Source organism: Oleiphilus sp. HI0043 (genome assembly GCF_001634935.1).
The window spans coordinates 1-41987 of the sequence record NZ_LWEY01001511.1; the positions used below are offsets into that span (position 1 = coordinate 1).

At 44.6% G+C, this 41987-nt stretch carries 46 protein-coding genes; 32 read left to right on the plus strand and 14 right to left on the minus strand.

Annotated elements, in window-relative coordinates; translation table 11 throughout:
* Positions 1-70 precede the first annotated feature (70 nt).
* Positions 71-2503 (plus strand): hypothetical protein, encoded by a 2433-nt coding sequence (locus A3729_RS21795; protein WP_068514238.1) that lies wholly within the window; start codon positions 71-73, stop codon positions 2501-2503.
* Between the two features lie 82 nt (positions 2504-2585).
* On the opposite strand, the gene A3729_RS21800 is transcribed toward A3729_RS21795, so the two are convergent.
* Positions 2586-4121, minus strand: a complete 1536-nt coding sequence (locus A3729_RS21800) for a fatty acyl-CoA reductase (protein WP_068554578.1) — start codon at positions 4119-4121, stop codon at positions 2586-2588.
* Positions 4122-4443: 322 nt separating this feature from the next.
* On the opposite strand from A3729_RS21800, the gene A3729_RS21805 reads away from it, so the two are divergent.
* Positions 4444-4800: a YibL family ribosome-associated protein gene (locus A3729_RS21805; protein WP_068554580.1), complete on the plus strand. Its 357-nt coding sequence runs from the start codon at positions 4444-4446 to the stop codon at positions 4798-4800.
* 65 nt (positions 4801-4865) lie between these two features.
* On the opposite strand, the gene A3729_RS21810 is transcribed toward A3729_RS21805, so the two are convergent.
* Together A3729_RS21810 and A3729_RS21815 are read right to left on the minus strand one after the other, a co-directional pair.
* The gene (locus A3729_RS21810; RefSeq protein ID WP_068508010.1) at positions 4866-5567 is read right to left on the minus strand and encodes an LrgB family protein; all 702 of its coding nucleotides are present in this window, start codon (positions 5565-5567) and stop codon (positions 4866-4868) included.
* 11 nt (positions 5568-5578) lie between these two features.
* Positions 5579-5932: a CidA/LrgA family protein gene (locus A3729_RS21815; protein ID WP_068514244.1), complete on the minus strand. Its 354-nt coding sequence runs from the start codon at positions 5930-5932 to the stop codon at positions 5579-5581.
* Between the two features lie 185 nt (positions 5933-6117).
* Between A3729_RS21815 and yeiP the strand changes: the two genes are divergently transcribed.
* Positions 6118-6693 carry an elongation factor P-like protein YeiP gene (gene yeiP / locus A3729_RS21820; RefSeq protein ID WP_068514246.1) on the plus strand — a complete coding sequence of 192 codons (576 nt, stop codon included), beginning with the start codon at positions 6118-6120 and terminating at the stop codon, positions 6691-6693.
* A 148-nt stretch (positions 6694-6841) separates the two neighbouring features.
* The gene (locus A3729_RS31810; protein ID WP_156490659.1) at positions 6842-7012 is read left to right on the plus strand and encodes a hypothetical protein; all 171 of its coding nucleotides are present in this window, start codon (positions 6842-6844) and stop codon (positions 7010-7012) included.
* Here A3729_RS31810 and A3729_RS21825 read toward each other — a convergent pair.
* Positions 7009-7545: a hypothetical protein gene (locus A3729_RS21825; protein ID WP_068514249.1), complete on the minus strand. Its 537-nt coding sequence runs from the start codon at positions 7543-7545 to the stop codon at positions 7009-7011. The two genes, A3729_RS31810 and A3729_RS21825, sit on opposite strands and share 4 nt — an antisense overlap.
* A 149-nt stretch (positions 7546-7694) precedes the next feature.
* Here A3729_RS21825 and arfB point away from each other — a divergent pair, with 149 nt between their 5' ends.
* From arfB to A3729_RS21840, 3 genes are all read left to right on the plus strand, one after another.
* Positions 7695-8111: an alternative ribosome rescue aminoacyl-tRNA hydrolase ArfB gene (gene arfB / locus A3729_RS21830; RefSeq protein WP_068514252.1), complete on the plus strand. Its 417-nt coding sequence runs from the start codon at positions 7695-7697 to the stop codon at positions 8109-8111.
* 94 nt (positions 8112-8205) lie between these two features.
* Positions 8206-8514, plus strand: a complete 309-nt coding sequence (locus A3729_RS21835; protein ID WP_068506631.1) for a helix-turn-helix transcriptional regulator — start codon at positions 8206-8208, stop codon at positions 8512-8514.
* A 5-nt stretch (positions 8515-8519) separates the two neighbouring features.
* Entirely contained in the window at positions 8520-8846 is a 327-nt protein-coding gene (locus tag A3729_RS21840) for a hypothetical protein (protein ID WP_304438921.1), read from the plus strand.
* Positions 8847-8848: 2 nt separating this feature from the next.
* Here A3729_RS21840 and A3729_RS21845 read toward each other — a convergent pair whose 3' ends face one another.
* From A3729_RS21845 to A3729_RS21855, 3 genes are read right to left on the minus strand one after another with little or no spacing between them, the layout of a single operon-like run.
* Positions 8849-9727, minus strand: coding sequence for a 3'(2'),5'-bisphosphate nucleotidase CysQ (locus A3729_RS21845; RefSeq protein ID WP_068514256.1), 879 nt, complete (start codon positions 9725-9727; stop codon positions 8849-8851).
* A gap of 2 nt (positions 9728-9729) precedes the next feature.
* Positions 9730-10719: a phosphotransferase gene (locus tag A3729_RS21850; RefSeq protein ID WP_068514260.1), complete on the minus strand. Its 990-nt coding sequence runs from the start codon at positions 10717-10719 to the stop codon at positions 9730-9732.
* Positions 10716-11108 carry a hypothetical protein gene (locus tag A3729_RS21855; RefSeq protein ID WP_068514263.1) on the minus strand — a complete coding sequence of 131 codons (393 nt, stop codon included), beginning with the start codon at positions 11106-11108 and terminating at the stop codon, positions 10716-10718. Before A3729_RS21855 ends, A3729_RS21850 begins: the two co-directional genes overlap by 4 nt.
* A 168-nt stretch (positions 11109-11276) precedes the next feature.
* Here A3729_RS21855 and A3729_RS21860 point away from each other — a divergent pair, with 168 nt between their 5' ends.
* Positions 11277-12236 carry a DMT family transporter gene (locus tag A3729_RS21860; RefSeq protein ID WP_068514268.1) on the plus strand — a complete coding sequence of 320 codons (960 nt, stop codon included), beginning with the start codon at positions 11277-11279 and terminating at the stop codon, positions 12234-12236.
* Here the strand turns inward: A3729_RS21860 and A3729_RS21865 are convergent.
* The 3 genes from A3729_RS21865 to A3729_RS21875 form a co-directional block, all read right to left on the minus strand.
* Positions 12233-13864, minus strand: coding sequence for a tetratricopeptide repeat-containing response regulator (locus A3729_RS21865; protein ID WP_068514271.1), 1632 nt, complete (start codon positions 13862-13864; stop codon positions 12233-12235). The two genes, A3729_RS21860 and A3729_RS21865, sit on opposite strands and share 4 nt — an antisense overlap.
* 107 nt (positions 13865-13971) lie before the next feature.
* Positions 13972-15057 carry a GGDEF domain-containing protein gene (locus A3729_RS21870; protein WP_068514273.1) on the minus strand — a complete coding sequence of 362 codons (1086 nt, stop codon included), beginning with the start codon at positions 15055-15057 and terminating at the stop codon, positions 13972-13974.
* Between the two features lie 126 nt (positions 15058-15183).
* The gene (locus A3729_RS21875; protein WP_197470177.1) at positions 15184-15681 is read right to left on the minus strand and encodes a CoA pyrophosphatase; all 498 of its coding nucleotides are present in this window, start codon (positions 15679-15681) and stop codon (positions 15184-15186) included.
* Positions 15682-15983: 302 nt separating this feature from the next.
* Between A3729_RS21875 and A3729_RS21880 the strand changes: the two genes are divergently transcribed.
* Both A3729_RS21880 and A3729_RS21885 read left to right on the plus strand, forming a co-directional pair.
* Entirely contained in the window at positions 15984-16358 is a 375-nt protein-coding gene (locus A3729_RS21880; RefSeq protein WP_068514279.1) for a hypothetical protein, read from the plus strand.
* Positions 16359-16538: 180 nt separating this feature from the next.
* The gene (locus A3729_RS21885; RefSeq protein ID WP_068514281.1) at positions 16539-16811 is read left to right on the plus strand and encodes a hypothetical protein; all 273 of its coding nucleotides are present in this window, start codon (positions 16539-16541) and stop codon (positions 16809-16811) included.
* Here A3729_RS21885 and A3729_RS21890 read toward each other — a convergent pair.
* Both A3729_RS21890 and norR read right to left on the minus strand, forming a co-directional pair.
* Positions 16797-17975: a mechanosensitive ion channel domain-containing protein gene (locus A3729_RS21890; protein WP_068514284.1), complete on the minus strand. Its 1179-nt coding sequence runs from the start codon at positions 17973-17975 to the stop codon at positions 16797-16799. The two genes, A3729_RS21885 and A3729_RS21890, sit on opposite strands and share 15 nt — an antisense overlap.
* A 129-nt stretch (positions 17976-18104) precedes the next feature.
* Positions 18105-19718: a nitric oxide reductase transcriptional regulator NorR gene (norR, locus tag A3729_RS21895; RefSeq protein WP_231872120.1), complete on the minus strand. Its 1614-nt coding sequence runs from the start codon at positions 19716-19718 to the stop codon at positions 18105-18107.
* Positions 19719-20115: 397 nt separating this feature from the next.
* On the opposite strand from norR, the gene A3729_RS21900 reads away from it, so the two are divergent.
* From A3729_RS21900 to A3729_RS21990, 19 genes are all read left to right on the plus strand, one after another.
* Complete coding sequence (locus tag A3729_RS21900; protein ID WP_068514287.1) at positions 20116-21744, plus strand: cytochrome D1 domain-containing protein; 1629 nt, start codon at positions 20116-20118, stop codon at positions 21742-21744.
* Positions 21745-21871: 127 nt separating this feature from the next.
* Positions 21872-23626, plus strand: a complete 1755-nt coding sequence (locus tag A3729_RS21905) for a NapC/NirT family cytochrome c (protein ID WP_068634270.1) — start codon at positions 21872-21874, stop codon at positions 23624-23626.
* Positions 23627-23662: 36 nt separating this feature from the next.
* The gene (locus A3729_RS31815; RefSeq protein ID WP_197469971.1) at positions 23663-24274 is read left to right on the plus strand and encodes a c-type cytochrome; all 612 of its coding nucleotides are present in this window, start codon (positions 23663-23665) and stop codon (positions 24272-24274) included.
* Positions 24264-25472, plus strand: a complete 1209-nt coding sequence (locus A3729_RS21915) for a cytochrome D1 domain-containing protein (protein WP_068514293.1) — start codon at positions 24264-24266, stop codon at positions 25470-25472. The genes A3729_RS31815 and A3729_RS21915 overlap by 11 nt, the downstream gene beginning before the upstream one ends.
* A 49-nt stretch (positions 25473-25521) precedes the next feature.
* Positions 25522-26703: an Lrp/AsnC family transcriptional regulator gene (locus A3729_RS21920; RefSeq protein ID WP_068634271.1), complete on the plus strand. Its 1182-nt coding sequence runs from the start codon at positions 25522-25524 to the stop codon at positions 26701-26703.
* The gene (locus A3729_RS21925; RefSeq protein ID WP_068508088.1) at positions 26700-27146 is read left to right on the plus strand and encodes an Lrp/AsnC family transcriptional regulator; all 447 of its coding nucleotides are present in this window, start codon (positions 26700-26702) and stop codon (positions 27144-27146) included. Before A3729_RS21920 ends, A3729_RS21925 begins: the two co-directional genes overlap by 4 nt.
* Positions 27118-27705, plus strand: coding sequence for an Lrp/AsnC family transcriptional regulator (locus tag A3729_RS21930; protein ID WP_231872121.1), 588 nt, complete (start codon positions 27118-27120; stop codon positions 27703-27705). Before A3729_RS21925 ends, A3729_RS21930 begins: the two co-directional genes overlap by 29 nt.
* 30 nt (positions 27706-27735) lie before the next feature.
* A complete protein-coding gene (nirJ, locus tag A3729_RS21935) occupies positions 27736-28953 on the plus strand; it encodes a heme d1 biosynthesis radical SAM protein NirJ (protein WP_068634272.1) in 1218 nt (405 codons plus the stop codon).
* 9 nt (positions 28954-28962) lie between these two features.
* Entirely contained in the window at positions 28963-29838 is an 876-nt protein-coding gene (gene cobA / locus A3729_RS21940; RefSeq protein WP_068634273.1) for a uroporphyrinogen-III C-methyltransferase, read from the plus strand.
* A gap of 2 nt (positions 29839-29840) precedes the next feature.
* Positions 29841-31421: a cytochrome D1 domain-containing protein gene (locus A3729_RS21945; protein WP_231872122.1), complete on the plus strand. Its 1581-nt coding sequence runs from the start codon at positions 29841-29843 to the stop codon at positions 31419-31421.
* 25 nt (positions 31422-31446) lie between these two features.
* Complete coding sequence (locus A3729_RS21950; RefSeq protein WP_068634274.1) at positions 31447-31845, plus strand: hypothetical protein; 399 nt, start codon at positions 31447-31449, stop codon at positions 31843-31845.
* 475 nt (positions 31846-32320) lie between these two features.
* Positions 32321-32767, plus strand: a complete 447-nt coding sequence (locus tag A3729_RS21955) for a cytochrome c (protein WP_068506849.1) — start codon at positions 32321-32323, stop codon at positions 32765-32767.
* Between the two features lie 9 nt (positions 32768-32776).
* Complete coding sequence (locus tag A3729_RS21960) at positions 32777-34189, plus strand: cbb3-type cytochrome c oxidase subunit I (RefSeq protein WP_068514304.1); 1413 nt, start codon at positions 32777-32779, stop codon at positions 34187-34189.
* Between the two features lie 129 nt (positions 34190-34318).
* Complete coding sequence (locus A3729_RS21965) at positions 34319-36151, plus strand: nitric oxide reductase activation protein NorD (protein ID WP_068514308.1); 1833 nt, start codon at positions 34319-34321, stop codon at positions 36149-36151.
* 36 nt (positions 36152-36187) lie between these two features.
* Positions 36188-36958: a CbbQ/NirQ/NorQ/GpvN family protein gene (locus tag A3729_RS21970; RefSeq protein ID WP_231872123.1), complete on the plus strand. Its 771-nt coding sequence runs from the start codon at positions 36188-36190 to the stop codon at positions 36956-36958.
* 21 nt (positions 36959-36979) lie between these two features.
* The gene (locus A3729_RS21975) at positions 36980-37561 is read left to right on the plus strand and encodes a cytochrome c oxidase subunit 3 family protein (protein ID WP_068514311.1); all 582 of its coding nucleotides are present in this window, start codon (positions 36980-36982) and stop codon (positions 37559-37561) included.
* Between the two features lie 2 nt (positions 37562-37563).
* Entirely contained in the window at positions 37564-37863 is a 300-nt protein-coding gene (locus A3729_RS21980) for a cytochrome C oxidase subunit IV family protein (protein ID WP_068514314.1), read from the plus strand.
* Between the two features lie 22 nt (positions 37864-37885).
* Positions 37886-38476, plus strand: a complete 591-nt coding sequence (locus A3729_RS21985) for a cytochrome c oxidase subunit 3 family protein (RefSeq protein WP_068634276.1) — start codon at positions 37886-37888, stop codon at positions 38474-38476.
* Positions 38477-38489: 13 nt separating this feature from the next.
* On the plus strand, positions 38490-38756 hold the full coding sequence (locus tag A3729_RS21990) for a cytochrome C oxidase subunit IV family protein (protein WP_068634277.1): 267 nt from the start codon (positions 38490-38492) through the stop codon (positions 38754-38756).
* A gap of 31 nt (positions 38757-38787) precedes the next feature.
* Here A3729_RS21990 and A3729_RS21995 read toward each other — a convergent pair whose 3' ends face one another.
* Together A3729_RS21995 and A3729_RS22000 are read right to left on the minus strand one after the other, a co-directional pair.
* Entirely contained in the window at positions 38788-38970 is a 183-nt protein-coding gene (locus tag A3729_RS21995; protein WP_068634278.1) for a hypothetical protein, read from the minus strand.
* Positions 38971-39144: 174 nt separating this feature from the next.
* Positions 39145-39393 carry a hypothetical protein gene (locus A3729_RS22000; RefSeq protein WP_068509369.1) on the minus strand — a complete coding sequence of 83 codons (249 nt, stop codon included), beginning with the start codon at positions 39391-39393 and terminating at the stop codon, positions 39145-39147.
* A 167-nt stretch (positions 39394-39560) separates the two neighbouring features.
* On the opposite strand from A3729_RS22000, the gene A3729_RS22005 reads away from it, so the two are divergent.
* From A3729_RS22005 to A3729_RS22015, 3 genes are all read left to right on the plus strand, one after another.
* A complete protein-coding gene (locus A3729_RS22005; RefSeq protein ID WP_068514327.1) occupies positions 39561-40190 on the plus strand; it encodes a sulfotransferase in 630 nt (209 codons plus the stop codon).
* 74 nt (positions 40191-40264) lie between these two features.
* Entirely contained in the window at positions 40265-40522 is a 258-nt protein-coding gene (locus tag A3729_RS22010; protein WP_068514329.1) for a hypothetical protein, read from the plus strand.
* Positions 40523-41005: 483 nt separating this feature from the next.
* Positions 41006-41713: a PEP-CTERM sorting domain-containing protein gene (locus A3729_RS22015; RefSeq protein WP_068514332.1), complete on the plus strand. Its 708-nt coding sequence runs from the start codon at positions 41006-41008 to the stop codon at positions 41711-41713.
* The last annotated feature ends 274 nt before the right edge of the window (positions 41714-41987 follow it).

Below are 41987 nucleotides of genomic sequence, written 5' to 3' on the forward strand. Positions count from 1 at the left end.
AGGTAGCTGTAAAACATTGTGTTCTTTGGGCTATAAAAATAAATATATTAAGATATCCAAGGGGATAACCATGCCGGGTTTAGTTAAGAAAACCATCACCGTGCTTGTGGCCGCATCCGCAAGCATTGCCAATGCTACGATTGACCTTTCAGGCTTACCGGGTGAATTTCCTCACCAAGAAGAAGTTTGTGCCAGTGATTTAGCGAGAGAAGCCTTACGCGCCGAGTCAGCGTCTCAGGCCTTGAATACGCCGTTCATAGATATGATAAAGGTGGGTGATGAGCTTGTCTGGACTCGTATGGGGACTCAAAGCCCGGTACTTGTACCTGGCGATATTGTCACGCTAATCGGCTCAAACTTCGGTGCAGGTGTGGATATAGATTTTAGCAAAATCATGCTGGGTAATACCCGTATTCTTGAAACTGATTTACGTATGTTTGATCAGAAGCTTGCTGTGTCAGATCAGGTTAATTACGAAACAGAGCAGCAAGTTGATGCATGGGATAAAAACGTTATTAGCTGGCAAGATGACCGTATTGTATTCAGGGTACCTGACCATGCTAGCAGCGGTCCCTTGATTGTGCAGGTACAAAAACGAACGGGTTATAATGAGTCCTTGCTACACCCAGGTTCTCCACATACCGTTATTGATGCACAGACCTCTCGTATTATCAGCGATACGTTTCAGCATGAATGTGACGTTGTGTCACAGCTGAGTGATGCCGTTGCCAGCACGCCGATTGATATAGATGTTAATAACCCGAACTTCTCTGATTTGGTGACAGAAGGTCGAAAGATATTCTGGTCGTACGACTACAATATTGGTGTCGCACATGCGGTACGAAACCTGGATTGGAAGGCGATCTTTAACTATCGTTCGTTTGACCCGGTTAAAGGAGGCTATGCTGACCCGAGAGAGTTGTTTGGCGCCTATAAAACGGTCAGAGGGCAAGTGCCGAATGAAGCGATGGATGATGTTTACTTTGATCCTTACCCAATGCCAACCCCGATCCCCGGCTTCCTCACCTTGGGTTCTGCCAAGCTTGAAGGCAATACAAAAGATACAGGTTGGGTAGGATATCGCTATGCAGAAGGTAATCACCCTTATACAGGGCCGGGTGAATTTGCCGGTTTCAACTGTGCGTCGTGCCACGGTTATCAAATCACTTACCAAAACGTCAATGGCGAAGATGAAACAAAGGTTTTCCCTGGCTTGCCTAACCCTGAATGGACCATGAAGTGGACAGTTTTACAGACGCCGCTAAAAACCTTCAAGGGCATTTATGAGAAGGAGCCAGGGCCAGACTGGGCACCGGAAGAAGAAAAAGTTGCCAAAGATATGTTGATCTATCATATGCCTGCCGGTGCCGGTGAGCATAACTTGGTTAGAATCAAAGGAGAGGGCAGCCATACCGATAATGATTATCAGTTTTCACCGATCGCAATTCCAAATGTGACCAACTATATGTCGATTCGACGTTCTCTGTCGCATACCGAATCCTATGTCGGTTTTGAAGGTTCTTATGTGCATGCAGAAGAGCCGGACGGTGCGCAAGGGGCAATGAGAAAAGCGCCTTTACAAGCCTTAACCGCGTACATGACCCAGCTTGATGAGGACGATGACTTACTACGTGAAATTGGTATGTATCGCTGGTTGAAGCAGAAGGGTTTACTTGTCGACCAAACAGAAACCGGTACAGTCATAGAGACCTATACCGAGATGGTACCGCAGCCGCCTAAGCGGGGCTGGTTTGGTATTAAGATACCTCAACCAGATAAAGAGGTAACGAAAACGCGCGAAATACCAGCATTGCAAGAAGGACAGTTTATTAGCCAGGGCTGGCAGTCCTATCCAAAAGTTTCTGCAGCGATAGCAAGAGGTAAAGAGACCTTCGATCGCGATTGCGGCAGCTGCCACAATGATGGCGTCGGTGCCAACACAAATGAAAAGATGTTGCGTTTGGATGAAGTTGGCAGATTTTTCTCTCCAACGATTTACCAAAAAGAGGTCGAGTCGATTCGCGCGACATTCTTACGTGATATGTACTGGGTGCAGAATCGTGGCTTGCTATCTGACGGTCACGTGAGAAATATGAGTGATCTGGTATCTCCAGCTCGTTGTGATAGCAACTCTGAAATGTACCAACAATATTACACCTTGCATGCACCGGTTCGACCTGCGCCCGGCTCTGTCGATCAGCCGATTACTACACCGGACTTAAATCGCAGAGGCGATGTATTCAGGGTGCCCAAGTCGGACTACATTACCAGGTTGGATCGAGGTTACAAGCGCAACCGCTTTATCGAAAAGCACAAATACTTTAGTGAAGTGTCTTGGGATGACGACCACTACTACTGGGATTACCAGAAGATGCGTCGTGAATTTGGTGTAGATGAAATGGGGACACCTGGCCCGGTTGGTTTACCAGCGACACCACACCCATGGTGTACATCGAATACTGAGGAGGTTTCAGATTTGGTTCAGTACATTATGACGCTGTAAGCTTGAGCGAGTAGACAAAGGCCAGCCCCGATTAGACTAAGGGAATGTTCAATCGGGGCTGGCTAAAGGCTCAGTTTATCTATTAGTCAGTAACGGACAATTCTTTGGTCTTCACCTGCTTAACCAGTGCATTTTTCGCAACTTCGTTTATCGCATATTTTTCAATGCCGGCTAAATGGGTTTTACCAAAATATCGATACCAGTTAATTAGCTTGGCATCGACAGGGAACTCTCCGTCAGACTTTTCGCCTAGCTCTTCAGCTAAGGCTAGTAGCTTGCCATTATGAAAGCGGTATTTGGGAAAACCATAAAAAGAAAACGTGGTCGACAAGGTTAAGGCTGTATCTATATTCTTGTGCATGCGGTTTTTGCGTTTTTTAAAGCCGATTTTTGATCGAACGTCTTGCAATATATCCAGCGGCACTTGAGCTGCTTTCATCGATGCTTCAAAGACAGACTTAGAGACAAAGGTAAATTCTTTCGAAGGCTTTTTAGCCTTAAACAGCTTTGGGTAGGCCTTGTAGTTTGATTGGGCTTCATCAACCATTGCGCGCTTTAGTTCAGCAACTGTCACCGGGTTAGATGAGCTGCTGCAGCATTGGTAAATGTTTGTTTCGCCGGGTGACTTCAGTGCTTTGGTCATGGACAGAATAACGCTATTAGCGACTAAGTCTGCGGGAATAATGTCCATTGCTGCATGCGGGTCAGCAGGGAAGTAAGAGATTTTTCCACGAGCGTAGGCAAATACAATGGCATCGGCAACTTTTATGCCTTCAATCCACCCAGGTACTGGCGCACGAAGTGTACTTTCGATAATTGAAGGTCTAAGTATGACAAGAGAGCTCGTATCTAGTTTCTCTATTAGTAGCTGCTCGCCAAGCCACTTTGTGAAGGTATAAGTGTCATTCCAGCCGTAGCGATGGGCTTGCTCGATCCCCAGGTCAACCAAGGCGTTCTTTTGTTCTTCTTTCGTGCTTGAGGGCAAAAATGCGCGTGCGATTCTGTCTTGTAGTGAATGGATTAAACCTTCGACTAGATAGTGACCTTGTGCATTGCGTGGGACTTTTCGTTTATATGGCCCTGTTGTCTCTTCGTAAATCTCACCTTTGTTTAAGCCATGAACATAGCATGTCGAAACCTGTACAACGGGTGTTCCTTCTCCACGCTGCGATAATTCGATAATATTCTTTAAGCTTAAGGTGTTGATTGCTAGAGCCTTGTCTAGCGGTTCTCTAAAGTCGACACTCGCAGCAGAGTTTACGATGACGTCGATTTTTGAAGCAAGTTCATCAAAACTATCTTCGTCTAAGCCGAATAGCTTATCTGTTAGTTGGCCGCTGACGATGTTAAGTTTTGTCAGACAAAAGTTCTTGAATGCCTGTTCATCTAGGCTCTTTAAGTGTCCAAAGACTGAAGAGCTAAGTACTTCTTGCTCAAGACGTTCCTGAGCTGAATTGTATCGTGCGTTGCCGCGAATGAGTAAATGAATACTGGCAACATCGGGAGTGGATCGAATAATTTTTTCGAGTACAACTTTGCCGAGAAACCCGGTACACCCTGTGATTAAAATATTTTTCCCTTTGAGGGTCTCTTTTACCATTGAAGATTCTTGAGTCATCGCATACCTGCCTAGCACCTGAGTTAATCTGAAAGCCTTATACCCGAGTAAATCACAATATCCCGTATGGGGCTTGTTGTGCCGCAAGATACGGCAAACTATAAACATTTTTGGTGCGTAACTTCACAGTACGAGATGTTCATCACATTAATTTTTAGTAGTAGAGTATATGCACTAATTTTTAGTTTTTGGCTCGTTGTTATTGCTGGAGGCTCGGGTTATTTGAATTGTGATCGAATCCTTTGGTTAATTACTGTACAATCTCGCTCCCTTTGACTACTGCGTCTAATATTCAGTAGTTCCCTTTGCGCCAGGAGTTATCATGAGTTTCAAGCAAGACCTTCAAGCACTACAAAATACCTTAGACAAAAAACGGAATACCTTAGTGGCCGCAGAGAAGCGTTTTAATCAGGTATTGGTCGGGCAAACAAAGCGTGATATCGAGTCTATCAATAAACAGATTTCTGCTTTAAAGCAGGCAAAAGCTTCAGACGTAAGTAGTAAATGCGCTCAACTTAAGGCAATGAAGTTTCATCGAGCGCTTCTCAAAGAAGAGCAGGCAGACATGGGTAAACTCAAGAAGTCTGTGAAAGGGCTTGTAGTCGTGCATCCATTGACGGCGCTCGGTCGAGAGATGGGCGTGAGTGAAGTAACCGGGTATGCTAGAAAAGCGTTCTGATTTTCAAGGTCTTAAGAGTCGTTATTTCCTGAGTGCCATCTCAGCGATGAACCAGGAGTGTGCTGCTAGAACAACCAGAAGCATAATGGCAGTAAGATCGCGGTAAAAATGCCATTGACGATCATTGCAAGAATCGAATAAGCGCCGCACTTGGAACTAATTTCAAAAGCTTTAACCGTGCCAATGGCATGTGCGCTGAGCCCTAGGGCAAGGCCTTTTTCCTCGTCATTTGTAATATTAAAGCGTTTGAACACAAGCGGTGCAATGACTGCACCAAAAACGCCGGTAATCATCACAAAGCCAGCTGCTAAAGATGCGACCGCGCCAGTTTCTTCTGAAACCAGCACAGCAACCGCTGTGGTGACCGACTTGGTGAGCATGGCAAGAATTGACTCGTCACTTGCTTTGAACAAAAGTAAAACGCCTACCGCAAGCAATACCGTCAAAAAACCTCCCAAGCATATTAGGGCGATGAGAGTCTTTATTTTTGAACGCATATGGCGGCCTTCATAAAATAAGGGGATGGCTAAAGCAACAATTGAGGGCGCCAGGAACCAATGAATTATTTGTACTGATTCGAAGTAATCTTGATACGAAATATTCAGTGTTAAGAGCAGCGCGATCATGGTCCCTGAACCGAGGAGTACAGGTTGCAATAAAGGGTGAAGGCCTGACTTAAGGTAAATTCTTCTGACTGCCCAGTAAACGGCTGCTGTTGTTAATATCATAGACAGGTCAAAGAAGTAGGGGAGCTTAAATTCAGACATTAGTTCCACCGCTAAGACTCCTCAAGTTCTTGGCTTTTTTCTAGCTTTTCGATCAGCCAAGGCGTGGTCACTAGGGTAAAGATAACGCTGCTGGAAATTGCTATCAGAATCGCTAGCCATTCTTTTTTTATCAGGTGCCAGTGATCCATAATGCCAATACACGAAGGCATGATTAGCAAAGGAATCAGAATAGTCAGTACTTGGCTGGAGCGGTCTAAAGAGGCCCCTGTTTTGCCCCGTAATACACATATACCGGTCAATAACAGCAGGCCTAGAATCGCACCAGGTACCGGAATGTTAAACAGTTCAGTGACTAATGAAGCGAAGATGCTTATCGCACATAAAATTAGCAAACCAAAGATCATTAATATTTCCTGTGAGTTGGGGCGGCTATTTTACACATATTGGGTCATTAAATTTAAGTTTGTGTATCATGCAAAATAACGTTGCTTATAGAGATAGATATGAAACTCTTTTATTACTTCACCTTATCAATTCCAAGTTTACCCGACTATAATAGCGCCAAAACAATATTCAGGAGTTAAAACGAATGCCTAAAGCAAGTGAAATTAAGAAGAACGCTGCCGTTGAAATGAATGGTGAAGCTTATATTGTTCGCGATATCGAGCGCTCTGTTCCACAAGGCCGTGCAGGCGGAAGTTTGTATCGTATGCGTATGTACAATGTGGCGACAAACCATAAGATTGATGAAACTTTCAAAGACTCCGATATGCTGTCACTTGCAGATTTGGACCGCCGCCCGGTAACTTTTTCATATGCTGATGGTGATGAATACGTTTTTATGGATAGCGAAGACTACTCTTCATATAGTCTGGATAAAGAAAGCATCGCTGATGAGTTATTGTTTATGGCCGAAGATGCGCAAGGCTTGCTGGTTGTGATGGTAAACGAGGCTCCGGTTGCACTGGAGTTACCTAGTACTGTTGAGCTGGAAATTGTAGAAACTGACCCAGCTTTAAAAGGTGGCTCGGCTACCGCGCGTACCAAACCTGCAATCTTAACGACGGGTTTAACGGTACAAGTGCCAGAGCACATTTCTACTGGTGACCGTATTAAGATCAATGTTGAAGAGCGCAAGTTTACTGGGCGAGCAGAGTCTAAATAATTTTTTCGCGTCGGCGTTTGAGATAAAGCCTTTATGCCGATAGGTGAGGCAGGCAAGTAAAAATGCCTGCCTAAAATATTAAATAATTTGTTGAAAAATAGAAGCTTAGCGTCTTTACTTAATGTAAATATTTACATTGAGGGTGGTCATGGCTCGTACAAACTCAGCAGAATCAGTTCGGCAGCATGCGATAGAGAAGGCAAAGGCCGGTTTAGGTATTTCTAGTTGCCCTTATCCTAAAAAGTCTCCTTTTCAGGCTGTGTGGATAAAGGCATTTGTTCGTGAAGCACAATTAGACTGGATAAGTGCCGCCAGCTAAGGCTCGATCAGTAAGCTCGACTCCCAGTAGTGCCCCTTACCATGAAAGCGTTGGTAATATAAATCCGTATAATGTATCACTCGGGTGCCGTAGCCAGGTTCATGGATATAAACCCTGTCGTGGTCGTCATAACCATAGATCACAAGGTAGTGCCCGCTATAATACGGTCCGTATTGAAGCATGACAGGGCTGCCTTGACGTAGTTGAGACCTTATTTCAATCAGGCTTAATGTTCCGCTAACATAGCTATCTAAACCTCCCAAATCCCATAAGAGCCAACTGATGTCATCGATAGTCGGTGTGCTCTCTGTATCTAAATATACATACTGATAGTCTAATAAATCTTGTTGAGAGTAATAAAGTTGGTGGTGACGTAAGATGATTTCAGTTGCCCTTGCCCAACTGCTATCACTTTCTCTATAGGGTGTGGTCTCGATCTCCAGTATATAAGAACCTTGCTGGCTTGTGATATGGCAGCCGGAAATCAGCATTGTGATCGCTATCAGTACCGCCGCTTTGTTTATGCTTTTCATACATACTCCTGCTTGTTTATTAATATCTGTACATTGTGAAACAAGTAAGCTGAATGAAAGCTGAACGTGAGACTTGTGTTTTTTCCTGTCATCCCCGTGAGTTATAAGTTACTGTTAGCGGTATATTCAATGCATTAAATACCTTTCTCATGCCGCTTAAGATTAACGACTACGTCACTATTCCTGATGAAGAGCTTCAGCTCTCTGCTATTCGTTCTCAAGGTGCGGGTGGTCAGAATGTGAATAAAGTTTCGTCTGCCATTCACTTGCGCTTTGATATCAAAGCATCTTCGCTTTCGGATTTTTATAAAGAGCGGCTGCTAGGCCTTAAGGATAGCCGTATCAACAAAGAGGGCGTCTTAGTGATCAAGGCGCAGCAGTTTCGTACCCAAGAGAAGAATCGTGAAGATGCGCTGGCTCGTTTAGTGGCTTTAATTCAAGCAGCAACGGTTGTTCATAAAACCCGGCGGCCAACGAAACCTAGTCGAAACTCTCAGCGAAAGCGCATGGATAGTAAGACCAAACACAGTCGAACCAAGGCGCTTCGCGGTCGGGTTAGAGACTAAACCTATTTAAGTCTTAGTCAGGTTTCTATTTTATATTTCCAATATTCTGGAAGTATGGTTGTGGTGGAGGCAGTTTATCTATAAGCTCCCTATTATGGATATCGAAAATGCAGCAAAACAATTAGAAGCTTTGGGTAATGTTACTCGCCTTGAAATCTTTCGGACTCTGATCCAGGCGGGGCAGAGTGGTATGACAGTGGGCGACATACAGAAAAAGTTGGGTATACCTGCTTCAACCTTGTCACATCATATTTCCAAGCTGATGCAATGCGCTTTGCTTAGCCAGCAAAGGGAAAGTAGAAACTTATACTGCAAAGCGAACTTTGCCAACATGACAGAGTTAATGTCTTTTTTGATGAGAAATTGTTGCTCGGCGGATGAGAAGTCTAAGTCCTGTTTATAGGTGTGGTGAATCGATTGCCACAGCAAGGTGATTTTCTGGCGAATATTCATCAGGGTGCGCGTTGCGAAGCTGGAGAGGTTTCGCTCAGAGAGCAGTATATAATCGATACGATGCGCCCTTTCTTATTAAATGAAGGCATTGCTCTGGCTGGGCTCGACTTTATTGGTGGTTATATTACCGAGGTTAATATTACTAGCCCTTCAGCCATTCGGCAGATCAATACAGTAAGTGATCAGGAAATACAGAAAGTCTTGGTTGATGGCATTGAAGCTAGACTCAAGAATAAATTTGCTAAAGCTTGCTGTGACAGTTTCTACTCAAAAGCGAGTTGAATCTAGCCGGAATACAAAGACTGAATCACGGCTACAAGCTCTTTTTCGGTACTGAAGATAACGCCGTTTTGGTTCATGAAGGTGCTGTCTGCTTTATTCAGTTCTAGAACTTGTCCCTTATAATCACAAACAAATGCACCGGCTTCTGAACAGATACACGCGGTGGCAGCAAAATCCCAAAGGCTACCGCCGCCGTCTTCTTTTTTGGGCGGCTTAAAGTAGCATGCGGGTGGATTTTCTAAAGCCTGTATGGCGTTCATTACTGCACCGCAGTGATGAATTTCATTGATTTGAGTTAAGCCCTTATTTGTACGCCATTGGTCGATTGCTTTGTGGATATCAGGAAAGTCAGGCCTTTTTAGAAGGCTGCGATCACAGGGGAGCGTTAGCTGCTCAGTACGAAGTTCGTTTTCCGGGCGCCAGGCTTGGCCATTCAAATAGAGGCCTTGCTCTGTAATAGCCGAGTACATTCTGTCTTTTACCGGGTCATATACCACACCAATTAGAGATTTACCTGTTTTCGAAACCAGGGCGATTGATACAGAATAACCAGGTCTTGCTTGTGTAAAGGCTAGCGTTCCATCTATTGGGTCAATGCACCAAAAAGCTTCTTTTATCAGGCGTTGCTTGTCATCTTCTTGCTCCTCACTGAGTACTGCCAAGTTGTACTTTCTTACGCTGTCGTCCAAATGATCAAGAATTAGCTTCTCACAACGCAAGTCGACTTCGGTTAGTACTTGTGATGCTTCGCTTGAACCTGTCGATTTAGTTAGGATTTCAACTTTCTTATTGGCATAAGTCATTATGACAGCGCCTGCCAGTTGGGCTGCTTCTCGAGCGTATTGAGCGAGTTCCTTGAGATCAGTGGGGGAGAGTTTCATGCCTAACTCTCCTTAGCTTGATTTAGTTGCGAGATTACTTTGCGTGATTGCTGCTCACTGTAGGCGTTGACCTTCCAATGTTCAGGGCTCCAACCTTTAAGGAAGCGGTGAAAGTCGGCCCATGCCACTGAAAATAAAGGGCGCCAGGAGGCTTCAACCTTGCTAGGGTTTATATTGCTTTGGTGTTTGAGCAAAGCCTGTTTAAGTTGTTCAAAGTAGCTATCGAGTAGCTGATTTTCATAGCGCTGGCAGTCTTCTTCATGCAAACAGCTGCCAATAAAGTAGGCCAGATCTTTCATCCCGCAGCCTCCCCCTACGTATTGAAAGTCTACAGCTGCTACAGACTTGCCATCTTCAGAGAAGCAAAAGTTTGCCAACTTGGCGTCGCCATGTACGAAGGTTTGATAAGGGCTGCTTGCGAGTGCGAAGTCGATTCGTGAGGCAGCGCTCTTTAGTGCTTGATCTTCTAGTGCTTCAAGCTCATCAGGGCGAGTATCGAGGTGCCAATATGTCCCTGTTTTCCATAAAGAGTCGGGTGCGTGCCCCATAAATTTGGCATGGAAGTTAGCTAGCCAGCCCAAGCAAGTGTGCATGTCTGTAAGCTTTGCTGACTCTTTTACAATAGGAAAACCTTCGGCTGCAAGGTCTTCCATGATGATTAAAAACTCACCCTCAGAGCTTGCAGTGTCCAAGCACTTTGGGACTCTGCTAGATTCATCGCATAGTGCGCTAAAATCTCTATACCAGGCACACTCAACTTGATAGGAGTATATTTTTCGTTGATGAGAGCGCTGAGTATTCCAGCCTCTGGGGTGCTGACTTTTTTCAGGAAGCTTAACGTGTTTTACGATGACTTGGCTTGCCTGACAGCCTTCCAACTTGTACCGGCTAATTACTCCGTAACCACTCCATAAGCTTTGGATATCTTCAAGCTTAATAATAGAACGAGCCCTGGTCACGTTTAAAATTTGAGACGATAGCGAATGGCTCATGCTAGGTGGCGCCTATCATTCAAAGCAAATAGCCCCTTTCCTAATCGGTAAAGTACCCAAACGCCAACTGCCAACATAATAGGAACCCCAATGATTGCGCCAATAATGGTCACGATCAGAATCCAGGCAATGACTAAACCAACCAAGGCTTTCCAGAAAGTTGTGATTAACCAGTCAAAGTGGGAATACAAGAAGGTACCGTCGGCATCACCCCGCCAGATATAGCTCATAACCAATGCTATGATCGAAGGCCAGCCGGTAAGGAAAGCCGTCAGAATAAACGCTGGCGTTAACAGGCCACTTATAGCACTAAAAATATGTAAGGCATAAATAAGGTAGGTGATTTTAAGCAAGGATGCTGAAGGCTTACCAGGCATATCGGGGAACATTGAGTTTGCACCTTTATATTGACGGTTTTGGTGGAGTTGTAGCTAAGTAAACGATATGGCGAGAAGTATTTAATGGCAAGTTAATCATTAGAAAACAGTGTTTCAATGTTATTAGAGTCAACAACTCTTGGGCGGTTTCTGTTATTGTCGTGAAGCGCTTTTGCACTAATGACATTTAAGGCCAGGGCTATCTCTCATTCGATACGAAATTACGAACTGCTGCTCGTTGCGGTGACGCTTATTGCTGCTGCGGGATGGGTGTTCACCAAAAGCGCCCTGGCAGAGTTTTCACCTTACATCTTTTTAGCACTGAGGTTTTCATTAGCGGCGCTGGTGCTGGTTCTAATGTCCTGGCCGCAATTGGTGGTGCTTAAGCGGCATCAGTTTGTTAAGGGAATAGGTACGGGTATCCTGTTAGGTTGTGCATTGTTGCTTTGGGTCTTAGCGGTGGACCAAACCGATAATATCGGCGAAGGTGCTTTTATCGTGAGCTTGGCAGTCGTCTTCGTTCCGCTAATCGCGCGACTAATCTTTGGTACCAAGATCACCTTCTACCTTATTTGTGCGTTGATTCCCGCAGTTATTGGTTTGGCGCTTTTAGCATTACGGGCTGAGCCAGGAGGTGGTTTGGGCTTTGAATTTAAGGAATCCCATGCTTTCTTCTTTATGTCAACTTTGGGTTTTGCGCTGCATGTCATTTTGACGGGGCGTTATGCACAAGGTATCTCTTATATGGCTCTGACATCTTTACAGCTTGTCGCCATTGCAATCGTCGCGACAGTTGCCGCACTGCTAACTGAGAGTTGGCCAGCTGATTTATCCTATATGGCTTGGGTGTGGCTGTTGTGCAGCGCTTTTATCGCTACAAGTTTACGTTTCGCCTTGCAAACTAAAGCGCTAGCAAAACTGGACCCAAACAGTGCGGCCATGGTTTTTATTCTGGAGCCCGTGTGGACAGCAATCTTAGGCGCATATTTCTTAAGCGAAAGAATGACAAGCAATCAGCTGCTGGGTTGTGTGTTAATTTTTTGTGGGATACTGGTTTACCGCATACCCTTGTTACGAAGCTATTTCCGTCGCTATATAGAAGGTAGGAAGAAAGCGCCACTGAAAGAGGAGTCGCTTTAGTCTTTTGCTTCTTCCATGCTGGCGCGGCGCTCGATTAAATAATGATAGCGTGAATACTCTTTGTGGTGACGGGGAATATGTCTGACTCGATGCAGGTACTCGTCGACTTCTTTCAATAAGCTAGCATCCGCACTGCGTTTATATAGTCGTAGTAGTACTTGCGCCAAATTCAGGTTGAGCGAGATATGCCTTGGGGTGAGGGGAAGGGCGCGTCTTAGCTCCTCTGCTGCCTCTTTAACTTTTTTCTCTCCATAGAGTTTGATACCCATTTTATTAATTTTAGCTGCTCGCTGGCGGGTTTCACTGCCAATTCCCTTGTTGAGCTGCGAGTAAATATCTTCAACCAGTGCACTATCTTCTTTTGCCAGGTCAGCCGCGCGTTCCAGTAAATGTTCCGACTTGTCCTCTTCCCCCAGACTGCTTAGTGTTTGTGCTGCTAGTTTAAGGCTACTCGCAGAGAGGTCTTGAGCGTCATGACTTTCGCCTAGCAGGTCGTCAAGAGCTTGCTTGGCTTCGTCGATGTTGCCGATATTTGCATTGACATTGGCAGCGACTAATTTTGTATGCTCTTCGATATTCCCCTGATTAGCGAAGCGTTTGGCACTTTTATCAAGCAAGTCGAAGGCTTCCTTAACATGTGGGTTGGCATTGATATCGCCACCCTCTTGCTTGGCAACGTCTGCAAGGTAATTAACGAAATCGAAGCAGTGTTCTGGCCGGGCGTAGACAGACTGTTCACTGTGCTTCATTACGTTTTGATAGGCTTCGATTGCGCCCTTACTATCTTTATTTTCTGAGCATAGCTCTGCCAATTGCTTTTGTCTGTGCAGGGAGTTTGGAGACCGCGAGATAGCTTGTTCGACGGTTGCCTGGGCCTCTTTGGTTTTATCTTGTCTTTGCAGTACCTGCGCAAGAAGGTCCAAAGCTTCAACTTGCTCCGGGTCTTTGGTAATTATGACCCGTAGTAGTTTTTCTGCATCCTCATAATGTTTACGCCGAATCATGATTCTTGCCAGCCCATATTCGGCCCAGGTAAAATCGCTTGCTTTAAGGATGCCTTCGTATAGCTCGCGTGCCTCGTCGATGTGTCCGATTTTACTTAGCAGCCAGGCTTTTGTCTTCATGCAGCGAAGTACGTAATTGCCTTTCTCGGCAATTTTCTCGTCACAATATGCAATTGCTGAGTGATAGTCGCCATCATCTATAGCAGTGTCAATTGCACTCATCGCTTCTTTCATTTTTAGCGCTTTGCTTAAGCGTTGTTTCAAATCATTGGGTGTGATCGGTTTTACCAGGTAGCCATCGGGTTCGTTCTCGACGGTGCCCATAACCTTACTGCGATCAACTTCGGCTGAAACAATAAAAAATAAGTCCGAGAACTTTAACAGTTTCTTGTAGCGTAGCTCCTCAAGTAACTCCTGGCCGTTTTTGCCTTTGCCTAAGTCATAGTTGCACAGCGTAACGTCGTAATTGACGTTCTGAAAACCTGAGACAACATTTTGTGCACTGCTTGCTGTGTCAACGAGCTTAAGGCCAAGTGACATCAGTGTCTTTTTGGTAGAAAAACGGAAGGAGTCTAGTTCATCGACGATGAGAAAGCGTTTCTTGGCAAATTCTTCCAGTGACATAAGGTTTTATATGAGTGTAGATTTATGAGCTCAAATATGAGCGGAGCATGCCGCTTGGTAGGCGGGTGTTTATTTGATTATAGGTTAACTTGAGCCATTGTCTTTTTTTATTGTGACTCTATTTTAATCTTGATAGCTTGCTGACAATCACTTCTAATCATATTCCGGCCAGCACTTTTAGCATCGTAAAGCAGGCCGTCGACTCGGTTTAGAAAGCTTTCTGCGGTGTCGCACTCTCTTAGTATGGATAAGCCACCTGAAATAGTGACACTTTCTATCGGGGTGCCACCTTTCTTCTTGGTGAGCTTTGTTTTTGCGACGTTTGCTTGAACCTGATGAGCGACTGAGCTGCCACCAGCTGCTTCGGTATTAGGGAGTATGATTGCGAACTCTTCGCCGCCATAACGGGCAACAAAGTCCCCGCCTTTCACGCTGCGCTTGATCGTCTCGGCGACAAAGCGTAGTACCCGGTCTCCAACAAGGTGTCCGTGCGCGTCGTTTACACGTTTAAAGAAATCAATATCCAGAAGAATTAAGGCTAAAGGGCTATTATCTAGCTGGGATTTTTTTATCGCAGTACTGAGCTGCTCATCAAAGCCTCTTCTGTTACCTACGCCTGTAAGGCTATCTTGGTAGACCTCTTCGCCCATTTTTTCTAGAGACTCCTGAAGGCTGTTAATCTCTGAACTTAGATGATAAACCTTGCTGAGCGCTTGGTGGTTTCGGGATCTGCACTTCTTTGTTTCTGCTAATAGAACCTGAATAATTGATTGAAGGGAGTTTACCTCGGGGTCATGAGTCAGGTCGTCTGCACAGGAATATAAAGCAGCGCTATAGGACTCCATGCCGCTATTCAGTTCGCTTAATTCGGATTGAAGTAAGGTGATCAAGGCTCTTATCGCTTGACGCATTTCACTAAGCTTTTGTTCAGGAATTTCAACGAAATATTCGTTGAACAAATGTTCACAAGTGCTCGCGGAAAAATCTCCGCCTTTGGATATACGTTTATCAATCGCTTTTTTTAGGTCGAGTTTTCTATCTGCATAATATTCGTACCAAACACTATAGACTTCAGGGGTGGCGGGAATAGACAGTTCATTTATTTTTGCAACAGCTAATCGCAGCCACTTGACGCTCTCGGATAACTCGACATTTTGTCGATTATTTGAGGGCGCGTCAGAATACTTGCTCATGGGTATACCTGTTTAAACTATTACTACATTATATAGTCGAAAAGTAACTGAAATGTTAGCAAAACTTTGTTGAATTAATTTGACACTTGAGGTGAGTATTTTGTAACGCTTCCATCACTACTATTGCTACTTTGTAAATTCGTCAATCATTCGTAAGGTTAAACCCCATATGCGTCGGCTTTTGTACCAATAGCAAGGCACTGTTAGTGATACCCCGCGAGCCTTCCATTGCATACTTTCACGGTTGGCCGGAAGTTCAAAATGCTTGATTGGCACCCATAAAGTTTCAGCGACTTCATGGTTTAATACAAAATCCACATTCAGCTGTAGTTCGAAGGTGAATGCTGAAATAACCATTGGTCGTAGACCTGAGTGGGTTTTGGTGAGCTGGTCAGATATGCGCCCTAATGGTGCTAGGTGGCCGGCATCTAAGCCTATTTCTTCTCGTAGTTCGCGCAGAGCCGTGTGATAAATATTGGCATCTGTAGCGTCCATCTTACCACCAGGAAAAGCCATATCACCAGACCAGGGGTCACCCGGTCGCTCGGCGCGTTTGATCAGCAAAACCTGACGACCTTGGCTAGGGTGATCCCGAAAAATAATTGCCACGGCAGCTCGTGTCATCCACCTTCTACCGGGAATTCTTTTACCTTTGTTGTGCATACCTTGCTTGTCATAGCTCTATTTAATTTGAGAAAAATTACCTTAACATACTAAAGATAATTCATCTTCATAAAGCTCAGTGCCTGAGCTTATTCACATTAAGCAAGTTGTCGCTTATTGAAAGTAACCGTGACTCACAAGCTATCATGAGAAAAGCTTGAAGTAGATAAGTTTGCGTGTTTGAATAGCATTAAATGAGTAATGGCCGATTCTAGGCTCTGGCTCTTTATCTTCCTGTAACCTTGAGCGATAAGAACTGAAATATGCTTGATGATATAAAAGAATTCTTTGACCGCTTTGTGCGAGATTTTTCTTCATTTGATGGGGCCCTGATTGCAAGTCGATACCAAGCGCCTTATTTGGCTGTCACTTCAGATGCCGCAGTATGGGAGTGTGCAGCGCCGTCTGACCTGGTCGAATATTTCCAAAGCTTGCTTGATAAACACTCTGCAGAGGGTGTAACACATACCAAGTACGAAAACCTCGAAGTCACCGAGATTGGCCGTAGCTGCTTCCTTGCCTCAGTCACATGGACGATGATGAACGATTCGGGCGACACGGTCTCTAACTGGCGTGAGTCTTATAACTTGATCAAAACAGCTGATGGCTTGAAGATTTTTACGTCTATCGACCACTAAGTGTCCTTGCTGAATATTCATTAAAAAGCCGATGCCTTCAGTGTCGGCTTTTTCTTTTCTGCTTTCCTTAAAGTTTTTCTCAAGCGTTGCATTTGCTCTTAATTGCTTCAAATAAGCTATATTTAAAGTATGAGCCAGTTCTTATGGCATTATTCTTTGTGGAGAAGGGGCACATTACTTATGACTAAACCAAGCGATGACGAACTAAAAAAAGCCTTAGCCAAAGCTGCTGAAATGCGTGAAAGTGGTGTGGACTCTGACTTCATAGCCAAGTCTCTGTTAAGCTTAAATTACCGATTTGAGGTGTGGCAGAAAGTGGTAGATGCAGCAAAGCATTATCTGCACTCAGGTCAAGCCACGCACGAGCATGCGGTGCTGGTTAAGGCTCTAAGAGATGCAGAAGCAATCGACTCCCGCAATGAAGAGCATGAGCCGCCTCTAGGCTTGAGCTAGTTCGCTAAGCTTGCCAGCATTTTCAACGTTTTTTAGCTCAAGTTTCGCTAATTGTGGTGTGGATAAATCAATGCCCTCAATAATGGACGCCGTATATACCGCGTCATTCACGCGAAAGATTGTTCCCATCAAATGCTTTCGAATCGTTGCCGTAACTTTTGTATTTGGAATTCGATCAAGATAGATCCACAGCGTATATTCTAGTGCGTAATCACCCGCGTGCGTAAGTGCCCACTCGAATTGCCGGGTTTGGTTGATTTTAATATCGGGTTTTTCAAGGCAGTTTTCTTGCGCAAGGCTAAAAAACTTATCGATTTTCGCTTTGAAGTCTGCCAGCTGTTTTTGTCGTTCGTCTTTTGTTTTGCCATCAAATTCAGGGTAGCCAATGTTGTAGCTCAAGGCTTGGCGTACGCCATCAGTACTCGCTACGCGACTGAGGTTATCGATTTTATTTTGAATGAACTGATTGTTCCGCACGAGCGTTCGATGGTTATTACGGATGTCGTAGAGAATCACATATATCAGCGTTACCTTGCTGATGACATACTCCGTTTCATCATCGCCGATGACGACGACGTCTCCGTCTTCGAGAATTTGCGTATTCAGGATGATTAAGCCGCTAATAATATCAGGTGCCCAGATGTTGCTGGTAAAGGCTAGGAAGGCAAATAGGATTCCGAATATGCCAGTCGTTTCCAGCATACTATCGGCGCCCCAAATTTTAATGAGGGTGAACAGCGTTGCCAGAATGATGACAAACAGGATAATGATATCTACTAGACGGCTTGAGTAGGTGTCTAGAAAAACAGGCTTCTCATCAACAACTTTTTCGAGGCCGAACTTCTTGCGAGATTGGCGGCTACAAATACTGTAAATCAGGATGCTGAGATACAGAGTGGTGAGACTTAAACCCAAGTGTATAAAGAAGTTTTCGTAGCTATTGTTGAGTCTGAGAAAAACCAGATGGACGATATGAAGAATCAGCACCAGGCCGTTTAAGGCGCGAAACAGTGTGACTTTGACGCCGCTATCACGTGCGCCATCAATGAAGCTTATAATCGGCTTTGCATACAGGAATAAGCCAATGTTGAATACAAATACCAGAATATGTGCTGTCCATGTTGTTGTGGACAACTGCGGTAATAACCACTCTAAAGCTTGCATAGTAAAAGACGCCTAAGAAAAGTGAGCTTGTGTCGCATTGCTTCATGCAGACGCCAACGGTCAGATCTTAGCTAATTATGATGAACTTTAGACTTGAATCAAGGGAAAGCTTCGCTTCTCTTCAAGCCTTTATAGCTCCAGGCGTTTAATTAAGCGATAGAAATTACTTCGGTTTACGCCCAAGTCACGTGCTGCAGCCGCCTGGTTTCCCTGATGTTGGTCCAGAATATGAATAATATAATTTCTCTGGAAATCATCGACTGCGTCTTTAAGATTACCTTTTGGTGTAAATGAAAAAAGGTTACTGTTCTCTTCATTCACTAGCGGGTGTTCCTTGCCGTTAGTTTTTGGCTGACCGTTTTGAAGGTGAATATCCAGGTAGGAGGCGTCGATAACGATGGAACGGTTGTGTCGGCCTTGATCAGCAATCGCTTTTAATGCTGAGCGGCTGAGCATATGTTCTAACTCTCGTACGTTTCCGGGCCAATCATATTGAGTGAGGAGGTGCTTGGCATCGCTCGTGATTCTGAGTCCTTCGACACCTAAGCGCTTTTGATTTATTTCTAGTAAATAACCCGCAAGTAAGAGAATATCTTTGCCTCTTTCTCGAAGAGGGGGTATGTGAACCGGGTAGACACTTAGTCGATGGTAAAGGTCTGCTCGAAATCGATGTTCTGCGACCTCGTTTTGTAAGTCGCGATTGGTTGCGGCGACGATACGTACGTCTACCTGAATGTTCTTATCTGAGCCGACACGCTGAATCTCGCCGCTTTGCAGCGCTCTGAGTAACTTTGGCTGGATGGACAAGGGAAGCTCACCAATTTCATCAAGAAAAAGTGTCCCCTCATGTGCGATTTCAAATTTCCCCGCTCGGTCTGAAACCGCGCCAGAGAATGCGCCTTTGACGTGACCGAATAATTCACTTTCTGCAATATTCTCGGGGAGCGCTGCACAGTTTACATAAACCAACGGCCCTTTGGAGCGTGGAGACATATTGTGAACTTGTCGTGCGACGAGCTCTTTACCAACACCTGTTTCACCGAGTACCAGTACACTCAAGTCAGATTGTGCGACGATATCTAGCTCATCTTTCAGATTCATCATCACATCGCTCTGGCCGATCATCTCGCTGTCAGAGCTTTTCAGCAAAGTTTGACTGACTAATCGGTGGTGAGCTGCACTGGCTTCAAGTGAATCGATTCGTTCGGCTGCCTTAACCGCCGCTTCGGTGAGTTTGGTAAATGTCCTCAGCTGGTCCTTATCAATCTGGTCAAAGGTGCCAGGTTCAAGCGCATCTAAGGTAAGTAGTCCCCACGGCTTTTCATTAATTAATAAGGGAATGCCCATACAGTCGTGTACATCAGGGTGTTGGTTGTTTTCACCGATTAATCCATCGTAAGGGTCAGGTAGGTCTGAGTTCGCCTCAAAGTGTACCAGCCCTTTTGAATGGATCACTTGAGACAGTCTGGGATGTTCAGTAATGATGAATCGTCTTCCTAGTACGTCATCGCTTAATCCTTTCATTGCAATAGGGCGAAGTTGACTGCCTTCCAGTTTCAAAACCGCCGCCGCATCGAACGGAAATATATTCTGCATATTGTTAAGCAGTCGCTGATAGCGACTTGCTTCAGGTAAGTCTCTAGGGAGGTCGGAAATGATCGACGTAATCGTCTCGAATAATGAACCTGTTGTTGTCATATCTACCTCACTGTTGTCGAAATGATTTCTTGCTAAGGCGGTCATTATGATTTCCCTTGTTATAAATATTGTTATTTTTCAGCGCTTTATGTGTTGGTACGAAACTTGAGTATAGCTAGGTGAGACCTCCGGAATCGAAGCGGAGTATGGCAGTGAGGGAGCGGTGTTAATTTGATTGAGGTCAAGTAAACCGTCTTTTCAAATGATCTATCCACGAAGGAAGGAGGTATCTACCACTTTAAGGGTAGGTGTGGTTAGAGAGGAAGATAACGTTTTGAGAGAGACGTTGTAAGAAGATAGCAACACATATTTTTGGAGTAGTAACTTTTTTCGAACATAGCACTTCTTATAGCTTTATTGGGGATTCACGGCTTAAAGGGGGAAGTCGGACAAAAGACCCAAACGACAAATAGCGACAACAATTAACAGGAGTTCGCATACGATGAAGAACACAAAACATATATTGTCAGCATTAGCTCTAGCAATGGGCGTTGGCATGGGAGCCGGGGTTCAGGCAGCAACAAACACTGCACCAACCTTAACCCCTGAAGAATTCGACAAAGCAAAATCCATGTACTTTCAGCGTTGTGCGGGTTGTCATGGTGTATTACGTAAGGGGGCAACAGGTAAAAGTTTGATGCCTGAAGAAACCCTTAAGAAAGGAACCAAGCGTCTGTCTCGTATTATTGAGCTAGGTACTGAAGGTGGCATGAACAACTTTGATGATCTCTTCACTAAAGATGAGATTGACCTTCTTGCGAAGTATATTCAGTTGGAGCCTCCTGTTCCACCAGAGATGTCTTTAGCGATGATGAAAGAGCGGACCAAAGAATATATCGCTCTTAAAGACTATCCAACTAAACCTCTACATGGCCGTAATTGGGAGAACTTCTTTGTTGTCATTGAGCGTGATGCAGGTCTTGCTGCCATCATCGATGGTGACAAACATGAAATTGTTGCACACATCGATACGGGTTATGCAGTACACGTAATCAAGGGTACTGAGCACCATAAAACTGATCATGCGAAAGACGTAGGTCGTTTCTGGTACACCATTGGTCGTGACGGTAAGGTTAACAAGATCGATTTATGGCAGACGCCAGACAAGATGTTGGTAGCTGAAACTCAAATGGCGTATGACGCACGAGATATCGCTGTTTCCGGTGATGGCAAATATGTTATCGCTGGTGGTTATTGGCCTCCGCACTTCGTAATCATGGATGCAGAAACACTTGAACCTCTGAAAGTAGTTTCTTCTCGTGGTGTTAATGTTGACGGTGAGTATGTCGAAGAGTCTCGCGTTGCGGCGATCTACACAACACCTAATGAGCCAACTTGGATGGTTGCGATCAAAGAGTTAGGTCAAATGTGGCAGGTTGATTACAGCGACATCAATAACCTACGTATTGATCAAATGGATACTGCTAAGTTCTTGCATGATGGTTTCTTTGACCCAACAGGTCGTTACTTCCAAATCGCAGCAAACGCTTCAAACAAGATGGTTGTTGTTGATACGAAAGATCGTAAGTTAGAGAAAATGATCGATGTTGCTTCATTGCCTCACCCGGGTCCTGGTGCTAACTGGACTGATAAAGAGTGTGGCCCTGTTGGTGCAACGACTCACCTAGGTATTGGTGAAGTATCTGTTTGGGGCAACGACCCGATTGGTCATCCTGACCAAGCGTGGAAGCTGTGCTACACAGTTGAGACAGACGGTGCGGGCGTATTTATTCGTACCCATCCAACATCTCAATATGTATGGGCAGATCAGCTTAAGCACCCAGAGCCAGAAGTTCAGCAAAGTGTTCAGGTATTTGATAAGGACACACACGAAATCGTTAAAACTATTCGTGTAACTGAAGAAGAAGGTAAAGCGGCCTTGCACATGGAGTTCAACAAAGATGGTACTGAGGTTTGGGTATCTGTCTGGAACCGAACTGACAACAAGAACCCAACTGGTGAAATCGTTGTTTACGATGCGAAGACTCTTAAAGAGATTACTCGTATTAAAGGTTTAACAACGCCTACTGGTAAGTTTAACGTGTTTAACCGTGCTAACCACAAAACCTAATTACCGTTAGTAATAGTTATCTAGGTAATTAGTACTCCTGAAGAAGAGTACTTAGGTGCTCTTCTTCAACCTTCTCGGATTTAAGTAATTGAATTTTAGAATATTAAAGTTCTAGGGAGTCTCATCAATGAGTGCAGCAAATCTTGTTAAAGGTCTGATGACGAGAAAAATATTGTTCGGGGCGACAGTCACGGCAGCATTATTTTTCATGTTAGTCGGTGTCATCTTCTGGGGCGGATTTAACACTGCGATGGAGCAAACCAATACCCTAGAGTTCTGTATCAGTTGTCACGAAATGGAAGACAACGTTTATAAAGAATACCAGTCAACTATTCACTACACCAACCGCAGTGGCGTTAGAGCAAGCTGTTCAGATTGCCACGTGCCTGATCCATGGGTGCATAAAGTTGTTCGTAAGATAAAAGCTTCTAATGAGTTATGGCATAAAGCTTTGGGAAGTATTGATACGCCAGAAAAGTTTGATGCCAAGCGCTTCACGATGGCAAAGAAAGTTTGGGGTGAAATGAAAGCGACAGACTCACGCGAGTGTCGAAACTGTCATGACTTCGAAACCATGTTGCCAGAAAACCAAAAGCCTCGCGCTCGTAAACAGCATTTGAATGCGATGACAGCAGGTAACACTTGTATTGATTGCCACAAAGGTATTGCGCACAAGCCTGTGCATGATGAGTTGACTGACGAAGAAATTGACGAACTCACTACACCAGACCCAGAAATCGCAATCGGTATTCCGGCTCACTGGCAAGAATTTTTAGATAAAGAAGCTGCTGCTAAAGCAGAGAAGAAGCGTTTAGCAGAAGAAGCGGCTAAGAAAGCAGCAGAACAAGCAGCTAAAGCAGCGGAAGAGGCAAAGATTGCGGCAGCTTTAGCTGCAGAGAAAGCTAAGAAAGAGGCTGCAAATAAGCCTAAGAAAACTGAGGCTAAAAAGGCTCCCGCCAAGAAAACTGCTGCAAAATCATCTATCAATTGGGCTGCAGTACCTGCAAGAGAAATCGGTGTTTTCTATCCTGGCCAGGCGTCAATGGAGTGGGTATTAGGACGTAAGCATGGTGGTAAGCGTTCATTCACGAAAGGTGATCGCTGTATGGACTGTCATGAGGAAGAAATTGCAGATATTGGACAAAAGATTGTGACAGGCGAGAAGCTGGAAGATCAGGTGATTCCCGGTAAGCGTGGCAGCATTCCAGTGGCGGTTAAAGCAGCACATGATAGCAAGAGCTTATATATGCAATTTACTTGGGAAGATACTGAACACCAGCCAGTACCCTTTGCAGAAGGTGGCAAGATGGATGCGATGAATCAAATGAAATTGGCCTTTATGTTAGCGACTGACGAAGTTGAGTACGCAGATCGAGCAGGTTGCTGGGGAACCTGTCATGCCGATGCCGATGACATGCCTTTCGCGCCTGAGGGTCAGAGTGTAACTAAGTATCTAAAAGAGAGCCGTACGAAGATTGAGCTTAAAGGCCGAAACAAAAAACCGCTTGGTGGTTGGGATAAGCGTAAGGAAGACGCTGAGATCAAAGCAGAATTTGACGCTCAGCACTTCATGGATATCGTGCGCTACAAGTCGGGTGACAAGAGTATTGAATACGGCAGTATCTTGGCAGACCGCTTGATGAACGAAGGTGTGATTAGTGAAGCGATAGCAAACAAAGTTGGCAATAAGTGGGTGGTTGAAATCAAGCGTCCTCTGGTAGCTGACGGTGACGGCAATATCAGTCTGGACACCGCTCAAAGCTACAACTTTGGTTTCGCGATTCATGACGATTACAGCAACGGCCGTTTCCATCATGTATCACTTGGGTACAAATTGGGCTTCGATAATGCCGATGTAGAAATCAATGCAGTTAAGCAATAAAAGCTAGTAAATAAGAAAACGGTGAGCGTTATGTGGATGAGATCAGTCAAAAAAACAGGTAAGGGATTGGCAATAGTGCTATTCGCGAACTTGTTGCTGGCGGGCGTCTCATCTGCAGAACTTGTTGAAGTAAAGACACACAAGATGCGTTTCATACCGGAAGTTGTAACAGTCAATATTGGCGATACGGTGCGTTGGCTGAATGTCGAGAAGAGGCAGTATCACAGCGTATGGTTTGAAGGTTTGGGAGAGCCTGAAGGTGAATACTTCTGGCCCGAAGAAAGCGTTGAACGCTTATTTGATCGCGCTGGTGTCTTTGACTATCGCTGCGGACCTCATCCACAGATGAGGGGCAAGGTTATTGTTAAAAAAGCTGAGCTGAAAGTTTCTGAAGAGCGTGCACTGGAACTGGACTATTTAGTGAAACAAGACTGTGGATCATGTCATGGGATGCTGTTTAAAGGTGGTTTAGGCCCGGCTTTGTTGCCGGAAAATATCAAGGCATATTCGGTTGAAGACTTAATGGCTGTCATCCTACATGGTCGCCCTGGAACGCCAATGCCCCCATGGAAAGCTATTTTGTCTGAGGCGGATGCTAACTGGATTGCTAAAGCTTTGAAGTCGGGAGAAATGATAGATGCGAATTAAAAGCCTTGCAGTGGCCTTACTAAGTATTAGTTTGGGGGCGTGTACTTGTTTGCATACCCAGACGGAGCCCAGGGCAACAGGTGACATGGGCGTCATTATTGAACGTGCTACTGGAAGCGTAAAGATCATCGATACCAGTGACAAGAAGCCCGTCGGCAGCATAGATCAATTGGGAGACCTTTCGCACGCTTCCGTTGTTTTTTCTCGTGACGAACGGTACGCCTATGTATTTGGTCGCGATGGTGGCTTAAGCAAGATCGATATCTTGACTGAAGAGATCAGTAAGCGAGTGATTCAAAGCGGTAATAGTATTGGCGGTGCCATTAGTCAGGATGGATCTTTAGTAGCTGTTTCCAACTACACGCCTGGTGGCGTAAAGGTCTTCGATAGCGAAACGCTTGAGTTGGTGGTGGATATTCCTGCGACAGAATTCATTGACCCAAGAAGCGGTAAAAGCAAACGCTCTAAAGTTGTTGGTTTGGTGGATGCACCCGGAAAGAAATTTGTTTTCAGTCTCTTCGATACGCATGAAATATGGGTGGCAGACTTTTCAGGGGAAGACAGCTCTAAACCCCAACTTACCAAGTACCGAGATACTGGCTTACAACCTTATGACGCACTGATCTCACCCGATGGCCGTTACTACATCGCAGGCTTGTTTGGTGAAGATGGTATGTCGAAACTTGACTTATGGCACCTTGAAAACCCGCCAGAAAAAATATTGCCAAATTACGGCCGGGGAGAGCAGAAGCTACCCGTCTACAAGATGCCTCACCTGGAAGGTTGGGCTGTTGCAGGCAACTATGCATTTGTTCCTGCCGTTGGGCAGCACCAAGTATTGGTGGTGGATATGAACACTTGGCAGCAAGTAGACAAAATCGATGTGCATGGTCAGCCAGTGTTTGTCATGGCTAGACCGGATGGTCGCCAAATTTGGGTGAACTTTGCCTATCCAAATAATGACACGCTCCAAGTAATAGATGCTGAAAGCCGCTCATTATTTAAAACACTAAAACCTGGAAAGGGTGTGCTTCATATGGAGTTTACTTCACGTGGTGAGCATGTGTGGGCTTCTGTCAGAGATTTAAACTTGGTGAATATCTATGACACCGAAACCTTGGATTTAATAAATCAGTTTGAGGCGACAAGTCCTAGTGGGATTTTCTTTACCTCTCGGGCGCATCGTTTGGGCTTATAAAGCTCCGGTCGCTCCAAAAACAAGAACAGTGAGAAAGAAAGGTGATGTGATGAATATACAAGCTCCTAGCAATACAGGTATTGAACCCGAAAGAGTCGTTCTGGATGACTTGAGCAGTAGTTTATTAGATTCCTATCAACGTAACTTTCCTATCACTTCACGGCCCTTTGCCGACATGGCAGAGCAGTTGAATTGCTCCGAACCAGATGTATTGACCAAACTCTTGGCACTTAAAGATAGCGGTATGCTGACGCGCATAGGGCCGGTATTTGACCATAAGCGAGCCGGGGCTAGTCTCTTGGCGGCTGTGAGCGTTCCATCTGAGCTGACAGAAAAAGTAGCTGCCCAGATTAACGAATATGAAGAGGTGAATCATAACTACGGACGAGAGCATAGTTATAATCTGTGGTTCGTTGTTACGACACCGACTCCCAAATTTCTGGACTTGATACTGGATGATATGGAAAAGACGATTGGCTTTCCAATCCTACGCTTGCCAATGGAAAAGGCTTATCATATCGACTTGGGGTTTCATGTGGGTGATAGAAAAACGGATCGCCCCTTCACTCAGCACCTTCATAACACGAATAACCGTGAGTCTGGCGAAAAAATTAGACTCATTGAGAGCGGTGATGTCCTTTCTGATTACTTGCAACAGCGACTTCGAGAGCTAATACAAGATGGTTTTCCTTTAACCCGGAAGCCTTTTGAGCGCCTGTCACAGACGCTAAGCCAATATCAAGGTGAAGAGTGTTCAGCTGTTACCGAGTTGCAGGTGATAGATACGCTCAATTACTGGGTACAAAGCGGCCTGATTAAGCGTATAGGGTTGATTACCAATCATCACAAACTTGGTTTTAAAGAAAATGCCATGGTGGTCTGGAATATTCCAGAAGATCAAACTGACAGGATTGGTAAGATTTTTAAAGAATCCGGTTTGGTGAGCTTGTGTTATAAGCGTCGAAGACAGTTACCTGAGTGGCCCTATAATCTCTACTGCATGATTCACAGTCGGGACCGGAATCTGGTTGCAGAACATATTGAAAAACTGGTAGGGCTGGCCGAGCTTAAAAATACTGAGAAAAACATTCTATTTAGTACGCAGCAATATAAGCAAAAGGGTGGAGTTTATACGCGCTCGCAAAGGCAGCATAAAATTGAAATAGCCTCACCCGCTGCGAACCTGGCTTCGCTTGTTGCACCCTTATCACTTGCGGGGAATCATTCATGAATGCCATGGATTTGAAGATCATAAACCGTCTCCAGTATGGTTTTCCTATTTGTGAATACCCTTTTGCCGAAGTTGCAAAAGAGCTGGACATAAAAGAATCAGAGTTGATCGACCGAGTTGAGAAGATGCGTGCCGATAAAACGCTAACGCGCTTTGGCCCAATGTACCATGCAGAGCAGTTGGGTGGTGCACTGTCACTTGCGGGTATGGCGATACCGGAAGAGCGCTTTGATGAAGTAGCTGAAATCGTCAATGGCTTTCCCGAGATTGCTCACAACTACAAACGGACTCACGAATTGAATATGTGGTTTGTGATTGCAACTGAGGAACAGGAAGGTAAAGGGCGAGTGATCGAAGAAATTGAACGTCAGACAGGATTTAAGGTCTACGACATGCCGAAGAAGGAGGAGTTCTATGTTGGATTCTATCTCGACCTCGAATGATTTTTATCGCCCTCAAGCGGAGGACTTACCTATGGAGGAGGAAGAAAACTACTCACTATCGAGTATAGATCGCGAGTTGATCGTCTTGACTCAGGAGGGTTTGCCTCTTGCCCCACGACCTTATCATGTGCTGGGTTTGATGTTGAATATATCTGCCGATGAGGTGATGGCGCGTCTGCAACGTATGTTAGATGAAGGGATTATTCGAAGAATCGCTGCAGTACCCAATCACTACAAACTGGGCTTTAAAGTAAACGGTATGACTGTGTGGGATGTGCCCGACGAAAAGGTGAGTGAATTAGGACAAGCTTTGGGCGATTTATCCTTTGTTAGTCACTGTTATCACAGGCCCCGCCACTTACCGCTATGGAGGTATAACCTCTTTGCCATGGTTCATGGTAAAACTAAACAAGAAGTTGCGAAATATATAGAGCAGATCAATCAGCTATTGGGTGATGACTTACGAGCGAGCGATGCGCTCTACAGTACCAAAATATTAAAAAAGACCGGTCTACGAATCGGTCAGAGAGAAGCGCCACCTAGCGCTAAAAAGACCTGAACAGAGACCAATAGAATAAGGCGGAGTGCCATGTTTAGAATTAGCCAGTACATGAAAATTCTGCACGATCAAACGCCATTAGGGCCATTGCGAAAGCCGCCAGGACCCGTCGTTATCTGGAACCTGATTCGGCGTTGTAACCTAACCTGCAGGCATTGCTATTCCATTTCGGCAGATACTCACTTTCCAGGCGAACTAAGCACCGAAGAAGTCTTTACCTTGATGGATGATTTAAAGGCTTACGGTGTACCCGTCTTGATTCTTTCGGGCGGGGAGCCTTTGCTTCGGGATGATATCTTTGAAATTGGAAAAAGAGCGAAAAGCATGGGCTTTTATGTTGGCTTGTCGAGCAACGGTACCCTAATCGACGAAGACAACATTAAGAAAATAGCTGAAGTTGGTTTTAATTATGTCGGTGTCAGCATCGACGGCTTGCGTGAAAATAATGATGAATTTCGCCAGATGCAGGGTGGTTTTGATGCGGCCTTAAACGGAATTAAACTCTGTCGAGAGAACGGTATTAAAGCTGGCTGGCGCTTTACACTGACGGAACAAAACAGTGACGATTTAACTGCGCTGCTCGATATAATGGACGAGCATGGCGTAGAGAAGTTTTACTTATCCCACCTTAACTATTCCGGCCGTGGTAAGCGCAACAGTAAGCGTGATGCCTATTTTCAGACAACGCGTGAAGCTATGGATCTGCTATTTGACCGAGCCTGGAATGATGTTGTTTCTGGCAAGGTGACTGAATATGTTACCGGGAACAATGACGCTGACGGTGTTTACCTACTTCAGTGGGCTGAAAAGCGTTTTCCAGAACGTGCGCCACTGTTAAGAGAGCACCTTGAACGCTGGGGGGGTAATTCTTCAGGAATTAATATTTCCAATATCGACAACTTGGGAAATGTTCACCCCGATACTTTCTGGTGGAGTCATCACCTGGGTAATGTCAAAGAACGCCCGTTTTCAGATATTTGGCAAAATACCGACGATGAATTAATGCTGGGGCTACGCATGAGTCCACGTCCTATTGAGGGACGTTGTGCCAAATGTGATTACTTTGCGATATGTGGTGGTAATACTAGGGTGCGAGCTTTCAGTAGTGATGGTGAATATTGGGGAGAGGACCCGGGCTGCTATCTGGATAATCAGGAAATTGGTTTGTCAGAAGACGATATTGATGGTGCCGAGGCAGTTAATACGCACTTGCTTGAAAGTACAAACGCTACACCTCAGGCTGTTTAGGAGAGGCTTATGAATCAAGATAATTTTTCCAATGCTGGCCTAAAACGCCCACAAGAATTGTTTGCTAAAGGTTCTGAAAATAGACGACCTTTTCTACCCGGAGAAGTTGCTCTGATCGGCGCCGGACCGGGTGATCCTGAACTGTTAACCATAAGGGCTCATCGCTTAATCAAGCAGGCTGACTGTGTTATTTATGACCGCTTGGTCAGTGCTGAAGTGATGGAATTAGTGTCGCCCAGGGCAGAGTGTATTTATGTGGGTAAGAAAAGTGCCGACCATGCTTTGCCCCAAGAGCAAATAAACCAGTTGATTGTCGAAAAAGCGATGAGCGGCAAGAAGGTTGCTCGTCTTAAAGGCGGTGACCCTTTTATCTTTGGTCGTGGTGGTGAAGAGGTTCAGGAACTGTTGGATGCGGGGGTTGCTTGCCGAGTCGTCCCAGGTGTTACCGCTGCTTCAGGTTGTACGACTTATTCCGGCATTCCATTAACTCACCGGGATTTTGTTCATGGTTGCACTTTTATCACGGGCCATCTTCAGGATGATACGCTGGATTTACCTTGGCAGGCTTTGGCACGTGAAGATCACACTGTTGTGATTTACATGGGTATTAAAACATCACCAATACTGTCTAGAGAGTTAATTAATAACGGCTTGGCCGAAGACATGCCGGTTGCCCTAATCAGTAACGGCACCACAGAGAATCATCGAACCTATCGAACCAATATTTCAGATTTGCCAGAATTTGTTCTAGCGAACCAAATCAAGCCGCCAACACTGATTGTTATTGGCCGAGTGGTAAATGCTTTGGATACCGAAGGTTTTGATCAGGCTACTTTGCTTGATGAAGCCACCAGGCATGAACAGATGATGACTAAGGTAGGTTGATTGTGAGACAGCTGTTATTTCTCTTAAGTCTATTTTCCTCGTTTGCTATTGCAGGCTCACCGGAGCTCGCGTCTGAGCCCGAAGTAAATATCAATAGCAGAATGGGGCAGGAGCGATACCAAACTCATTGTCAGGCCTGTCATGGTGAGAATCGTTTGGGTGCAATGGGCCCGGCTTTACTTCCTGGGAACCTCAAGCGCTTGAGAAAAAATAAAGCGCTAGATGTCATTAAAAATGGCCGCGTAGCGACGCAAATGCCAGCATTTATGAGTACGCTTAATGACGCGGAAATCGAAGCTTTGGGTGATCTGATCTATACGCCTTTGAAAGAGATGCCGAAGTGGGATTTGAGTGATATTAATCAGTCTCAAAAAGTCTTTTTCAAGCCTGGCGACTTAGGTGAAAAGCCGGTTTTTGAAGCCGATATGATGAACTTGTTCATTGTCGTTGAGCTAGGTGATCATCATGCAACGGTTTTGAATGGTGATACATTTGAGCCTATCCATCGTTTTAAAACCCACTTTGCCTTACATGGTGGGCCAAAGTATTCACCTGATGGTCGCTTTGTTTACTTTGCTTCACGTGATGGCTGGGTGAGCAAGTTTGATATCTATAATCTAAAGATTGTTTCTGAAGTCAGGGTGGGGATTAATACACGTAACCTCGCTGTATCGAGTGACGGCCGCTATGCCATGGCGGCGAATTACCTTCCGAATAACTTGGTGATCCTGGATACCAAAGATCTGTCTCCCATTAAGGTGATTGATGTTAAGGATAAGGATGGTAATACGTCGCGCGTCAGTGCTGTCTACAATGCACCGCCAAGAAATAGCTTTATTGCTGCCTTAAAAGATATAAAAGAGGTTTGGGAAATAAACTATGAAGACAAACCTCCTGCCGGTTTCGTTGGTTGGGAGCATAGCTATCACAAAGAAGCGGGGGACGTTGTTACACCTGAACCTTTCCCGATTCGAAAGGCCAAAGTGTCAGCCTATCTAGATGACTTCTTTTTTAACCAGGACTATAGCTTACTCTTCGGTGCCTCACGTGAAGGCGAGGGGATTATCGTCTCGCTAGATGCCCGCAAAGAAATTGGTGAGCTAGATGTCCCGGGTATGCCGCACTTGGGGTCAGGGATTACTTGGGATTATCAAGGCAAAGAAGTGATGGCAACGCCGAACCTAAAGGACGGAAAGGTCAGCATTATCGATATGGATAACTGGCAGACAATTAAGCATATCGAAACAAAAGGGCCAGGCTTTTTTATGCGTAGCCATGAGAAGACACCTTATGCCTGGGTCGATGTTTTCTTTGGACCAAACAAAGACCTTATGCACGTTATCGATAAATCGACATTGGAGATTGTTAAAACACTGCAGCCTATTCCCGGCAAGACGGCGGCTCATATTGAATTCACCAAAGATGGTCGCTATGCCCTGATGAGTATTTGGGATATGGACGGTGCGTTGATTGTCTATGATGCGCAAACGCTTGAGGAAGTGAAACGCTTGCCGATGACGAAGCCTTCGGGGAAGTATAATGTCTTTAATAAAACCACTTACTCCCGTGGCACGAGTCATTAACATGATACTTTAAAGGGCGATGGGCATGAGATTCAGATCTTTAATATTAGGCAGTATTGCAACCATTGTGATCCTGCTAAGTGCTCAGCTCGCCTATGTATTAATTGCCTCTTATATCGGTCAAGCTGCTTCAAACTCCACATTAATTGGTGAACACAAAGACCTGATGTGGTTCTTTCTCAGCATATGCTCATATGCGCTAAGCTTCTTTTTGGGTGGTTTTATTACATCCTTAACGGAGAGCGGTGCGCCCGTGCTGAATGCCGTAACGGTAGGGTTTATCGTCGCCATGTTATCAATGCTTAGTGTTGGCGACCTTAGTGTGCTTAATACTCGGGCATTGATCATGGTGTTCTTCGGCGTCGCATTCGCCTTTCTTGGCGGCGTTTGGGGCGCGGGAGTCTTTGCTAGAAAGCTAGTCTGATTCTTTTCCGTTTGCTGTTCACAACCTGTAACCCCCTAGCTTTGCTTATAGGGTTACACCCCCCTCTCTATTTTTGTCTAGTACTAGCCTGCCAACGAGCCGGAGAGGGTGTAGCCAACAGGTTGGTTGAGGCTATGGTTCTGACCCGATTGAAGCTGTGTGGCTTGTTTAAGCCTTTCTAATTCTCTGTTGTCATTTTAACTCACGGGTGTCATTTAGACTTCTTTAAAGTGTTGTCATAATGAAGGTTTATCAGAAAAATAACAATAAAAACAATGATCTATATCCTGGTACGGTATTTGTAATAGCTAAGTCGTGAGCTTGTTTTTCTGTCCCAATAATTGAATGTCAGAAAAGCATATCAAGGAGGAGGGTTCACATTACAAGTGGGGTGACCGTCAAGGGTATACCGGGTTTTCAAAGGCTCGGTAGCCGTTACTAAAAGCGGCGCAAGAGATAAAAACAGGAGGCAAACATGGCTGATAACTTTACCAAAGGAATGGCCCGAAATATTTATTATGGTGGTGGGGTGTTCTTCTTCCTGCTGCTTGTCGGGCTGACCTTTGACACAATGCGGATATTGCCGGAGCGAGATCATCGGGAAAATATTACCGAAGCTGTCGTGAAGGGCAAAGAAATATGGGAAAAGAACAATTGTATCGGTTGTCACAGTTTGATGGGGGAAGGGGCTTACTTTGCACCTGAACTTGCAAATGTATTTGATCGATATGGTGCCGGTGATGAGGCGGTATTTGAAAGCTTCATGCAAAACTGGATGGCGATTCAGCCATTAAATGTTCCAGGTCGCCGTCAAATGCCTCAGTTCCATTTATCAGAAGAGGACGTACATAACGTTTCTCAATTCCTGATCTGGACCTCGCGCATTGATGACAATGACTGGCCACCGAATAAGCAAGGTTAGGGAGTTGCTATGAAATACGAATCGCAGAGTGTTGCAAAAAACTATTTTATTTTCGCCATGGTTCTGTTCGCAGGTCAGGCGGTATTCGGGCTCATTATGGGTCTTCAATATATCGTTGGTGACTTTCTAGCAGGTGCTATTCCGTTTAACGTTGCACGTATGGTGCACACGAACTTGCTCATCGTTTGGCTATTATTTGGCTTTATGGGAGCAACTTACTACCTTGTCCCAGAAGAGAGTCAAACTGAACTGTATAGCCCCTTGCTTGCCAAAATCCTGTTTTGGGTGTTTGCCGCAGCCGGCGTTGCGACCATTCTAGGTTATTTGCTAGTGCCTTATAGCACCTTGGCAGATATTACTTTTAATGAACTCTTACCGACCATGGGGCGAGAATTCCTTGAACAACCGACGATTACTAAAATTGGTATTGTCATCGTTTGTCTCGGGTTCATCTTCAATGTAGGTATGACCATCCTTAAGGGCCGTAAAACAGTTATCAATATGGTATTGATTACAGGTCTGATTGGTTTGGCTGTGTTCTTTTTATTCTCTTTCTATAACCCAGGTAATTTGGTTCTTGATAAGTTCTTCTGGTGGTGGGTTGTTCACCTATGGGTTGAAGGTGTTTGGGAATTGATCATGGGTGCTATTTTGGCTTATACCTTGATCAAAGTGACTGGCGTTGACCGTGAGATAATAGAGAAGTGGTTGTATGTGATTATTGCTTTAGCACTGATTACCGGCCTGATAGGAATGGGGCACCACTACTTCTGGATCGGCCCGGGTGAGTACTGGTTGTGGCTGGGTTCTATCTTCTCAGCGCTTGAACCAATTCCTTTCTTCATGATGGTTGTGTTCGCATTCAAGATGGTTCGTGAACGTCGTCATGAGCATGGCAACCAGATAGCATTGACTTGGGCTTTAGGTACTTCGGTAATGGCGTTCTTGGGCGCAGGTGTATGGGGCTTCATTCATACGCTAGCACCGGTGAACTATTTTACACACGGTTCGCAGATTACTGCAGCTCACGGACATCTAGCATTCTTTGGGGCTTACTCAATGATTGTGATGACGATAATGTCCTATTCAATGCCAATTATGCGTGGTCGCCCTCACGGCAACTGTGAAAGAGCACAGAGATTGGAGCGTATGTCGTTCTGGACAATGTGTATCGCAATGTGCGGTATTACCTTGGCCTTAACCGTGGCGGGCGTCTGGCAGATTATTCTCCAGCGTTTACCAGATGACGCAAATGCTCTGAGCTTTATGGCAACTCAAGAACAACTTCATCCTGTCTTCTGGGTACGTTTGTTCTTCGGTGTGATGTTCACTACAGGTGTAGGCATGTTCTTCGCAAGCTTCTTTGTTGGCGATAAGCAAGGTCTAGTTATCCCTGAGGGTGAGCAAAGAGCAGCTTCATAAGTGAAGTGCAAGTTGGCTGAACTTAGGAATAAGCTTAGCCAACTATATTAACCCCACTTAGGTGCAGTTAGATAAAAGGGCTGCACCTTATTCCATAACCATAATCTATGATGTTTAATCAGGTGTTAGATGGAAGAGTTAGTTGGTGAATTTTGGCATCGATTTGTTACGCGACAAGCTTCAACTGAGTTTGAAGATGCGCGCGTAGATTTAGTCGAATTGAGTGCTCAGTTAGCACCCTTTTACCGTGCTCTCGGCGGAAGCCCAGGCAAAGTGATAGAAGGTGCAATGGGACGCGAGCTGAAATTTCGTCGTAGACTGATTCAACGTATGGCGGGGACGCATAAGCGAAGTGAATTGGCATGGCAGGATGAACGTAGTCTGCGTTTGCCAACATCACATGCCTTATTTGAAGACAAAGCTTTAAACGAAGATTTATATTTCTGGTTGACGGCCTTGGCCGCTCAACTACCGAAAGTGACGCACTGGTTTACCGATAACCAGCAAGCGACGCTAGAGATCCTAAAGTCAAAACCGGGGTTAAGAGAGCGGTATTTCCGCCTTGTCGACGCGGTTTTGCCTTTGCGACCTCCTTTGGAAAAATTACAGGGTGAAAGACTTGATCGCGAGCTTGCGATACATCAAGCACTAAAAGACCCAGGGAGCGTCGAAACACTCCCGAAAGCGCCGGGCGACCCTTTCCCGATTAGCCTATGGCTCTACCCAGAACCGATTCATGGGGTTAGTGTTGCACCGATTGAAGAAGATGAAGAAGAGCTGCCAGCTGAAAGCAGCGGTGCCCAGACTGAGAAAGTTCGTGGCCCGCGTAAAGATGCTCAGCGCACCGATGATGCCAAGAAGACCGATGGCTTATTAATCTTTATGCTCGATAGCTTATTCAGCTGGACGGAGCATGTTGATCTAGACAGACCTCAGGAAGAGGATGTAGACGATGATGCCAGTTCCGTTGCAGAAGATCTGGATATTATTACGCTTTCTCGTAAGCGCCGGGCTGGCGCAGCTAAGATCAAGTTCGACCTGGATTTACCCGCCCCGCATAACGATGATTTAGCCATTGGTGATGGCATACGCCTTCGTGAATGGGATTACAGAAAGTCTGTCTATATTGAAGACTTTTGTTTATTGCAGCCCATGCTAGCGGATGACGCCGAGCCAAGTGGCGTTCCTGGTCACTTAACTAAAACTGCAAACCAGCTCAGGCATCGATTCAGCGCTTTGAAATTTCAACAGCATTGGCTTCGCCGTCAGCCTTTAGGTAGCGAGCTGGATCTGGATGCCTGTATCGAATCTATTGTTGAGCCTGATACTAATACAGGCAATGACAACTTTTATAAGCACCGTAAAGAAAGCCAACGAGATATTTCCTGCTTGTTATTAGCGGATTTATCTATGTCGACTGATTCGGGAATCAACTCAAATCAGCGTGTGATAGATATTATTCGAGATAGTATCACCTTGTTTGCCGAAGCCTTGAGCAGTGCAGGGGACCCTTTTGCAATCTATGGATTTTCCTCCATCAAGAACAAACAAGTTCGATATAACCTGTTAAAAAACTTCTCTGAACCTTATGGCGATGCCGCACGTGGCCGAATTCTTGAAATCAAGCCGGGATTTTATACGCGAATGGGCGCAGGTATTCGTCAATCAACTGAAGTGTTAAAAACACAAGCAACTCAAAAGCGCCTCATGTTGATTGTTTCAGACGGCAAGCCAAATGATATTGATCACTACGAAGGCCGTTACGGAGTAGAGGATACTCGTAAGGCGGTTCAGGAGGCCAAGCAGCAGGGCTTGCAACCATTTTGTATTACCATCGATGAAGATGGAAACGATTATTTACCTTACCTTTTTGGTGATCATGGTTATGCAGTGATTAGTGATACTGCGCGTTTACCTGCATTGCTGCCAAAAATTTACTTGAACCTTACAGGTCTATCGTAAGACGACAAGGGTCAAGCTTTTTAAATGGAGAAAGACATGCCAACGAATTATCTAGCGCAGGGAAATGAAGTTGTTATCTTCGAGCACGCCGCCAACAATAATTTGCCGGTTTTGATTAAGGGACCTACAGGTTGTGGTAAAACCCGATTTGTTGAGCACATGGCCAAGAAACTTGATCGGCCTTTATACACGATTGCCTGTCATGATGATCTAAGCGCAACAGACTTGGTAGGTCGACACTTAATTGGCAAAGACGGAACCTATTGGCAGGATGGCCCGCTTACCAGGGCGGTGCGAGAAGGCGGTATTTGTTATTTAGATGAAGTCATTGAAGCACGGAAAGATACTACGGTTGTGCTTCACCCATTGTCTGACCACCGTCGCGTTTTACCTGTAGAGCGTACGGGCGAAGAAATTATTGCTCATCCTGACTTTATGTTGGTGATCTCTTATAACCCTGGCTACCAGAACGTAATGAAGGGGCTGAAGCCAAGTACCCGCCAACGCTTTGTTGCGATGGAGTTTGAATACCCCTTGGCAGAACGGGAAACGGTAATCATCTGTCAGGAATCCAATATCGACAAAGATACAGCCAAGAAGCTGGTTAGCCTGGGTGGGGATTTACGTCGCCTAAAAGACTATGACTTGGAAGAAGCGGCTTCGACCAGGCTGCTGATTTATACTGCGAAGATGATTAAGTCAGGGTTGGATGCTCGCGAGGCGTGTTTATCGTGCTTGGCTCAACCTTTAACCGACGAGACCGAAACTCTGGCTGCCATTGAACGCTTGGTCATGACCTATTTCTAGGGCACTAGCGAAAATAAACCTATGAGCATTGAGCAGGAAGTAAGTGCAGGGAAACATGTTCCCGGTGATATCGCTATATGGGTTCTGGTCTTTGCAGAGTTATTTGAATTTGGCTTGTTCTTTATCCTCTATATCGTTGCCAAAGTTCATAACCCGGAGCTATTCAAAACCGGCCCCTTAAGTCTTAATACCAGCGCCGGTATTTTAAATACCTTTATTTTACTGACGAGTAGTTACTTTATTGCCCGTTCAGTAAGAGCGATTCGCCTTGATAAAGCGCAAGAGAGCCGACGTTGGATATGGCTAACCTTAGCGTGCGCAGTGGGATACTGCCTAGTGAAAGCTTGGGAGTATAAATTTAATGAGCTTAACGGCATTGGAGTCGAAACTAATCTCTACTTTAGCGTTTATTACTACCTGACCTTCAATCATCTGCTGCATGTGTTTTTTGGGATGGCTGGTTTGCTGTGGGTACTAACCAGGTCTTACTTTGGGGCGTATTCTGCTAAGCAATATGCGGGTTTGGAGGCAGGTGCGTGTTACTGGCACATGGTTGATTTAGCCTGGATTATTATTTTTCCACTGATCTATGTGATGAGATAGCGATGATTCTACCTCTACCAAGCAAAAGGCACTTACTGCGAATTTGGCTGGCTTTACTGGCTTTGACCTTACTAAGCGTATTGACTGCTGAAACAGCGGACTTCGGTCAAATATCAGTGGTAATTGTCTGTGTTATTGTCACATTAAAAGGGCGGTTGGTGATCGATGAGTTCATTGGTTTGCGTCATGCACACCCGAAAATCAGGAAGGTCATGCTGGGGTACTTTTACTTGATCCCTACTTTAATTGTTTTGGGAGTGATATTTCCGGGAGTGATCATTTCACTCACCTCCTTAAACTAGTCTTTAAGTAAAGAGAGCTTTAATGACTAAAGTCTGTATAAATTCAGAGCCAGAAAAGTCATCGTCCCTACCGGGCGACTTTGCCATTTGGATTTTTATCCTTGCAGAGCTGGGCGTATTTTCTATCTTGTTCATCGCCTATGCCTTTGCTCGAGTATTCAACCTGGAGATGTTCGCTGAGGGGCATCAACACCTTAACCAGCTAGCAGGCATGATTAATACGATTGCCTTAATCACAAGTAGCTATTTTGTCGTCAGGGCTGTTATTGCAATTAAAGAAGGCAAGTCAAAAGTCTGCTCTAGATGGATTAACTGGGCACTCCTTGCTGCCTTAGTCTATGTAGGCGTGAAGATGTGGGAATATACCGAGACCATCGGTGCAGGATATTCTTTGCATACCAATACCTTCTACATGTTTTACTTTTTGCTGACCTTCTTCCACTTCGCCCATGTGCTCTTAGGTATGGTGATTCTGATTGTGGTATCGAAGAAGGCGAAAAACGGAGACTATAGCTCAGAAGATCACACGGGTGTAGAGACCGGTGCTTCATACTGGCATATGGTGGATTTGCTTTGGATTATTTTATTCCCACTCGTTTATGTGATTCATTAAGGAGTCAGAATCAATGAATGACATTAAAAGGGTAACGCTGGTATGGGGAGTGCTGACGCTTATTACGATCCTCGCCTCTTTGATTGGTAGTTCAGAACAAACAGGTGCATGGATAGTTTTGGGCTCTATTCTTATGTTGATATTAAAAGGACAGCTAGTCGTCGATCACTTTATGGGGATGCGTGAAGTAATCAAACAATGGCGCTTGATTATGTCAGCGTACTGCATAGTGATCGGAGCGTTTGTCTTTTTAGCGTATTGTCTGAGTATATTTTTATAGTGAAAGAGCCCCTTGGTGCTCTTTCACTACTCTACTGCTCTGTTTCACAATAATGCGCACATAGTTTCTTGAATAAGGGTAGTGATAACAAGCCCAAACCGCCTAGCGCATACATAGACATCGCTAAGTATTTGGTAAAGTTGTCGCCATCCAGTCCAACAACGGCTGCAAAGATGATCATTAGCGTCGATACAATGATTATAAATTTACTCATAATGTCCTCCTTGTCTCTCGGAAGCTTAAGAGAGCAATTGGCTCTACTTTCTCATTAAATAGTTTCTATAAGAATAGTTAGAGATTTTGATCTGATCAAATAAGAAAGGGGCGAATTTTTGAGCCCAGAGCTGAAAGGTACGCTGTGATTTTCGCGGCTAAGGCTACCGAGGCTTTACTCAGCGCCAGGGGCTGGGCGTGGAAGGTCAGTACGTGCAACTTTTGTGTCAGCCATTTCTTTCAATACGAATCCGCTCGTAAAAAAGAAAAAGGATGAGGAAGCAAAACTCGCTTTATAGACCTTAGACAAATCACCAAAGAAAATCAGTAGAATCAGAACACAAATCACTGCAGATACGAAACAAAAAAGGCTAGAGATTCTGGATGTTCTTCTTAGAAAACCCATTTTATCTTGATCTGGCATAAGCGTCTCGTAGCGGTAAAAATATGAATAGACATGGACTAAGTTAAAGGCCCAAATATACGCGGCTTGAGCAGAAAAATATATCTTAGCTAGCTTATTGTGGGGTAGGCTTGATCTCAATCAATATCGAATGTTTACTTCAAAGCGCTTAGCTCAGGTCACAGACAATGAATAAACTTTTTATAATCGGTCTGCCTAGAACGGGTACGACGAGTATTAGTGTTGCTCTATTAGCGCATAATTATAAGGTAGCGCATACCGCCTATACTAAACGTGCATTTGAATTGGCCGATGTGGTTTCAGATGCGCCATGCTTTTGTGACTATCAAGAGCTAGACCTGCTCTTTCCCGGTTCTAAATTCGTTTACTTAGATCGAGAATTAAATGTCTGGTTACCCTCGATTCAGCGCTTGCTTCATAAGATGCAAGCAAACTTGGAACTCAAGACAGGTCACTTTAACCCCGTACTTAAACGTAGCTTCCACAAAACCTTCGCCTTGCTCGATACAGAAGACCCGATTGCTGAGTCTCATTTAGAAAACTGCTATAGGCAACATCAACAAGAGGTGTTTGACTATTTCTCGGCTAGATCAGATCTACTAAAAATAGATATCAGCAAGCCCAAAAGCTTAGCGACATTGCTAGGTTTCTTAGGTACCTCAACAGAGGGCTGTGGTGAATTTCCTAGACTAAATGTGGGTAAACAGGTAGATAGCTGGAAAGAGTTCAAACATGCTAACAAAGTAAACCCTAATAGTGCGGGCAAGGAACATAGAAAATTCTTTGATTACGTATAGCGCTGTAACATGTTATTTTCCAGCTTAATAATTTCTCATTACTAAGCCAAACTCGAAATAAGGTTATCCAAAGTATGGAGTCACTCCCTATAGCAGAAATAATATTGATATCATTTCTCATGATATTTGCAGTACACCAAATTAGCCGAGTCGTTATTGGAGAAAATGCGGATACTTATCCTTCAGGCATCCTTATCGCGGGAGGTCTATTCTATGTGGCGACAAACGATATATCTTCAGGTATCGCTGCAAGTCTTTCAGCCGCTGCAGGGCATTACTTAAGCGTTTTCCTTTGTAAACGGTTCAATTGGCACGAGAAGAATAAACCTTAATGTTCTTTAGTTAGCGCTCTTCCAGTAATAATTGTAAAAACCAGGAAACCGCCGAAGACGTTGGCAATAAATCAAATCAGCCCTTTTGCATTATCTAGGATGTTCAAAAGAGAGGGGCGGTTTTCTGATGGAAGCTATATAGAATTGAGTCGAACACTGCTGATTCAGATCGAATATTTTCTTATTTCTCTTAATGGTCTATCTTTATAAGGTTAAGGGGTAAACTAAAGGCTTAAAATATTATCCTTCACTGAACATAACAGCTTGTAGTAAGGTATTTTACACTTGCCTTTAGTAGAAGATGGTCATGATTTTATAAGGTCAAAATATGTGAAATTCATTATATCTCTATACGTATTTCTTGTTATAGCTTCGGTCTCTCGAGTTGAGTCTAATGAATTGAGGTTTCGTAGAGTATAAGTTTGTATTGAATTTGCTTAATTTTTTTTTGATGTAAGAGTTTCTTTTTTATAGGTGCTTATTATGAAATTTACGTTAAAAAAATTAGCCGCTGTAGGGGTTTTAGCATTAGGTTCGATGTCAGCAAATGCAGCCATCGTTACGGAAACTTGGGTTACTCAGGTTGCACAGAGTGACGTGACCGGGCTTAATGTCGGCGATTCATTATCATGGTCTTTTACATTCGATAACGAAGGGACTCGGGCGAGTACATTTTATGATGATGGAACTCCAACGTATACGTATTGTAACGCGCTGGATGGAAATGCTGATGGAGCTTGTTCAATTGAATGGACTTTGTTTGGAATTAATTATGCGGATTTGATTAGTTACGACGACTCGGACTGGCAGGCTAGTATTGATTATCATCTGGCCACCGAAAATATGGTTGAATACGACCGCGGTATTCGTGAGGCGAGGGTTTCAATCACTGAATTCGGTTTGTCAACAATTAACGTAAAGGAAGGTGGATCTGAAATAAATATCAGTACGTGGGCCGAAGGCACTGGACCATTTGGAACCGGACCGGGTAGCCCAACGATATCGGCTGAAACTTACCTTTACCAGGTTTCAGATCCACAGCAGTATTTCTTAGCAAACACCAGAATGACGGTCACGTCAGTCACCTCGGTTTCAGTACCTTTAATCGATGTTCCAGAACCTGCTACGCTTTCGCTTCTTGGTTTGGGTTTAGTAGGCTTAAGCTTTGCTCGTAGACAAAAGAAGTCCTAATTCTATCTAAGCCTGAAGTACACTATTGTTGCCAGCACTTAAGGAAATCACCCAGAACTAAAGCTATCTCACTTGAGATGGCTTTTTTTCTGCTCATAAAGCTGATGAATTTTCTCAAAGTACTTTTCGATAGTTTTACGGGTTGCCTTGATATGAAATCAGTTAAAAATCAGAGCCTGTTTCTATCCTACCTATAAAAGTTTTATTGCTTTGTCACTCCTCTGTTTTGGAGTCGAGCTTTTCCAAGCATCACCTTATTCTCATCCGGAAGATA

Excerpts from the sequence above, each read along its gene's own strand:
- A3729_RS21795 (WP_068514238.1), top strand. The coding sequence starts at position 71 with ATGCCGGGTTTAGTTAAGAAAACCATCACCGTGCTTGTGGCCGCATCC.
- A3729_RS21800 (WP_068554578.1), bottom strand. The coding sequence starts at position 4,121 with ATGACTCAAGAATCTTCAATGGTAAAAGAGACCCTCAAAGGGAAAAAT.
- A3729_RS21805 (WP_068554580.1), top strand. The coding sequence starts at position 4,444 with ATGAGTTTCAAGCAAGACCTTCAAGCACTACAAAATACCTTAGACAAA.
- A3729_RS21810 (WP_068508010.1), bottom strand. The coding sequence starts at position 5,567 with ATGTCTGAATTTAAGCTCCCCTACTTCTTTGACCTGTCTATGATATTA.
- A3729_RS21815 (WP_068514244.1), bottom strand. The coding sequence starts at position 5,932 with ATGATCTTTGGTTTGCTAATTTTATGTGCGATAAGCATCTTCGCTTCA.
- yeiP (WP_068514246.1), top strand. The coding sequence starts at position 6,118 with ATGCCTAAAGCAAGTGAAATTAAGAAGAACGCTGCCGTTGAAATGAAT.
- A3729_RS31810 (WP_156490659.1), top strand. The coding sequence starts at position 6,842 with ATGGCTCGTACAAACTCAGCAGAATCAGTTCGGCAGCATGCGATAGAG.
- A3729_RS21825 (WP_068514249.1), bottom strand. The coding sequence starts at position 7,545 with ATGAAAAGCATAAACAAAGCGGCGGTACTGATAGCGATCACAATGCTG.
- arfB (WP_068514252.1), top strand. The coding sequence starts at position 7,695 with ATGCCGCTTAAGATTAACGACTACGTCACTATTCCTGATGAAGAGCTT.
- A3729_RS21835 (WP_068506631.1), top strand. The coding sequence starts at position 8,206 with ATGGATATCGAAAATGCAGCAAAACAATTAGAAGCTTTGGGTAATGTT.
- A3729_RS21845 (WP_068514256.1), bottom strand. The coding sequence starts at position 9,727 with ATGAAACTCTCCCCCACTGATCTCAAGGAACTCGCTCAATACGCTCGA.
- A3729_RS21850 (WP_068514260.1), bottom strand. The coding sequence starts at position 10,719 with ATGAGCCATTCGCTATCGTCTCAAATTTTAAACGTGACCAGGGCTCGT.
- A3729_RS21855 (WP_068514263.1), bottom strand. The coding sequence starts at position 11,108 with ATGTTCCCCGATATGCCTGGTAAGCCTTCAGCATCCTTGCTTAAAATC.
- A3729_RS21860 (WP_068514268.1), top strand. The coding sequence starts at position 11,277 with ATGACATTTAAGGCCAGGGCTATCTCTCATTCGATACGAAATTACGAA.
- A3729_RS21865 (WP_068514271.1), bottom strand. The coding sequence starts at position 13,864 with ATGTCACTGGAAGAATTTGCCAAGAAACGCTTTCTCATCGTCGATGAA.
- A3729_RS21870 (WP_068514273.1), bottom strand. The coding sequence starts at position 15,057 with ATGAGCAAGTATTCTGACGCGCCCTCAAATAATCGACAAAATGTCGAG.
- A3729_RS21875 (WP_197470177.1), bottom strand. The coding sequence starts at position 15,681 with ATGACACGAGCTGCCGTGGCAATTATTTTTCGGGATCACCCTAGCCAA.
- A3729_RS21880 (WP_068514279.1), top strand. The coding sequence starts at position 15,984 with ATGCTTGATGATATAAAAGAATTCTTTGACCGCTTTGTGCGAGATTTT.
- A3729_RS21885 (WP_068514281.1), top strand. The coding sequence starts at position 16,539 with ATGACTAAACCAAGCGATGACGAACTAAAAAAAGCCTTAGCCAAAGCT.
- A3729_RS21890 (WP_068514284.1), bottom strand. The coding sequence starts at position 17,975 with ATGCAAGCTTTAGAGTGGTTATTACCGCAGTTGTCCACAACAACATGG.
- norR (WP_231872120.1), bottom strand. The coding sequence starts at position 19,718 with ATGACCGCCTTAGCAAGAAATCATTTCGACAACAGTGAGGTAGATATG.
- A3729_RS21900 (WP_068514287.1), top strand. The coding sequence starts at position 20,116 with ATGAAGAACACAAAACATATATTGTCAGCATTAGCTCTAGCAATGGGC.
- A3729_RS21905 (WP_068634270.1), top strand. The coding sequence starts at position 21,872 with ATGAGTGCAGCAAATCTTGTTAAAGGTCTGATGACGAGAAAAATATTG.
- A3729_RS31815 (WP_197469971.1), top strand. The coding sequence starts at position 23,663 with ATGAGATCAGTCAAAAAAACAGGTAAGGGATTGGCAATAGTGCTATTC.
- A3729_RS21915 (WP_068514293.1), top strand. The coding sequence starts at position 24,264 with ATGCGAATTAAAAGCCTTGCAGTGGCCTTACTAAGTATTAGTTTGGGG.
- A3729_RS21920 (WP_068634271.1), top strand. The coding sequence starts at position 25,522 with ATGAATATACAAGCTCCTAGCAATACAGGTATTGAACCCGAAAGAGTC.
- A3729_RS21925 (WP_068508088.1), top strand. The coding sequence starts at position 26,700 with ATGAATGCCATGGATTTGAAGATCATAAACCGTCTCCAGTATGGTTTT.
- A3729_RS21930 (WP_231872121.1), top strand. The coding sequence starts at position 27,118 with ATGTTGGATTCTATCTCGACCTCGAATGATTTTTATCGCCCTCAAGCG.
- nirJ (WP_068634272.1), top strand. The coding sequence starts at position 27,736 with ATGTTTAGAATTAGCCAGTACATGAAAATTCTGCACGATCAAACGCCA.
- cobA (WP_068634273.1), top strand. The coding sequence starts at position 28,963 with ATGAATCAAGATAATTTTTCCAATGCTGGCCTAAAACGCCCACAAGAA.
- A3729_RS21950 (WP_068634274.1), top strand. The coding sequence starts at position 31,447 with ATGAGATTCAGATCTTTAATATTAGGCAGTATTGCAACCATTGTGATC.
- A3729_RS21955 (WP_068506849.1), top strand. The coding sequence starts at position 32,321 with ATGGCTGATAACTTTACCAAAGGAATGGCCCGAAATATTTATTATGGT.
- A3729_RS21960 (WP_068514304.1), top strand. The coding sequence starts at position 32,777 with ATGAAATACGAATCGCAGAGTGTTGCAAAAAACTATTTTATTTTCGCC.
- A3729_RS21965 (WP_068514308.1), top strand. The coding sequence starts at position 34,319 with ATGGAAGAGTTAGTTGGTGAATTTTGGCATCGATTTGTTACGCGACAA.
- A3729_RS21970 (WP_231872123.1), top strand. The coding sequence starts at position 36,188 with ATGCCAACGAATTATCTAGCGCAGGGAAATGAAGTTGTTATCTTCGAG.
- A3729_RS21975 (WP_068514311.1), top strand. The coding sequence starts at position 36,980 with ATGAGCATTGAGCAGGAAGTAAGTGCAGGGAAACATGTTCCCGGTGAT.
- A3729_RS21980 (WP_068514314.1), top strand. The coding sequence starts at position 37,564 with ATGATTCTACCTCTACCAAGCAAAAGGCACTTACTGCGAATTTGGCTG.
- A3729_RS21985 (WP_068634276.1), top strand. The coding sequence starts at position 37,886 with ATGACTAAAGTCTGTATAAATTCAGAGCCAGAAAAGTCATCGTCCCTA.
- A3729_RS21990 (WP_068634277.1), top strand. The coding sequence starts at position 38,490 with ATGAATGACATTAAAAGGGTAACGCTGGTATGGGGAGTGCTGACGCTT.
- A3729_RS21995 (WP_068634278.1), bottom strand. The coding sequence starts at position 38,970 with ATGAGTAAATTTATAATCATTGTATCGACGCTAATGATCATCTTTGCA.
- A3729_RS22000 (WP_068509369.1), bottom strand. The coding sequence starts at position 39,393 with ATGCCAGATCAAGATAAAATGGGTTTTCTAAGAAGAACATCCAGAATC.
- A3729_RS22005 (WP_068514327.1), top strand. The coding sequence starts at position 39,561 with ATGAATAAACTTTTTATAATCGGTCTGCCTAGAACGGGTACGACGAGT.
- A3729_RS22010 (WP_068514329.1), top strand. The coding sequence starts at position 40,265 with ATGGAGTCACTCCCTATAGCAGAAATAATATTGATATCATTTCTCATG.
- A3729_RS22015 (WP_068514332.1), top strand. The coding sequence starts at position 41,006 with ATGAAATTTACGTTAAAAAAATTAGCCGCTGTAGGGGTTTTAGCATTA.